This is a genomic window from Grimontia kaedaensis (assembly GCF_023746615.1).
Lineage (GTDB): Bacteria > Pseudomonadota > Gammaproteobacteria > Enterobacterales > Vibrionaceae > Enterovibrio > Enterovibrio kaedaensis.
The window spans coordinates 3,282,931-3,340,601 of record NZ_CP082275.1; the positions used below are offsets into that span (position 1 = coordinate 3,282,931).

49 protein-coding genes and 1 tRNA gene (2 of these 50 only partly in view) are annotated in these 57,671 nt (G+C 46.6%); 30 read left to right on the top strand and 20 right to left on the bottom strand.

What is annotated here, in order from left to right; translation table 11 throughout:
* Together glnE and K6Q96_RS14715 are read right to left on the bottom strand one after the other, a co-directional pair.
* Positions 1–2,583 carry the 5' portion of a bifunctional [glutamate--ammonia ligase]-adenylyl-L-tyrosine phosphorylase/[glutamate--ammonia-ligase] adenylyltransferase gene (gene glnE / locus K6Q96_RS14710; protein WP_251876625.1) on the bottom strand. 270 nt of this gene lie to the left of the window's left edge, so 2,583 of the gene's 2,853 nt are visible here — the first part of the coding sequence; the start codon lies at positions 2,581–2,583; its stop codon lies beyond the left edge, outside the window.
* A 92-nt stretch (positions 2,584–2,675) separates the two neighbouring features.
* A complete protein-coding gene (locus K6Q96_RS14715) occupies positions 2,676–4,274 on the bottom strand; it encodes a methyl-accepting chemotaxis protein (RefSeq protein ID WP_251876626.1) in 1,599 nt (532 codons plus the stop codon).
* A 151-nt stretch (positions 4,275–4,425) separates the two neighbouring features.
* Between K6Q96_RS14715 and K6Q96_RS14720 the strand changes: the two genes are divergently transcribed.
* Positions 4,426–5,208 (top strand): potassium channel family protein, encoded by a 783-nt coding sequence (locus K6Q96_RS14720; protein WP_251876627.1) that lies wholly within the window; start codon positions 4,426–4,428, stop codon positions 5,206–5,208.
* A 33-nt stretch (positions 5,209–5,241) separates the two neighbouring features.
* Here K6Q96_RS14720 and K6Q96_RS14725 read toward each other — a convergent pair whose 3' ends face one another.
* Complete coding sequence (locus K6Q96_RS14725) at positions 5,242–6,768, bottom strand: CYTH and CHAD domain-containing protein (RefSeq protein ID WP_251876628.1); 1,527 nt, start codon at positions 6,766–6,768, stop codon at positions 5,242–5,244.
* Between the two features lie 226 nt (positions 6,769–6,994).
* Here K6Q96_RS14725 and K6Q96_RS14730 point away from each other — a divergent pair, with 226 nt between their 5' ends.
* The 3 genes from K6Q96_RS14730 to K6Q96_RS14740 all read left to right on the top strand — a co-directional run bounded on the left by K6Q96_RS14730 (position 6,995) and on the right by K6Q96_RS14740 (position 9,750).
* A complete protein-coding gene (locus tag K6Q96_RS14730; protein WP_062666400.1) occupies positions 6,995–7,675 on the top strand; it encodes a TIGR00153 family protein in 681 nt (226 codons plus the stop codon).
* Between the two features lie 35 nt (positions 7,676–7,710).
* Positions 7,711–8,976: an inorganic phosphate transporter gene (locus K6Q96_RS14735; RefSeq protein ID WP_251876629.1), complete on the top strand. Its 1,266-nt coding sequence runs from the start codon at positions 7,711–7,713 to the stop codon at positions 8,974–8,976.
* Positions 8,977–9,135: 159 nt separating this feature from the next.
* Positions 9,136–9,750 carry a TIGR04211 family SH3 domain-containing protein gene (locus K6Q96_RS14740; RefSeq protein ID WP_062666404.1) on the top strand — a complete coding sequence of 205 codons (615 nt, stop codon included), beginning with the start codon at positions 9,136–9,138 and terminating at the stop codon, positions 9,748–9,750.
* 156 nt (positions 9,751–9,906) lie between these two features.
* Here the strand turns inward: K6Q96_RS14740 and K6Q96_RS14745 are convergent, their stop codons facing one another.
* Positions 9,907–12,189, bottom strand: coding sequence for an AAA family ATPase (locus tag K6Q96_RS14745; protein ID WP_251876630.1), 2,283 nt, complete (start codon positions 12,187–12,189; stop codon positions 9,907–9,909).
* Between the two features lie 205 nt (positions 12,190–12,394).
* Here K6Q96_RS14745 and K6Q96_RS14750 point away from each other — a divergent pair, with 205 nt between their 5' ends.
* Positions 12,395–13,633 (top strand): multifunctional CCA addition/repair protein, encoded by a 1,239-nt coding sequence (locus K6Q96_RS14750; protein ID WP_251876631.1) that lies wholly within the window; start codon positions 12,395–12,397, stop codon positions 13,631–13,633.
* Between the two features lie 190 nt (positions 13,634–13,823).
* On the opposite strand, the gene K6Q96_RS14755 is transcribed toward K6Q96_RS14750, so the two are convergent.
* The 3 genes from K6Q96_RS14755 to folB are packed head-to-tail and all read right to left on the bottom strand — an operon-like array spanning position 13,824 to position 15,491.
* Positions 13,824–14,627: an undecaprenyl-diphosphate phosphatase gene (locus tag K6Q96_RS14755; protein ID WP_251876632.1), complete on the bottom strand. Its 804-nt coding sequence runs from the start codon at positions 14,625–14,627 to the stop codon at positions 13,824–13,826.
* Between the two features lie 22 nt (positions 14,628–14,649).
* Positions 14,650–15,135, bottom strand: a complete 486-nt coding sequence (gene folK / locus K6Q96_RS14760; protein WP_251876633.1) for a 2-amino-4-hydroxy-6-hydroxymethyldihydropteridine diphosphokinase — start codon at positions 15,133–15,135, stop codon at positions 14,650–14,652.
* Positions 15,132–15,491, bottom strand: coding sequence for a dihydroneopterin aldolase (folB, locus tag K6Q96_RS14765; protein WP_251876634.1), 360 nt, complete (start codon positions 15,489–15,491; stop codon positions 15,132–15,134). The genes folK and folB overlap by 4 nt, the downstream gene beginning before the upstream one ends.
* A 194-nt stretch (positions 15,492–15,685) precedes the next feature.
* Here folB and plsY point away from each other — a divergent pair, with 194 nt between their 5' ends.
* On the top strand, positions 15,686–16,318 hold the full coding sequence (gene plsY, locus K6Q96_RS14770) for a glycerol-3-phosphate 1-O-acyltransferase PlsY (RefSeq protein ID WP_251876635.1): 633 nt from the start codon (positions 15,686–15,688) through the stop codon (positions 16,316–16,318).
* A 185-nt stretch (positions 16,319–16,503) separates the two neighbouring features.
* Here plsY and tsaD read toward each other — a convergent pair whose 3' ends face one another.
* Positions 16,504–17,523: a tRNA (adenosine(37)-N6)-threonylcarbamoyltransferase complex transferase subunit TsaD gene (gene tsaD / locus K6Q96_RS14775; RefSeq protein ID WP_251876636.1), complete on the bottom strand. Its 1,020-nt coding sequence runs from the start codon at positions 17,521–17,523 to the stop codon at positions 16,504–16,506.
* 208 nt (positions 17,524–17,731) lie between these two features.
* Here tsaD and rpsU point away from each other — a divergent pair, with 208 nt between their 5' ends.
* The 5 genes from rpsU to K6Q96_RS14800 all read left to right on the top strand — a co-directional run bounded on the left by rpsU (position 17,732) and on the right by K6Q96_RS14800 (position 22,449).
* Positions 17,732–17,947 (top strand): 30S ribosomal protein S21, encoded by a 216-nt coding sequence (gene rpsU, locus K6Q96_RS14780; protein ID WP_002537656.1) that lies wholly within the window; start codon positions 17,732–17,734, stop codon positions 17,945–17,947.
* Between the two features lie 24 nt (positions 17,948–17,971).
* Entirely contained in the window at positions 17,972–18,415 is a 444-nt protein-coding gene (locus K6Q96_RS14785) for a GatB/YqeY domain-containing protein (protein ID WP_251876637.1), read from the top strand.
* A 123-nt stretch (positions 18,416–18,538) separates the two neighbouring features.
* Positions 18,539–20,293 carry a DNA primase gene (dnaG, locus tag K6Q96_RS14790; protein WP_251876638.1) on the top strand — a complete coding sequence of 585 codons (1,755 nt, stop codon included), beginning with the start codon at positions 18,539–18,541 and terminating at the stop codon, positions 20,291–20,293.
* Positions 20,294–20,386: 93 nt separating this feature from the next.
* Positions 20,387–22,219 (top strand): RNA polymerase sigma factor RpoD, encoded by a 1,833-nt coding sequence (gene rpoD / locus K6Q96_RS14795; protein WP_251876639.1) that lies wholly within the window; start codon positions 20,387–20,389, stop codon positions 22,217–22,219.
* A gap of 154 nt (positions 22,220–22,373) precedes the next feature.
* Positions 22,374–22,449 (top strand) — tRNA-Ile (locus tag K6Q96_RS14800).
* A gap of 725 nt (positions 22,450–23,174) precedes the next feature.
* Here the strand turns inward: K6Q96_RS14800 and K6Q96_RS14805 are convergent.
* From K6Q96_RS14805 to K6Q96_RS14815, 3 genes are all read right to left on the bottom strand, one after another.
* Positions 23,175–23,504 carry a hypothetical protein gene (locus tag K6Q96_RS14805; protein WP_251876640.1) on the bottom strand — a complete coding sequence of 110 codons (330 nt, stop codon included), beginning with the start codon at positions 23,502–23,504 and terminating at the stop codon, positions 23,175–23,177.
* A gap of 909 nt (positions 23,505–24,413) precedes the next feature.
* Positions 24,414–25,277 carry a phage integrase N-terminal domain-containing protein gene (locus tag K6Q96_RS14810; protein WP_251876641.1) on the bottom strand — a complete coding sequence of 288 codons (864 nt, stop codon included), beginning with the start codon at positions 25,275–25,277 and terminating at the stop codon, positions 24,414–24,416.
* Positions 25,278–25,883: 606 nt separating this feature from the next.
* A complete protein-coding gene (locus K6Q96_RS14815) occupies positions 25,884–26,624 on the bottom strand; it encodes a hypothetical protein (RefSeq protein WP_251876642.1) in 741 nt (246 codons plus the stop codon).
* Between the two features lie 362 nt (positions 26,625–26,986).
* On the opposite strand from K6Q96_RS14815, the gene K6Q96_RS14820 reads away from it, so the two are divergent.
* The 9 genes from K6Q96_RS14820 (at position 26,987) to K6Q96_RS14860 (ending at position 35,929) form a co-directional block, all read left to right on the top strand.
* A complete protein-coding gene (locus K6Q96_RS14820; RefSeq protein WP_251876643.1) occupies positions 26,987–27,241 on the top strand; it encodes a hypothetical protein in 255 nt (84 codons plus the stop codon).
* Between the two features lie 526 nt (positions 27,242–27,767).
* On the top strand, positions 27,768–28,205 hold the full coding sequence (locus K6Q96_RS24935; RefSeq protein ID WP_353621769.1) for a helix-turn-helix transcriptional regulator: 438 nt from the start codon (positions 27,768–27,770) through the stop codon (positions 28,203–28,205).
* 499 nt (positions 28,206–28,704) lie between these two features.
* On the top strand, positions 28,705–29,451 hold the full coding sequence (locus K6Q96_RS14830) for an AlbA family DNA-binding domain-containing protein (protein WP_251876644.1): 747 nt from the start codon (positions 28,705–28,707) through the stop codon (positions 29,449–29,451).
* A gap of 140 nt (positions 29,452–29,591) precedes the next feature.
* On the top strand, positions 29,592–30,269 hold the full coding sequence (locus tag K6Q96_RS14835; RefSeq protein ID WP_251876645.1) for a hypothetical protein: 678 nt from the start codon (positions 29,592–29,594) through the stop codon (positions 30,267–30,269).
* Between the two features lie 580 nt (positions 30,270–30,849).
* Positions 30,850–31,278 carry a Panacea domain-containing protein gene (locus K6Q96_RS14840; protein ID WP_251876646.1) on the top strand — a complete coding sequence of 143 codons (429 nt, stop codon included), beginning with the start codon at positions 30,850–30,852 and terminating at the stop codon, positions 31,276–31,278.
* 5 nt (positions 31,279–31,283) lie between these two features.
* Positions 31,284–31,703, top strand: a complete 420-nt coding sequence (locus K6Q96_RS14845) for a hypothetical protein (RefSeq protein WP_251876647.1) — start codon at positions 31,284–31,286, stop codon at positions 31,701–31,703.
* A 326-nt stretch (positions 31,704–32,029) separates the two neighbouring features.
* Positions 32,030–33,280, top strand: coding sequence for a metallophosphoesterase family protein (locus tag K6Q96_RS14850; RefSeq protein ID WP_251876648.1), 1,251 nt, complete (start codon positions 32,030–32,032; stop codon positions 33,278–33,280).
* Between the two features lies 1 nt (position 33,281).
* Positions 33,282–35,054, top strand: coding sequence for an ORC-CDC6 family AAA ATPase (locus tag K6Q96_RS14855; protein ID WP_251876649.1), 1,773 nt, complete (start codon positions 33,282–33,284; stop codon positions 35,052–35,054).
* A complete protein-coding gene (locus tag K6Q96_RS14860) occupies positions 35,051–35,929 on the top strand; it encodes a transcription elongation factor GreB (protein ID WP_251876650.1) in 879 nt (292 codons plus the stop codon). The genes K6Q96_RS14855 and K6Q96_RS14860 overlap by 4 nt, the downstream gene beginning before the upstream one ends.
* Positions 35,930–36,332: 403 nt before the next feature.
* Here the strand turns inward: K6Q96_RS14860 and K6Q96_RS14865 are convergent, their stop codons facing one another.
* From K6Q96_RS14865 to K6Q96_RS14880, 4 genes are all read right to left on the bottom strand, one after another.
* Positions 36,333–37,586: a virulence-associated E family protein gene (locus K6Q96_RS14865; RefSeq protein ID WP_251879653.1), complete on the bottom strand. Its 1,254-nt coding sequence runs from the start codon at positions 37,584–37,586 to the stop codon at positions 36,333–36,335.
* Positions 37,587–37,588: 2 nt separating this feature from the next.
* Positions 37,589–37,774 carry a helix-turn-helix transcriptional regulator gene (locus K6Q96_RS14870; RefSeq protein WP_062710394.1) on the bottom strand — a complete coding sequence of 62 codons (186 nt, stop codon included), beginning with the start codon at positions 37,772–37,774 and terminating at the stop codon, positions 37,589–37,591.
* Positions 37,775–37,884: 110 nt separating this feature from the next.
* Positions 37,885–38,712 (bottom strand): hypothetical protein, encoded by an 828-nt coding sequence (locus tag K6Q96_RS14875; RefSeq protein ID WP_251876651.1) that lies wholly within the window; start codon positions 38,710–38,712, stop codon positions 37,885–37,887.
* A gap of 3 nt (positions 38,713–38,715) precedes the next feature.
* Entirely contained in the window at positions 38,716–40,014 is a 1,299-nt protein-coding gene (locus K6Q96_RS14880) for a tyrosine-type recombinase/integrase (protein ID WP_251876652.1), read from the bottom strand.
* Positions 40,015–40,698: 684 nt separating this feature from the next.
* Between K6Q96_RS14880 and K6Q96_RS14885 the strand changes: the two genes are divergently transcribed.
* The 5 genes from K6Q96_RS14885 (at position 40,699) to K6Q96_RS14905 (ending at position 48,446) form a co-directional block, all read left to right on the top strand.
* Positions 40,699–42,870 carry a lipoxygenase family protein gene (locus K6Q96_RS14885; RefSeq protein WP_251876653.1) on the top strand — a complete coding sequence of 724 codons (2,172 nt, stop codon included), beginning with the start codon at positions 40,699–40,701 and terminating at the stop codon, positions 42,868–42,870.
* Positions 42,871–42,954: 84 nt separating this feature from the next.
* Positions 42,955–44,799, top strand: coding sequence for a sensor domain-containing diguanylate cyclase (locus tag K6Q96_RS14890; RefSeq protein ID WP_251876654.1), 1,845 nt, complete (start codon positions 42,955–42,957; stop codon positions 44,797–44,799).
* Between the two features lie 158 nt (positions 44,800–44,957).
* Positions 44,958–45,305 carry a hypothetical protein gene (locus K6Q96_RS14895; RefSeq protein WP_251876655.1) on the top strand — a complete coding sequence of 116 codons (348 nt, stop codon included), beginning with the start codon at positions 44,958–44,960 and terminating at the stop codon, positions 45,303–45,305.
* Positions 45,306–45,703: 398 nt separating this feature from the next.
* Positions 45,704–46,555 carry an alpha/beta fold hydrolase gene (locus K6Q96_RS14900; RefSeq protein ID WP_251876656.1) on the top strand — a complete coding sequence of 284 codons (852 nt, stop codon included), beginning with the start codon at positions 45,704–45,706 and terminating at the stop codon, positions 46,553–46,555.
* Positions 46,556–46,742: 187 nt separating this feature from the next.
* Positions 46,743–48,446, top strand: coding sequence for a glycoside hydrolase family 30 protein (locus tag K6Q96_RS14905; RefSeq protein WP_251876657.1), 1,704 nt, complete (start codon positions 46,743–46,745; stop codon positions 48,444–48,446).
* A 75-nt stretch (positions 48,447–48,521) separates the two neighbouring features.
* On the opposite strand, the gene cspE is transcribed toward K6Q96_RS14905, so the two are convergent.
* On the bottom strand, positions 48,522–48,734 hold the full coding sequence (cspE, locus tag K6Q96_RS14910; protein WP_251876658.1) for a transcription antiterminator/RNA stability regulator CspE: 213 nt from the start codon (positions 48,732–48,734) through the stop codon (positions 48,522–48,524).
* Between the two features lie 311 nt (positions 48,735–49,045).
* Between cspE and K6Q96_RS14915 the strand changes: the two genes are divergently transcribed.
* On the top strand, positions 49,046–49,678 hold the full coding sequence (locus K6Q96_RS14915) for a 3'-5' exonuclease (protein WP_251876659.1): 633 nt from the start codon (positions 49,046–49,048) through the stop codon (positions 49,676–49,678).
* A 140-nt stretch (positions 49,679–49,818) separates the two neighbouring features.
* A complete protein-coding gene (locus K6Q96_RS14920; protein WP_251876660.1) occupies positions 49,819–50,601 on the top strand; it encodes a substrate-binding periplasmic protein in 783 nt (260 codons plus the stop codon).
* A gap of 8 nt (positions 50,602–50,609) precedes the next feature.
* Here K6Q96_RS14920 and K6Q96_RS14925 read toward each other — a convergent pair whose 3' ends face one another.
* A complete protein-coding gene (locus K6Q96_RS14925; protein WP_251876661.1) occupies positions 50,610–51,248 on the bottom strand; it encodes a hypothetical protein in 639 nt (212 codons plus the stop codon).
* Positions 51,249–51,461: 213 nt separating this feature from the next.
* Between K6Q96_RS14925 and K6Q96_RS14930 the strand changes: the two genes are divergently transcribed.
* On the top strand, positions 51,462–52,196 hold the full coding sequence (locus K6Q96_RS14930) for a VOC family protein (RefSeq protein ID WP_251876662.1): 735 nt from the start codon (positions 51,462–51,464) through the stop codon (positions 52,194–52,196).
* Between the two features lie 259 nt (positions 52,197–52,455).
* The gene (locus K6Q96_RS14935) at positions 52,456–53,358 is read left to right on the top strand and encodes a GGDEF domain-containing protein (protein ID WP_251876663.1); all 903 of its coding nucleotides are present in this window, start codon (positions 52,456–52,458) and stop codon (positions 53,356–53,358) included.
* On the opposite strand, the gene K6Q96_RS14940 is transcribed toward K6Q96_RS14935, so the two are convergent.
* Positions 53,355–54,794 (bottom strand): transporter substrate-binding domain-containing diguanylate cyclase, encoded by a 1,440-nt coding sequence (locus K6Q96_RS14940; RefSeq protein WP_251879654.1) that lies wholly within the window; start codon positions 54,792–54,794, stop codon positions 53,355–53,357. The two genes, K6Q96_RS14935 and K6Q96_RS14940, sit on opposite strands and share 4 nt — an antisense overlap.
* A 644-nt stretch (positions 54,795–55,438) precedes the next feature.
* On the opposite strand from K6Q96_RS14940, the gene pykF reads away from it, so the two are divergent.
* Positions 55,439–56,851, top strand: a complete 1,413-nt coding sequence (gene pykF, locus K6Q96_RS14945; RefSeq protein ID WP_251876664.1) for a pyruvate kinase PykF — start codon at positions 55,439–55,441, stop codon at positions 56,849–56,851.
* 89 nt (positions 56,852–56,940) lie between these two features.
* Here pykF and K6Q96_RS14950 read toward each other — a convergent pair whose 3' ends face one another.
* Positions 56,941–57,093: a hypothetical protein gene (locus K6Q96_RS14950; RefSeq protein ID WP_251876665.1), complete on the bottom strand. Its 153-nt coding sequence runs from the start codon at positions 57,091–57,093 to the stop codon at positions 56,941–56,943.
* Between the two features lie 157 nt (positions 57,094–57,250).
* Positions 57,251–57,671 carry the 3' portion of an acetolactate synthase small subunit gene (gene ilvN / locus K6Q96_RS14955; protein ID WP_002537707.1) on the bottom strand. 77 nt of this gene lie beyond the right edge of the window, so only the last 421 of its 498 coding nucleotides appear in the window; its start codon lies off the right edge, out of view; its stop codon occupies positions 57,251–57,253.

Consider the following 57,671-nt stretch of genomic DNA (forward strand, 5'->3'; position numbering starts at 1 on the left):
AAATTCAATATCAGTAATCCCGCCCGGATCCTGTTTGATATGGAATTTGTCCTTCTCTTTGCTACCAAGGTGGTCGCGCATTTTATGGCGCATCTCGACCACTTCCTTGCGAAGGGCATCGATGTCGCGCTCTTTCGTCAGCACGCGCTTTCGCACGTCCGCGAAACCTTTTGTCAGCAGCGCATCACCATAAACCAGACGGGTGCGAACCAGCGCCTGATGCTCCCAGGTCCAGGCTTCCTCGTTCTGATATTCCTCGAACGATTCGAGCGTTGTCACCAGCATGCCAGAAGCACCAGAGGGGCGAAGGCGGGTATCGATTTCATACAACACGCCTGATGCTGTGCGGGTAGAAAACAGATGGACGATACGCTGAGCCAGTCGCAGATAGAATTGGCGGCTGTCTATCTCTTTCGGGCCGTCAGTGTAAGTGTTATCCGGGCAATCGTGCACAAACACCACGTCCAAGTCTGAGTTGTAGCCGAGCTCAATACCTCCCACTTTGCCGTAACCAATCACCGCAAAGCCACGCCCATCACGGCCGGATAGGTGAGATGGTTGCCCGTACTTTTCCGTCATCTGATACCAGGCCTGATTCACCACCGCTTCTACAATGGCTTCCGCCAGATAAGTTAAGTGGTCACTCACCTTCATCACCGGCAACACGTCAGCAATGTCAGCGGCGGCAATACGGAGCAACTGGGTTTGCTTGAATTGGCGGATATTCTCCATTTGCTGCTCCATATCCTCTTCCGGAATACGGGCGAGAAAATCAAACAGCTCGTTGCGGTATTGGTCGAGTGGCGTTGGATTGTAGAGGTGTTGCAGATCCAGAAGTTCATCCAGAAGGATGGGGTAATTCGAAAGTTGCTCTGCCACCATTGGGCTTGCGCTGCAAAGGCGCACTAATTGGGTGATTGCTCCATGGTGCTCATCAAGAAGTTCCAGATAGGTAGTCCGTGTAGCGATACGGACCAGCAGTTTGAGCACCCGCTCAAGCACCGCCATTGCATCTGTACGGCACACAATGTGGCTGAGCATTATAGGCATCAGGCGGTTCACCACTTCACGGCCTCGAGGGCCTAAAGTGCGTTTTGCTAACTCTTCTTTGAATCGCAGCAATGCTTTGGCCTGATCTTCAGCGCTTTGTGCCTGCATGTCGTTCAGGATCTTCTCGACCAAGTCAGGATCCCGTGCAGCATCCCAGATCTCACTGAATTCAGCGCCGATCTTCTCTTCTTCGTTTTCCTCTTCGTCGCCAATCAGATTATCGAAGATGTCGTGGACACCCTGCATGTGGAAAGCAATCTTCTCGCGAAGCGCGACCCACTCCGTTTCACCCATAGCCACGGCAAGACGCAACCTATCACGATCGCTATCAGGCAAGGTTTGGGTCTGTTTATCACCAATGGCTTGCAGCAAATTCTCTACTCTACGCAGGTAGCGGTATGATGCTTCGAGCGTGTCAGCTTCCTTCTCTGGCAGCAGCTCCAGTTCGCGAATCGCATTCAAAGTGATAAAAAGGCCACGTTTACGCAAAATCGGATCGCGACCGCCTCGGATAAGCTGGAAAGACTGGACGATAAACTCGATTTCACGAATGCCCCCAGCACCAAGCTTAATGTTGTCTGTCAGGCCACGACGGCGCACTTCACTGCGGATCATCGCCTTCATCCGACGCAAAGACTGGATCGCACTGAAATCGATATATCGGCGGAACACGAAGGGGCGCAGCATCTGACGCAGAGTCTGGTAACAGGCAAACTGCTCTTTCCCCATCACCCGCGCTTTGATCATCGCGTAACGTTCCCAGTCACGCCCTTGTTCCTGATAGTAATCTTCAAGCGCAGCGAAGCTCATGACCAATGGGCCACTGTCGCCGAATGGGCGAAGGCGCATGTCGACGCGATAACAGAAACCGTCATAGGTTTGCTGATCCAACGCTTTGATCAAGCGCTGACCGAGACGGGTGAAGAACTGGGCATTGGCAATGCTGCGACGCGCGCCTTGCGTTTCGCCGTTCTCAGGGTATGTAAAAATAAGGTCGATATCAGAAGAGAAATTTAGCTCGCCACCGCCCAGCTTGCCCATACCGAGGATCAACATTGGTTGCGCGTTTCCGTCTGCATCACAGGGCGTTCCCCATTCATTGCAGCAGAAACGGTAAAGCCAGCCATAGGCTTCCATGATCGTGGCTTCTGCCAGTTTAGAGAGGTGGGCGAGACCATCATCAAGGGAAATGGTGTCGTTAAAGTCATGCCAAGCCAGCCAAACCATCTCACGTCGACGGAAGCGGCGAAGCTCACGCAGCAGGCTATTTTCATCCTGCTGGCTATCGAGTTGCTCTTTCAGCAGTTTTCGGTATTGCGCGATACGAAGACCGGAGCCGAGATTGTCCTTCAACCAAGGCAACAGGTTTTCGTCATGAAGCACCGATTCATTGATGAAGTCGCTCAGTGCCAATGTGCGGGAAAGGGTTTCCCTATCAGCACCTTGCCACTGTTCAAGGTTATCAGGCTGTTTTTCAACCAGAGTGTCGATAGCGCGGGTTGCACAAGTATCCAGTTCCGTGGGAAGCGACATCTGTGTTCTTTCCTTTGATATTTCTAGTTAACCTTAAAATATCATAAAAAAAGCCCACACAATCGGTGGGCTTCCTCATTCCTAAACGGAAATCAAACCGCGAACTCTTTGATTTTCAGATCAAGCTGTTCTGCATTGCCCTGCATGCTTTCTGAGGTTTCGGCCAGCTCAGTCACCACAGTGACAGATGCTTCCACCAGCTCTCGGACATTGGTCAGATTCTGGTTCATCTCATCAGCCACTGAGGCTTGCTGCTCTGCGGCGGTGGCGATATGGAAGTTCATATCGTTAATTTGGGAGATTTGCTCCACGATCAGGTTGAGCTCTTCGCCCGCTTTGCTGGCTGACTCTACGCTTTCCACCGCTTCCACCACGCTTTGCTCCATCAGGCCAACTGCCTGCTGAGCGGAAAACTGAAGCTGGGTGATCATATCCTGAATTTCTAAAGTCGCTTTCTGGGTGTTTTGCGCCAGGTTGCGAACTTCATCTGCTACCACGGCAAAGCCACGTCCCATTTCACCAGCACGCGCTGCCTCAATCGCGGCATTAAGTGCCAACAGATTGGTTTGCTCTGAAATCCCTTGAATGGTCACGACCACAGAACTGATTTTCTCAACGCGCTCTTCCACCTGATTGACCACGCTCGCTGACTCGCGGATATCATCAGACAGCTTGTTGATAGTCGAAATCGTGTTGCTCACGTAATGCTGACCGTTTGCCACCTGTTCACGGGACGCTTCTGTCGCCTGTGAAGCTGCACGGGCATGGCCCGCAACATCTTGCACCGTAGAAGTCATTTCACTCATGGCTGACGCCAACTGGTCGATTTCACCGAATTGCTCTTTGGCAGATTCCCGAGTCTCATCCATGCTGATGCTCATCACCTCAGCCATATCAGACAATTCTTCCGAAGAGTGACGCTGCGTTTTAATCACGCTCGACAGTTGAATACGGCTTTTTTCCAGTTCACGTGCCAGCTCACCGAACTCGTCTTTGCAGTCCATTACCACTGGCACACTCAGGTTCTTCTGAGCCATATTACGCATACCATCAATCAAGTAATTGATTTGGCGAATCATCAGGTTAGAGCCGCCCAACAGAATGATCATAAAGGCGACAATCATAAGCGCGGTTTGCCATGCCACCTGAATCAAATAAGCATTGTAGTATTGCTCAGCCGCGGAATCGGGTTGGGAGGAAATAGACAGCCAATCTGTATTTCCTACAGGTACCGCAATGCCATGACGCCCTTCGTTGGCAAGGTGGTAGGTGAATTCACCTTGAGTATTTCGAATCACTTCTGTCAGCATGCGGCCATTTTCAAGTGGCAGGTTCAATCCATCAAAATTACGGATGCTTGGGTGCGCCAGGACTTCACCGGTTTTACGATTGGTGAAGTAGATATATTGGTTAGTTTCGCTAGTCGCATTTTCTCGGCTCACCACACGCTGAAGCAGCGATGTGCCGTTCTCTTCTTTCAAAAGCTCTTTTGCCATTTCAGCACTTCGCAATGCCAGACTTTGGCTTTGCGCTTCAGTGACCTCACTGACAGAGTCCCGGAACGTATTGGCGTCCCACAGCTGTTTTGCCACCAATAGCAAGGTACTGAAAACCATTAAAAGAATGAGTTTGGGAACCAGTTTGATGTTGGCAGCGGCCTTTTCCCAGGGCCTGAATATCATCTGTGACATTCTCGGTGACTCCTTGATAGTTGCATCGCGTAAACTGCGATACAGTAAAGAGAAAGCAAGCGGAATAGGGTTAGGTATCTATCGAGAGTAAACTTCGATAGATATGCTGAGCCCTACAGAACTAACGGCAGCACAGGTTGTTTATTGAGTGATGAGCGAGACCGAAACGAAAAACTTAGATCTGAATCCGATGGGATTGTTGAGTCTGTTGCTTTCCTTTGTCTCACTTTGTGTGGTCACTACCATTTTATTGCTGCCTAAAAGCGATCCTCTTTATACCTTATTGCTAGGCATCGATACGCTGATTTGTCTGATATTTTTGCTACAAATCGCCCTACATCTTCTTAAAAGTGATAACAAAGTCACTTATTTGAAAACGCATTGGATAGATATTCTCGCCAGCATCCCTGTGGTTGAAGCATTACGTTTCGCCCGCATTTTTCAAATATTCCGGGTCATCCGCCTTATTCAGCAAAGCCAGTCACTGCTCACCTACATGAACGAAAACCGCAATGAAACCACCATGGCGACCATTCTGCTATTACTAACGGTACTGGTTTCAACCGGATCTGCTGCGGTATTTGCGTTTGAAAGCCCCGCGATCGAAGCCAACATCACTAGCCTGACTGATGCTATCTGGTGGGTGTTTGTCACTATTTCTACCGTAGGTTATGGTGATTACTACCCTGTGACGCCAGCAGGGCGAGCCGTCGCGGTAATAGTGATTATGTGTGGTGTCGGTATTTTTGGTGCCATCACCGGCCTTGTGACTTCTTATGTCACCAAACCAGAGAAGAAAGCACAGGAAAGAGAAGAACGCCGCCGCGAAGCGCTAGAACTGATTCTCACGCAGCAAACTGAAATATTGGGACGTCTTACCGCAATTGAAGCCAAGCTAGAGAACAAACCACCTTCGCAGCAAGAAAAAAAATAGCGCCATCAGGCGCTATTTTTAGATATCCATAATTTAGATATCCCAATAGGGAGCAAGCGTTAAGCCAATCTGACGAGATTGCATCATGGCATGCAGCAAAGATTCTTCCTTACGACCCAGCCATTTTTCGATCTGCGCGCGATCATCCTCTTCCAAATCTTCATCATCAGCCAGTTTTCTCACTGGCTCAAGCAGTTGAAAGTCCTCAATTCCCTGCAGCAGGTCAAGCCAAGGAAGACGGAAAGTCTCTCGTTCTTCAGTCTCAAACAAGGCAGCCACACAACACCCTGACATCAAGTTTCGGTTCAGGCGCGGCTGCTGATCCAGATAAGCAAAGCGATCCAGTTCATTACCTTCCGCGAAAACACTTAAAAGCTCATCCCAGGATTGGGCCAGCGAGCGGTTGGCAAACTGGCGAATAGGCTCACCCAATTTTTCACGGGCTTTGTCATCCAGGAATGGTTGCCAACCACGGGTGAGAATCCAACGGCTTAGATCCAACAACAGGTTGCAATAACGGCTTGAATGCAGGAGTTCAAGCACTTCAGCACGCTCTGGCAATTCGTCATAGCGATCAGAAAGCTTTGCCATCAACGGCTTTTGCGCATTAAGTTTACGCAGGAAGTGACCTTTATCGTCGAGCAAGCGCTCAATAGCTCTGCCCTCGTAAACCCAGTCCAACTCCCCTTCCAGCCATTGCAATTCCTGACGAAGCAAAGCACTGGCGCGACGCGGGATCAAACCACCATAAAGCACCAGAGCCTGACGTATCAGCGACACCGCGTTACACATCTCAAAGATGGCTTCCTGCTCAGGACGCTCCACGTAGACCTGCTCATGGTAGTGCCAATGATCAAGCGCGTGCTCGAGCGCTTTCACAAACGACTGCTCTACCGACATCTGGTCGCTAACATGAACCATGGTCAGCGGTTTCACCGGATCACCTTCATAGCCAGTCGCAAGACGATAACCTCGGGCCGCTTTACTCAGGTTGCCCAAACGCAAACCGCCGTTTTCTGCCAGCTCGCGCGCCAGCACAAACAGCGCATCTGTCTGACCAGACTTCAGCTCAAGCTCAACTTCGCAAATCGGGTCATAGCCCCCGTTCTCAGTGGTGACTTCGCCACTATCGAAAGCCAGCTCAACCTGACTGCTGTCAGGCATCGCAAGCAGCCACTGCTGGCGCTCAAAATCTGTAGAGAACAAAGGATTCAGGTTGGCACTGAGTGATTCGATGTCTAAACCTTCTGGCCAAGCATCTGCGGGGATCAGTGAAAGGTCAGGAACTGGAGATTCCAGCTCTGCATTGTATTCCGGACGTTGGTGAAGTCCTGCAACAACACGGCCTGCAGTTTTCAGTGTTTGCACGAACACATCGTCATAGCGCCTGACACGTAGTCCAATATCATGGCGTCGCAGAACGTAATCCGGGGTGTCGTAGTAGATATTACCGAGGTCTCGCTGGCGTTGCTGCAATACCTTTAAATCAGCAATTTTGTCCCGGATCTGGCGTGAAAAATCCGTCGAAACAAAAAACTTTAGCTCTATCTCAGTTTCCATAAAGGTACCTATAACCAATAGCAGAACAAGGATATGGATATTCGCTAAGTCGGGCAAGAGACTTTCATTGATCTGAAACGGTATCAATACAAATGTGATTGCGATAACATTCGCCGCCTAAATAACCATCGCGTCACTAGAAACTCATACTCCTGAAACATTCAGATGAGTTCCGGTGTAATATTTAGCCTGATCCGTTGGACAGGTCTTTTAGGTAGATACGGCTATGCCTGTAAATACAATTGTTGGGCTGTTCGCAAAGAGCCCTTTAAAACCTTTGCAACGCCACGTGAGCCGCGTAAACGACTGCTGCTCGCTGTTAGTCCCTTTCTTCGAAGCTTGTGAGAAAGGCGATTGGGAACGTGCAGAACAGCTGCGCCATGAGATTTCAACGATTGAGAAAGAAGCAGATGCGCTCAAACGTGAAATCCGCCTTAAATTGCCTCGCGGCCTCTTCCTCCCGGTAGACCGTACTGACATGCTCGACCTGCTTATCCAACAGGACAAGCTTGCAAACCTCGCCAAAGATATTGCCGGCCGTGTGATTGGTCGACAACTCCAAGTCCCTTCCTTGCTCTACACCGACTTCGTCGCCTACGTGCAACGTTGTCTGGATGCTGCCGATCAGGCACGTCGCGTTATCAGTGAATTGGATGAACTGCTGGAAACTGGCTTTAAAGGACGTGAAGTCACTCTGGTTGAAGAAATGATCCACCAGTTGGATACCATTGAGGGCGATACTGACTCAATGCAAATCAAACTTCGCCAGCAATTGATGTCAATCGAGAGTGAATACAACCCGGTTGATGTGATGTTCCTTTACAAGATTCTTGAATGGGTCGGCGCTATCGCTGATCAGGCACAACGTGTTGGCTCGCGTTTAGAGCTGATGCTGTCGCGCTCGTAAAGCGCCATTCATCTAAGAGATAACAAGGTAAAACAATGGAAATCCTAGCGAATTACGGCACCATTATTATTTTGGTGGCCGCAGTCTTTGGTTTCATGATGGCTATCGGTATCGGTGCAAACGACGTTGCCAACGCCATGGGTACGTCAGTGGGCTCTAAGGCACTGACCGTTAAACAAGCCATCATCATTGCGATGATTTTTGAATTCGCCGGCGCTTATCTGGCCGGTGGTGAAGTGACAGACACCATCCGAAAAGGGGTGATTGAAACGTCACTTTACGCTTCCCAACCTGAAGTGCTGGTTTACGGCATGATGTCTGCGCTGCTGGCAGCGGGTACATGGCTATTGGTTGCGTCCTATATGGGCTGGCCGGTGTCCACGACTCACTCCATCATTGGTGCCATTATCGGTTTCGCTTGTGTGTCTGTCGGCACTGAAGCCGTGGACTGGAGTTCCGTGCAAGGCATCGTAGGCAGCTGGCTTGTCACGCCGTTGATTTCCGGTGTGTTCGCTTACGCGATTTTTGTCAGCGCCCAGCGTTTGATTTTTGATACCGACAAACCTCTCATCAACGCCAAGCGCTTCGTACCGGTTTATATGTTCCTGACCGCAATGATTATCGCTATGGTGACAATCAAGAAGGGTCTGAAGCACGTCGGCTTGCATCTTTCTACCGGTGAAGCCGTGATGGTATCCATTGCGGTTTCTGCTCTGATCATGATGTTCGGTTATGTCTACATTAACCGTAAGTACAGAGACGACACAGCAAGTACAAATGGTTACCAGGGCGTTGAGCGCGTATTCAGCCTGTTGATGGTCGTAACAGCCTGTGCGATGGCGTTCGCGCACGGTTCTAACGACGTAGCAAACGCGATTGGCCCACTATCAGCGATTGTTTCTACCGTTGAACACATGGGCCAAATCACCGAGAAGAGCACCATTGCATGGTGGATTCTACCTCTTGGTGGTATCGGTATTGTTGTTGGTCTCGCAACCTTGGGTCACAAGGTGATGGCGACGGTAGGTTCCGGTATTACTGAGCTGACACCAAGCCGTGGATTTGCGGCTCAGCTGGCAACCGCATCAACGGTTGTTCTGGCATCTGGTACGGGCCTTCCAATCTCTACCACGCAAACGCTGGTTGGTGCGGTGTTAGGTGTTGGTTTTGCGCGTGGTATCGGTGCACTGAACCTGGGTGTAGTGCGTAATATCGTAGCATCCTGGGTTGTAACGCTACCAGCCGGTGCGCTACTTGCGGTGATTTTCTTCTACGCCATGCAGGCTGCATTTGGTGTATAAAGCAAATTAAGAAAGGCGTTTTAGTCACGTTTTTGTGCAGTGATGTCAGTCTTCGGTCAAAAAAGGGAGGTTATGCCTCCCTTTTGTTGTACCTGAACCCCAAAATTTTTTAGTATTTGGCACAAACAGATACTCACGACCAAAACAAAGGAATACTCCGTGAAGCAACTTTTCTCTGCCCTGGCTGTACTTATGATGCTGGCAGTCCCTGCTGCACATGCTAAGGACAACTACATCTCAGATGAGCTTTTCACTTACATGCATTCTGGCCCGGGCACCCAGTTCCGTATTCTCGGCAGTGTGGATGCGGGCACGAAAGTGACAGTTGTGGACAGTAACCGTAACGCTGGCTACACCCAAATCATTGATGATCGTGGTCGTAAAGGCTGGGTTGAAACCAAGTATGTTTCTAAACAACCTGGTCTGAAAGTTCGTGTACCTGCATTGGAAGAAGAACTGAAGCAGGTAAAAGAAGCACTGTCGAGTGCACAAGGCGATGCGGAAGCAAAAACCAAAGGCCTGATTGAGTCGCTGGATCAGCGTAACGCTCAGGTGAAAGAGTTGGAGCAACACACCAGCGAACTGAACCAGAAGCTGATCGATGCGCAAACCGAAATCCGCGAACTGCGCGCACGTATCGACACTCAGAAAGATGATCTGCTGATGCGCTACTTTGCCTACGGTGGCATGGTTGCAGGTGGTGGCCTGTTGTTTGGTCTCATCCTGCCGCACCTGATCCCACGCCGCAAGAAGCGTAATAATGGTTGGGCGTAAGCGATAAGCAAACGACAACAAAAAAGCCGCGAAAGCGGCTTTTTTGTTTTTTGAATCAGCACAAAAGGCGATAGCGTTTGGCTCTTGCTGCTCTTCCTGAGTTCTGGGTTCTGGGTCCCAGGAAAAAACTCTAGACGCGAACTCTTGAATTACCCATTACCATGTTGTTAGCGCTGGAATCGCGATAAGCGCATCTTCAAACTGCACCACTACTTGCTGAGGCTCGATGCCTCGAAGTAACACACCATCTGCCACGAACTGACCTTCACGGGCTTCTTTACCGTTGACCTTCACCCAACGGTTACTCTCATTAGAGGTATAGATATGGGTCTGAAAGTCCATCGCAGGCAATCGGTTTAATTGCGCAGAATTCAGCTCAGCAATCGGTACGACGTTGCTCTCTGGCTGAGCGCGGTCCAATTTCGCTTCCAAGGTACGCGACTTATCACTGCCCATGGCGGCTTCGACTTTCTGCGCCAGTTCAGGAGAAAGCTCAGACAAGTCCAAATCTTCCAGTGTTAGCTCATCATTCCCTTTCAGTTGCGTCTGATTCGGCGCGGTAAAGGTTGTGCTGCCGATTTCCACCGCTTCAGGCTCTGGTGGCTCAGTCTGAGCAATATCTTCTTCCACAACTGGCTCAATGATAGGCTGCGGCAAAGGTTCGAGTGCCAGCTCAAAGACATCTGAATCTGGCATCACCACAATCTCACCATCAGAAAGCGCCAGCTTCTCGCCCGGTGTAGCATCAATGCTACCGACCAGCGTTGGCCCAGGCATTTGCAGCACCGAATCGAGCACCATAAAGGTCATAGCGCCAGGGATACCGTCTGCATCCAAGCCTTTACTTCGCTGGAACTCGCGCACTTTTACGCGCTGCTCCTGCCCAAAGGTATTCGATACAGGCGTATTCTCGCCCAGCACCAGATTCAGGCGTTGATCCAGCCATTGAACACGCTCGCCGCGCTGACCGAAACGGATAAAGTTAGGGTTGCCCAACGGCGGACGCCAAAGCACCAATGCTTCGCCGCTCCAGTATTGGTTCAGGAATTCTTCGCTCACCAGCAGACGTTTGTCCGCCGCCAGCAATTCAAACTGGCCGTCGCCTCTGCCATACAATACGGCAAACCAGTTCTGGCCACCTGTGCCGTTCATTTCAAGCACTGCTGGGCGATCGATGGTCAACAATTGGGAAAGCGGTAAGTTTCCTTTAAAGCAGGCAAGCTCGCCACGCACTTTTGATGAACAGCCCGCCGCTAACACATCGGCATCAAAGCCCCAAAGCTTGTAAAGGGATTGCATCGAAGAACCTGCACTCAGGCTCTCACGAGTCACTTCGCTAAGTGGCAAAGTGACAATGGTTTGGACAGGCTTGTTAGCCTCGACTTTTACCACAGGTGTCGGATCGGAAACGACAACAACAGGCGCTGGTTGCTCAACCACCTCAACAACAGCTGGCTGAGTGACAACCACAGGAGCTGGAGATTCAGTCTCAACAACAATCGCTCCGTCCTCGCTGCCAACACCAAGTCCCACTCGAATAGCAATCGCGAGCAGCGCAGCACCGCCAATCGCACCGGCATAAACTGGCCAGTAACGTTTGTAGTCAGTGTGTGGCTTGCTTTGTACCACGCCCTGCCATTCCAATACGTCCTGACAGGCACGCGCCGCAATGGCTTGGTTGACCTTCTGGCGCGATTCTTTAAACGCCATCTTCAGCGCTTTATCACACACTAAGTTCACCAGACGCGGCACACCGCCCGTCTCGTTGGCAATCAACTTAATAGCTGCCCCATCAAACAAAGGCTCCAAACCACCCGCGCAGCTGATACGGTGCGTGATGTATTGATGCACTTCATCCGGCGTGAGCGGCATCAGGTGATAACGCGCGGTAATGCGCTGAGCAAGCTGACGAAGATTGGACTGACGCAGCATTTGCTGCAGCTCAGGCTGACCAATCAGAATGACTTTTAACAGCTTGCGGTAAGAGGTTTCGATATTGGTCAGAAGACGAAGCTGCTCCAACACGTCCGGCATTAAATGCTGGGCTTCATCCACCAGCAACACAGTTTGTATGCCTTTGGATTCGTTATTGAACAGCTTATCGGATATGGCGTCATAGAGGCGTTTGAAGCTATCGTCCTCTTTATATTCCACGCCCAGCTCATCGCAAAGCGTTTGAAGCAGTTCGAGAACAGACACACTCGGATTCAGGATCGTTGCAACCTGCGTTTTCTCTGGCATGCGATCCAACAAGGCTTTCATGGTGGTGGTTTTACCCGTGCCCACCTCGCCGGTTAAAAGCGCCAAACCGCCGCCATCCTCAATGCCATTCAGGACATGGCTCAGCGCTTCTTTGTGCCTTTCGCTCAAAAAGTAAAATTTAGGATTGGGCACGATCGCAAATGGCGACTCGGTTAACCGGAAAAAGTCTTGGTACATGAATATTTCTCTGTTCCCTCAATGGCTCGCAAGGTAGCGCGGCCTAAAGATGAAGTAAAGCCAGTCACAGCTTCAGACTGTGTAATCAGGGACAGGTTCGCAGGTTTTACACACATCCCTGTATTCTACGCACGGTTCACGCCTGCATAGACCCATGGTTTCGGTATATGATGATCACATTATTGCTTAGATTTCGGATAGTAATGTGAAAACCTACCTTGTCGGCGGTGCCGTTCGCGACGAACTCCTCGGTCTGGAAGTCAAAGATAGGGACTGGGTCGTGGTCGGCGCAGACATTGATTCCATGTTAAACGCTGGTTACCAGCAAGTGGGCTCTGACTTCCCCGTTTTCCTCCACCCTAAGACTCATGAAGAGCATGCACTGGCGCGGACAGAACGTAAATCAGGTAAAGGCTACACAGGTTTCGTCTGCGATTTCACGCCACAAGTCACACTGGAAGAAGACTTACAGCGACGCGATCTGACCATCAATGCCATTGCCAAAGCCGAAGATGGATCGCTGATTGACCCTTACGGCGGCCAGCAAGATCTCAACGATCGTCTGCTTCGCCATGTTTCCCCTGCTTTTGTAGAAGACCCGCTACGTGTGCTGCGCGTTGCACGCTTTGCGGCAAGATTTCATCATCTTGGTTTTCGCGTGGCTGATGAAACCCTTGCGATGATGCAGGAAATCGTCAAAAGCGGCGAGCTTGAAGCCCTGACCGCCGAGCGCGTCTGGAAAGAGTGGGAAAAGTCACTCACTTCCCAGCATCCCGAAGTGTTCTTAAGCGTCCTGCGCGACTGCGGTGCATTGGCTGTTGTGTTGCCTGAGATAGACGTCCTGTTCGGCGTACCTCAGCCCGAACAGTGGCACCCTGAAATCGACACCGGTGTTCACACTCTCATGGTCGCCAGACAAGCAGCGCTTCTAACCCAAGATCCGATAATACGTTTTGCTGCGCAAGTGCATGACTTGGGCAAGGGCCTGACGCCCAAAGAAGAGTGGCCGAGCCACAAACTGCATACCAAGCTCGGTTTGACACCGATTAAAGCCCTGTGCGAGCGCATCCGTGTGCCAAACGCCTACCGCGACGCCGCGCTTCTGGTCTGCGCCGAGCACACCAATGTACACAACGCGGGCGAGTTAAAAGCCGCCACTTTCGTCAAGATATTTGACCGCAATGACTGCTGGCGAAAGCCCGAGAAAATCCCTCAGCTCGCAACGGCGAGCAAAGCCGATCACCAAGGCCGCACAGGATTTGAAGAGCGTGATTATCCGCAGTCTGAATGGCTGACAAGTGCATTTGATGCCGCCAGTACTGTTGAAGTGAAACCGATTGTGGCTGCTGGTTTTAAAGGCCCAGCAATACGGGAAGAGCTGACAAGGCAGCGGATTGAAGCGGTGAAAAAGTATCTGGAAGGGAATAGGGTCCTAGGGTCCTAGGGTCCTAGGGTCCTAGGGTCCTAGGGTCCTAGGGTCCTAGGGTCCTAGAAGGCAGTATCTCCAACTCCAGACGTAAAAAAAGCGGCACTGTTAGCAGTTGCCGCTTTTTCTATCCCTAGGATCTGCTCTTGCTCTTCCTAGGACCTAGGATCTGTATTTCCTAGGAACTGTTTGCCTAGCCCCAAAGCCCTTATCGCGTCGCCAAGAACGCCATCAAGCCAAGACCGAGCGCCACACGGTAAATCACGAATGGCTTCATGCCCATCTTGGTCACGAGTTTCAGGAACCAGTGGATACACGCATACGCACTGATGAATGAAACCAGTACGCCAGTCATGATAGGCGCCCACATGACAGGTACGTCACTTTTCACCAGACCCAGGCCAAGGTAAGAACCCGCCAATACGATGATTGGAATTGACATCAGGAAAGAAAAACGCGCGGCAGCTTCACGGGTGTAACCCAGGTAAAGGGCCATGGTCATGGTCGCGCCAGAGCGGGAAGTCCCCGGGACCATTGCCAGCGCTTGTGCAATACCAATCCACAGCGCCATTTTTGGCGTGGTTTTGTATTCGTCAAACTCGCACTTGGCTTTCACATCGACCCACCAAAGCAGCAGACCGAAGACAATACAGGTCACCGCAATCACCCACGCCGAACGCAAGTAAACTTCGATGATATCTTTCATGAGCAGGCCGAAAATACAGGCAGGAATCGTTGCCAGTGCAATCATCCATGCCAATGTGGCATCAGAAGAACGCTCACCCTTGAAGATGGAGCGGAAGAATGCGCCCAGCAATTGCGTCACTTCCTTTCGGAAATAGCCCACAACAGCAAGCAAGGTACCCACGTGAACGGCAACATCAAAGGCCAAACCCTGATCCTGCCAACCTAGAATTTCTGACGGAAGAATAAGATGCGCAGAGCTCGAGACGGGAAGAAACTCCGTCAGACCCTGAATTAAAGCCAGCGCAAAGGCTTCAAACATGCTCATAGTTTTAAGTCACTTATAGTTATTAAAGGGAAAAATCGGTCACCGGCCAAAGGGGTTGTTCTTCTGAGAAAGCATCCCACGCTTCTTGATAAGTTTTGTCATCACCCGGAATGACTTGGTCAGGGCAAAGCTCTGCCAACGGCCAAAGGGTAAAGGCAAATTTGTACACATCGTTGCGCGGCAATGTCGGACCTTCCGGCTGCGCCAGCTCACCGTAAGTCAGCAAATCGATGTCCAGCGTGCGATCACGGAACTTGATAGCATCTCGCTCACGCCCCCAGCGCGATTCAATCTCACGCAGCGCAGCCATAATGCCTTCGAGGCTCAGTTCAGTATGAAGTTCAACGACAAGGTTATAAAAATTAGGACCTTCGAAGCCGACGGGAACAGCTTCAAAAATGCGGGAGCAACGACATTCAGGGTCGAGCTCTCTGAGTGCAGCAATACCTTCAGAGATATGATGCTCGCGCTCAATGTTAGAGCCGACGCTCACGAGAACCTGAATCACTTGGCGCCTCGCTCAATCACCACACCCACGGTGCGAGCCTGAGGGACAGCACCTGGTTTGCTCACTTTCACGCGAACCCAAGGTACGGAAAATTGGGACTGGATCAGCGCCGCAATTTCTTCCGCAACGCGTTCCACTAGGAGAAAACGGCCGTTTTCGACCAAATCGATAATCGCGCCACTCACTGATGCATAGTCCAGTGCGTAAGCCACATCATCGTTATCTGCCGCAGGCTTGTTGTCATGCGCCATTTCAATATCAAACACCAGCTTCTGTTTGATTTGTTGTTCCCAGTCGTAGACGCCGATAGTGGTCACGACTTCAAGCTGCTCAATAAATACTAAATCCATGTTCACTCAAAAATATCAGAGGTCGGATACCCATTATGCGCAAAAGCACGTAACATCGGCTCAACCAGCGCCACAGCAAAAATAGCCTGAGCGCTCATTATATCTACACAATATCCTTAAAAAATTGGATACTTTGTGTCTGGTGCGCGAACTATACCAAGTTCTCGCCGCCCTAGCGAATGTTCAAACTGGATGACTGAATGACTGCTTTTGGCCTATTGATGATCGTACTTGCATATTTACTGGGTTCCATATCCAGCGCAGTATTGATCTGTCGTCTTTACGGCCTGCCAGACCCAAGAGAACAAGGCTCAGGTAATCCAGGTGCTACCAATGTGTTCCGCTTAGGTGGTCGGCTCGCAGCGGCCCTAGTGCTGCTGTGCGACATGCTCAAGGGCACTATTCCTGTCTGGGTAAGCTACCTGTTGGGCGTCAACCCTTTCATGCTCGGCCTGATTGGTATCGCGGCCTGCCTTGGTCATATCTACCCCATTTTCTTTCATTTTCGTGGCGGTAAAGGGGTCGCAACTGCACTCGGTGCCATTGCACCTATAGGCTTAGATCTCACCGGCATGATGCTAGGGACATGGATAGCTGCCGTTTTAGTCACGGGCTATTCTTCTGTCGGCGCACTTCTCGCGTCTTTGTTTGCACCACTCTTTACGTGGATGGTCAAACCCCAGTTCACCATGCCTGTCGCCATGCTCTCCTGTCTTATCATTTTCCGCCATCAGGAAAACATAAAACGCCTGCTTCGCAAGGAAGAGCAAAAAATCTGGAATAAAAAGAAAAAGCTGACAGAAAACGAAGAGCAGGAAGGGAAAGAGATTTAAGGTCCTAGGGTCCTAGGGTCCTAGGGTCCTAGGGTCCTAGGGTCCTAGAAGAGATTGGCCCCAACACAGACAAATAAAAAAAGCGGCACTGAAATTCAGTTGCCGCTTTTTCTGTTCTATAAGCTCTGCTTTTTGCTCTTCCTAGGATCTAGGACCTTTCTTTTCCTAGGACCTGCTCTTCGCTCTTACCCTTCGATCGGCTTAAGTGTATCAATCGGCCAGCGTGGGGAAGCTTTCACGCCCAAGTCATTGTGCTCGCCATTTTTCAGGCGCTGCATGCCAGCGTAAGCAATCATGGCACCGTTGTCGGTACAGAACTCAGTGCGTGGATAGTAAACTTCACCACCGATATTGTTCGCCAGCTCTTCCAACTTGGCACGTAGGTGACGGTTAGCACTCACGCCGCCAGCAATCACCACACGCTTCATACCGCACTGCTTCAATGCTCGCTTACACTTGATCACCAAGGTGTCAACGACGGCATCTTCAAACGCACGGGCGATATCAGCGCGGGTTTGGTCATCATTGTCGTTGGCAGCAATCGTATTGGCGGTGAAGGTTTTCAGGCCAGAAAAGCTCATATCTAAGCCCGGTACATTGGTCATTGGACGTGGGAAAGTGAAGCGGCTGCTGTCACCCTTTTCTGCCAGTTTAGAAAGCAGAGGACCGCCTGGGTAATCCAGGTTCATCAGCTTCGCGGTTTTGTCGAACGCTTCGCCGGCAGCGTCATCAATCGATTCGCCAAGGATCTGGTATTCACCAATACCTTTTACTTCAACGATCATCGAGTGACCGCCAGAAACCAACAATGCGATAAACGGGAACGGAGGAGGGTTATCTTCCAACATCGGCGCCAGCAAGTGACCTTCCATATGATGAACCGCCACCGCTGGAATATCCCAAGCATAAGCTAAGCTTCGGCCAATCGTCGCACCGACCAAAAGCGCACCAACCAGACCAGGGCCTGCCGTATAAGCCACGCCATCCAAGTCTTTAGGCGTCAAGCCAGCTTCTTTCAGCGCAGCTTTAACCAGCGGAATCGTCTTCTTAACGTGATCGCGAGAAGCTAGTTCAGGCACCACACCGCCGTAATCAGCATGCAGTTTTACCTGGCTGTATAACTGGTGCGCTAACAGACCTTTTTCATCATCATAAATAGCCACGCCGGTCTCATCGCACGACGTCTCGATGCCCAGAATTCGCATAACACCTCAGCTCACTTGGATCACAGATCGATCCGCTTTCGATCTGCTGGTTTCTAAAACAGGCGGCAATCTTACATGGGCGGCATCAAATTCACCAGTTATGCTTTACAAGCACCCTAGTATCGGATTAGAATTCCGCACCATTTTTAATCAAAGCTGGTCAATCTGTCTCCAGCGATAACTGACTAACCCCTGAGGTGAAAGGCACATGCCAGTAGTTAAAGTACGTGAAAACGAACCATTCGACGTAGCACTGCGTCGCTTCAAGCGCTCTTGTGAAAAAGCAGGTATCCTTTCTGAAGTTCGCCGTCGTGAGCACTTCGAAAAGCCGACTACCGTTCGCAAACGCGCTAAAGCAGCTGCAGTTAAACGCCACCTGAAGAAGCTGGCTCGCGAAAACGCACGTCGCGTTCGCCTGTACTAATTACGATTAATACAGGATTGCGAGATGGAATTGCTTGAACGTCTGAAAGACGAACAAAAAACGGCGATGAAAGCCAAAGACAAACCTCGTCTTGGCACTATCCGTTTGATCATGGCTGCAATTAAACAGCAAGAAGTTGACGGTCAGAAAACTCTGAACGAAGACGAAGTGCTGGCAGTGATGACCAAAATGGTTAAGCAGCGCCGTGATTCTGTTTCGCAATATCAGTCAGCAGGCCGTGATGACCTGGCTGATGTGGAACTGGCAGAAATTTCCGTTCTGGAAGAGTTCATGCCAAAGCCACTCAGCGACGAAGAAGTTGATGCTCTGGTGAAAGAAGCCATCGCAACTTCTGGAGCAGGCTCCATGCAAGACATGGGTAAAGTCATGGCCGTTCTGAAACCTCTGGTTCAGGGCCGAGCTGACATGGGTAAAATCAGCCAATTGGTTAAAGCTAATCTGGCCTAACTTTTATCCGACCTGCAAACAAGCCGTGCTATCCATTTTTGGAGTGCGCGGCTTGTTCGTATTCGCTCAGTAGCAAATACTGAGAGTACCCTCTTCTTTTATTCACCGAACGCATAAAGGTTTATGGCAGGAAAGATCCCACGCTCATTCATTGATGATCTGCTAGCACGACTCGATATTGTCGAGCTAATAGACGCGCGGGTGAAACTTAAAAAGCAAGGCAAAAACTACGGTGCCTGCTGTCCTTTCCATAACGAAAAAACCCCGTCTTTCTCTGTCAGCCAAGAGAAACAGTTCTACCATTGTTTTGGTTGTGGTGCGCACGGCAACGCCATCGACTTTATCATGGAGTTCGATCGCCTTGAATTTGTCGAAGCCATCGAAGAACTAGCGTCTTCGCTAGGTCTAGATGTGCCAAGAGAACACTCTGGCGGTGGTGCCCCGAAAGGGCCTTATGCACGCAGCGATCAGAAACGCGACCTCTACCAGATGATGGGGCAAATCGCCCAGTTTTATCAGGGTGGGCTGCGTAATGAAGCGGGTAAAATAGCGATTGATTACCTTAAAGGCCGTGGCCTTTCCGGTGAAATCGTGCAGAAGTTTGGGATAGGCTACGTCGCTGACGAATGGGATCAGGTGCGTTCACGCTTCGGGCGTGATAACGCCAGCCAGCAGGCACTGGTATCAACCGGCATGCTGATTGAAAACGACAACGGACGCCGTTACGACCGCTTCCGTGGCCGTGTGATGTTTCCTATTCGTGACCGTCGTGGACGTGTTATCGGTTTTGGTGGCCGCGTGATTGGCGATGGCACACCGAAATACCTCAACTCACCGGAAACACCGATATTCCATAAAGGACGTGAGTTGTATGGCATGTACGAAGTACTGCAGGCACACCGCGAGCCCAAGCAATTACTCGTTGTTGAAGGTTATATGGACGTCGTCGCCCTGGGGCAATTTGGCATTGATTATGCTGTTGCATCACTGGGCACCGCGACCACCGCAGAACATATGCAAACCATGTTCCGCCAAACCTCCAACGTGATTTGCTGCTACGACGGTGACCGCGCAGGACGTGACGCCGCATGGCGTGCAATGGAGCAGGCACTTCCCCACTTGGTAGATGGACGCCAGCTCAAATTCATGTTCCTGCCAGACGGTGAAGACCCAGATTCCATGGTTCGGCAGGAAGGTAAAGAAGGCTTTGAACAGCGCCTCGCAGGTGCTATGTCGCTGTCAGAATTTCTGTTTAACACCTTGATGGAACAAGTCGACACCAGCAGTCAGGAAGGTAAAGCCAAGCTCACCACTTTGGCGGTGCCACTGATTGACAAAGTGCCGGGCGGCACACTTCGTCTCTACCTACGTAACATTTTGGGCCAGAAGCTAGGTCTACCTGATGAGCAACAACTCGAAAAGCTCATCAGCCGACAAGGTCAGACGCAAACACGTCAACCATTGCCGGAAATGAAACGTACCCCAATGAGAGAAGTGATAACCCTGTTATTGCAAAATCCAGGGTTTGTAGAAAACGTACCGCCACTTGATGGTTTGGATGAGCTCGGGATCCCCGGCTTAAATTTATTCACCACCATGCTTGAACTTTGCAGATCCCGTCCCAATATTACGACAGGACAGCTGCTGGAACATTGGCGCGGCACAGAACAAGAAGCATTGTTAGCCAAATTGGCAAGTTGGGAACTACCTATCAACGAAAACAATGTATTAGATGTATTTTTAGACTCACTGGACAAAATTCTGGACCAGTGTGTCAAACAACAAATAGCCAAGTTGCAAGCTAAATCGAATACCGTCGGCTTATCAGTCGAAGAGAAGCGGGAGTTGCAGTTGTTAATCCTCAACCGGCCCGACTAGAAACTAGCCAGCATACTTGTATTTTGCTAAAATTGGCAGTTTGCGTTTCCGCATACTAAATTCTTCACTCAGACCCGAAGTTGGATATCGTCTATGGATCAAAATCCGCAGTCACAGCTAAAGTTGCTTGTCGCAAAAGGTAAGGAACAAGGCTATCTAACCTATGCAGAAGTAAATGACCACCTACCGGAAGACATTGTCGATTCTGATCAGATAGAAGACATCATTCAGATGATCAACGACATGGGTATTCAGGTGGTGGAAACAGCGCCAGATGCCGATGAGCTGATGATGTCTGAAACTGTCGCGGACGAAGATGCCGTCGAAGCAGCAGCAGCAGCACTTTCTAGCGTTGAATCTGAAATAGGTCGTACAACTGACCCAGTGCGCATGTACATGCGTGAAATGGGTACAGTAGAACTGCTTACCCGCGAAGGCGAAATCGACATCGCCAAACGCATCGAAGATGGTATTAACCAAGTACAGGTATCGGTTGCCGAATACCCTGGCTCCATCTCATCACTGCTCGATCAGTTTGACAAAGTAGAAGCAGAAGAGCTTCGCCTGACAGACATCATTTCTGGCTTCGTAGACCCGAACCAGGAAGACATCGCACCTACCGCCACCCACATCGGTTCAGAGCTCACCGAAGAGCAACTGGAAGATGAAGATGATGGCGACGACGATGATGATGATGACGAAGAAGAAGACACTGGCATCGACCCAGAGCTAGCGCGCGAAAAGTTTAACGACTTGCGCCTGGCTTACGAATGCATGCAGCAGTCCATCCAGAAAAACGGCCGCTTCCACGAAGACACTGCAGGCGCAATCGCCGAGCTGTCAGAGGTGTTCAAGCAATTCCGTCTGATACCAAAACAATTCGACCGCCTGGTTAATGAAATGCGCGATACAATGGATCGCGTACGCACACAAGAACGCATCGTGATGCGCCTGTGTGTAGACCAAGCGAAAATGCCGAAGAAAACCTTTGTACAACTGTTCAGCGGCAACGAATCGTCAGACAGCTGGCTGGATGAAGCACTGGCTTCCGACAAACCATACGTCGATCGCCTGAAGCAGTACGAAGAAGATCTTCGCCGCTGCGTACAGAAACTGAAAATCGTTGAAGACGAAACCGGTCTTTCTGTAGAGCGCGTAAAAGATATCAGCCGTCGCATGTCAATCGGTGAAGCGAAAGCACGCCGTGCGAAGAAAGAGATGGTTGAAGCGAACTTGCGTCTGGTTATTTCTATCGCGAAGAAATACACCAACCGTGGCCTGCAATTCCTGGATCTGATTCAGGAAGGTAACATCGGCCTGATGAAAGCGGTAGACAAGTTTGAATACCGTCGTGGTTACAAGTTCTCGACTTACGCAACATGGTGGATCCGTCAGGCAATCACCCGTTCAATCGCAGACCAGGCACGTACTATCCGTATCCCTGTTCACATGATTGAAACCATCAACAAACTGAACCGTATCTCACGTCAGATGCTTCAGGAGATGGGTCGTGAGCCACTGCCAGAAGAACTGGCAGAGCGCATGCAAATGCCAGAAGACAAGATCCGCAAAGTGCTGAAGATCGCCAAAGAGCCAATCTCCATGGAAACCCCAATCGGTGACGATGAAGATTCACATCTGGGCGACTTTATCGAGGACACCACCCTCGAACTGCCAATGGATTCCGCAACCATGAACAACCTCAAGATGGCAACCAGCGAAGTATTGGCTGGCCTGACACCTCGTGAGGCGAAAGTTCTGCGTATGCGTTTCGGTATCGACATGAATACCGACCACACGCTGGAAGAAGTGGGCAAACAGTTTGACGTAACGCGTGAGCGTATTCGTCAGATTGAAGCGAAAGCACTGCGTAAACTGCGTCACCCAAGCCGCTCAGAAGTTCTGCGCAGCTTCCTGGATGAGTAATCCAAGACGCATTTAATAGCAATATTGGAAAGGCGAGCACTGCTCGCCTTTTTCATTTCTGCGATTTGAACTAAGTGGCTAAAAAGCATACTGAATAGGGTGTGGTTGTGTCTGGACACCCCTGCTTCCACCCCTTATAATCAACCCCCTACACGGCCCCTTAGCTCAGTGGTTAGAGCAGTCGACTCATAATCGATTGGTCCCCAGTTCAAATCTGGGAGGGGCCACCATATATAGAAAGGCCTGAGAGGTTAGTAACCACTCAGGCCTTTTGCTTTTTTAACGCTAATGAGTCTAGTAGTGAGTTCAACTAAGATTTTTTCACTACGTCTCTCTTAAGCTGACTAGCCCACTTTATTGCTTTTAAGATTGATACAAAGACAGAAAGCGCTGCGTTTAGCGTTGTTCCACCTCTTCCGAACACATCATAATCCCAATGTCTTCTTATACATTATTTGGCCATCGCTATTGCAGCAAAACAGCACCAGTAACTTAAGCAATAGTCAATAGAGCAATAAAGTGGGGAAAAGACACGACGAGAACAACCGAGACAATGGCTCAAGAAACAAACCGTGATGAAATCTTCTGTCTCAGGCAACAGTTGAAGATGATTTGATAGAGACCTTATCCTGCCTCTTCACGGACAAAGAAATTTACTATGATTCAGAGCGTCGAATGCACCAGCATTTCCAATAGAAAAGGTAAGTACACCCTTTTTATTTTGCCATTCCTATGCACTTAAACCTATCTATCCACTCTCATCCCAGAGGTATGGTCGGCGTTTGATTGCGGCCTACAGCTTGAATCCCAAAGCTCGCAGGGAATAAATTAGGTTAATATTAAGAATAATTGACAACATTTTTGAAAAACATCTCAGAGACCACTTTTCTTCCAAGTGGCAAAAGCCATAAAGAAAATGACCATAGCATTAAACGAAAAGTAGTCTTTAGAACATTTATGAAGCCATTATAAAACCTGACATTAAATTTACCACAGTAATTAAAACCACCGCTGGAGTTATACAACCAAAGGATATGGCAATGGCCTTTTTAATTAATTTATTAATATTTTTAGGCAATAAAAATCCAGTAATAGCGGAGATTATCGCCCTACAAGCAGACCACCAGACAAATATCGAAGATATTGCACCAATCACATAAAGCAATAGTGAATCCCAAGCATTTGCTCCTAGGAAAATTGCAGCGGTTAGGGTTAGCCATTCAATCCATGTGAACCAGATTTTCACATATCCTCTATCACAAATCTCGTCAAGAATAGAATACATACAACCTCCAAGAATTAAAGTTTTAAAATACATAACCTAAAGGAAAACCTATAAGAAATGTTTATTTGAACACTTAGCAACCTTTACTATTAACCACTAGTTGATCAAACATATGTCTAGAAAAAGCTGACAGGATTATTGCGTTCAAAAGGAAGCAAAAACTTGCAACTAGCCTTTCATATGAACCAATCACCCCAAACTCAGGATAAAATTGAGCCATCCACAAACCAAACAAACATCCAGATAACACTCGAAATATATTTATAATTTGGTTAACAATAAAAAGGTATAGTTTTCTAATCCGGGTTCTTTCCAATCGGGTGAATTTATATGCCTTGGCTACTATATAAATTAGAAATACCACTGGAAAGACAATTATGAACAACATATTAATTTCATCAAGATCAAGCAATCCTTCTGATAAAAACCAATATATTGGTTCTGGTATGTTGCTATCTAAATCAATCAATCTCCCTTCATACAAAAACAACAGAATAAAAAAGGAAACAGGAAATAGTGACCATGTATAACTTAACTTAATCAGCTCCTTCCTCATATGAAGGTATATAATTCTTCTCAAAGTAGACCAACAAAAAAGTAAAATAGATTAAACGTATATACTAGAAAACAACATTCACATGAAACTTAACACTTCAAACCAAAAATGTGTGACAAAACCTTCCTTTTCAGTCTCAATAGTTACTTATTTCATTTGCAATTATGTTTAAGAGCACAAAAACTCGCTTAGAACAACATCGATCTGCTTCATTCGCAACCTCATTTGGATTGATAGTTAGTGTCTCTTCCCCACTTTTATGAAGGAAACAACGAGTAAGCAAGCCCGCTGTTTCCCACATAACTTGATGCGATGACTCCATTCACATTCACAAGAGTCACCGCTGTCAAAACTCACCGCCCCAAGTAGACGGCAGTTACATCTTCTCTGGAATGGCCAAGCTCTTCTGAGATGATTAGGCGGGACTCCCTATCCTTGAGCTTCTCTTCTCGAGTAAGCTCTTTTGAGCTCTTCCCTCCCGCAGCAGGAGCGCACCGTCCTGTCAGCTCAAGGTATCGCTGTTGTGCATATGCGTGCCGAAGTCCATGACTTCTATCTAAGCCAATCTCGATGCAAGCTTTCTCGAAACGTCTCAACTGCTGCACGTACTTGAGTTCAGGGGGGATCAATGAACCTGCTCCTACCAAGTTTTTCACTTCATCGATCAGACTTCGTTGTTCTTCAGTTCGGATTGGAATGTCACGAGGCCTAGCCCCCTTGGTTTTCACGATATGGAGGTGCGTTCCTCTATCGGCATCCCTTAAGATGATTTTCATCGCTTCTTCCCGTCTAAGACCAAAGGCTTTCTGCATGCGAAGGGCCGCTTCTAAATGTGGGTCCCCAATTGCTTTCAACTGTGTTTCCGACAAGTGCCTGGCTTTACTTTTGTTCGTCACATACTGACGTTTCGCGATACCAAGACTCGTATTGCTGGCAGGCACTAGGCCAGACTTACCTATCTTCTCTGCCAGCCAGCGTATGTGGGACATGCGGTTTTTGATGGTCCCAGCTGCCTTTCCACTCTCATTCCAGTGCTTCAAAAGCTTGTCGATATGCTTTCTTTTCAGATTTCTGAGTTCCAACTTCTTCACTCCAAGCTCCCTGAGCTCTTTGTCTATAAGCTGGATGACCTTCTTACGTTCAGCTTGTGTTGCATGTGAACCGTCGCGGTTTCTTCGCAAGACCTGATTGGCCTGGCACATGAAATTGGTCGCCATGAGACCGTCTCCTTGTGAATTGATAAACAAAAAAAGCCAACGCAGGGCTGGCTTTGTCATGGCTGTTTTCGTTCGCAGTTCGTAAGGTGCAGTAGTCGTGGTACGTCGTATGATAGATAAGTGTTATTGCCCCCACTTTCTTTAAAAGTGCCTCTCGAACAAACGAGAGATATTGGGACGATGACTACTGCGCGGATAAGAATTTCCGAACAATTGAACAGCCGTGAGCCGTGAACAATTGCCAACATCCAGATGCCCGTAGGGCTTGAGGAGTCGAATGCGCTGGTTGTTTGTGGGTTCTCAGTTCGAAGTAGTCTGTGCAGCAATAGCCGCGAGGTGTTACATGTCTGATTGTTGTCTATGCATTTAAAATCATCAAGGGAGTGTGGCGCAGGGAGCGCCATGCCTTCGGCGTCATTCGCTGAGCATTCAATCTTCTTGTGCTGTAGCCCAGTAAAATTGCGGAGTAGAGGTCCTGTCACTCTTTTTTGTCAGAGTGACAGGACCTGCAGAGTTTTGGTAAGGACGTTCGCAGTGCGAACTTTTTCAGTCACCTAAAGACAAAGGGCCCACAACTGTGAGCCCTTACACTTCGGTGATCTACTCTCATTCGTAGCAGTGACACCACATCCATTTTTCACAGTTCCTTTCGCCATAAAGTGCGTAGGTCGTACCGTCATTTTCCAAAACACTGAGAACGAACTCAGGGCAAAAGCCGTCCTCCTCATGACGAGTCACTTCTACTTTCTGCAGTTCGGCACTCCCACGCTTGCAGACATAGTAGCAACCTGGCTCACGAGGAAGATCAAGTAGCCAAGCGGAGTATGGCACTTCAAGGTCTTCCTTCTCATCTAGCTCTGATATGTACTTATCAACAATGCGCCAAACCTTAGCAGATGGTTTTTTGGGCATACGGCAAGACTTGAACGGGCTATACATGAAAAGCGGGTGGCCTATGAAGCCAAAGCGATTGAAGAGCATTTCCAATCGCTCCCGAGTATCTTGCTCGGAGATGTACTCTACCCACGAATAGGTATCTGGTTTCCCTGCATCATACAATGCAAAGTTAACATCCCTGAAAGCCTTTACAGCTAAGTTATCTCTTGCCCACTTGATAGCAGTAGTTCTGGACTTGAACGATTCTTGCCATTTCCCGCAGTCAAGGATCCACTTTCCTGCACGCTTTCCGAGGGCACAAATGGCATTCTCATGGTTAGGAGCAAAGCTAGCATCCATGTCTTCCTGATGGTAACCAAACAACAGCTTTTCAAACATCATGTCACCGAAGTTGCTCTGGATGTTTTCCCAACAGTACTCTGGTACGTGCACGTATTTTTCTTGATTCATAGTGATTCCCTCATACAGTAAGGCTATATGCCTTCATGTACCGCCCGACATGGGTCTAGCGGTGGTGAACGTGACCGAGTGATGCCAGTCACATGATCAATACTGAAGGAGAATTCAAGGCAGCGGCCTTTTGCGCAGCATTTGGCTCAATTAACATGTTCACACCCCCTGCATCGCGCGTTCTTCCGTTACCACCTCATCAAAAAATGCTCTAAATGTTCGCACTGCGAACTTTAGGTCGGAGTTATGTGGGGAGCCAAAGACATGTTTCCGAGACACGACACGCAGGAAGTTCGTTACGGTTTGCCAAAAGAGGTCTGACAATCTATTGATGGGCTTTGCGATTGAGCTTAAGGAAAGGTATGAAGAGTAACGTCGAGCTTTGTGACAAGATACTAAAGGTATCAATACCCTGGATTACTGGTATCTATGTACTGGCAGTACTCTTCTTCAGAGGTTTTGAAGACACTAAGGCTTGGGGAGCCATTGCTGCAATGCTAGTGGTGGCTTCGATAGCCATGGGTGTAAAATCTTCCAGTGAACCTCTGGTCAAATGGGCAGCGATTTTCGGGATTTTGGGAACGGCTATAGGGGGTTTTATCGCTATAACCCCCTAACCTCACTCGTGAACACCGACGTTCAGTGATGCGAAGGCTTCTCATCAGTCGATGTAAACATAATAGACACCAAGCCTCATCTTCCCACCTTTGAGCTTGCCTTGCTTAATCCACTTAACCACCAAACTCTCCTGCAACCCTAAGCCAGGATAGAACTCTTGTACAAACTGGTACGGTGTTAAACGTCTCGCTATCATCTCATGCTCTCTCTTTTTCTGCCCGCACACCCAGAGTGCGACGCTATGAGATGCAGTATCCGCGATTGAGAACTGATGAGTTCTTTTGAGCAGCAGTTGCGTTTAATTAGCACTTTTGCAACACCGTATCCCCCATTCCACCGTGGTTACGCCATCTAACAAAGCTCTAAAAGTTCGCAGTGCGAACTGTTTGTTCCGTGTGGTGACATAGCCTAGCTACCGAAACCTACCTCACTTACCCCACTTTTATGTCAAAGTCTGTGTCATCGGCAAATCATGTACTGATGAATAATCTATGCTCTGAGGACACTCAAAGAGAGGTAGTCGCCATGGATTGGATGATTGGGAAACACTACAAACTGTGCGATGCAGACTGGAATGTGAGATTTGAAGGTGAGGTCACTAACGTCTCAGAGCTTGCTATTGAAATCCAGCAAAGTACAACAAGGCTTACCGTCCCTTTGGCCATCTATTCCCGGTTGATTGCAATAGAAGAAGAGCAACCAAAGAAAAGGCCGTCACCGACAAGAATTGAATTTAAGACTGAAGCTTCAATGGAAAAGTCTTCAAAACCACGCTTACTTACAGAGAAGCAAGTGGCAGAACTTATCGGGATGAGTCGCTCGTTCCTACGCCAGTCAAGGATGGAGGGACATCGGCAAAACCGAACAGAAGCACCACCTTTTATCAAGGTTGGTAGAGCGGTGAGATACAGGTATGAAGACATTGATAAGTGGATTGAGAAGCAAAAACGCAGAACTCAATAGGCCAAGGAGCCTAGTCTAGGCCAAGTCCGTTTGCCACGTCAGTTGGTCTGTTTTAAATTTACTGACATATCATTTACTTGCTGATTAAGCATACGTCCAAATAATCAATATCCTACTAGCGAAGACACCCATTTCTGGCAATGATGCTGTAAGAGAGCCTTCTCCTTTCTCCTGCCAACTCAACGCTGAATAGAGATAGGTTCTCTACCTTACCAACTAACCCAAAATTGCCCAGCTCCTTGCGGGCGAAAGCTAACGTAATCATTCTCATGTCGAGATATTTCTATAGATTTTCTAATGCTAGTCATGAGGTGTATAGAAAATACCCCGCCTTGTCGTATTCTCTCGTTCGTAATTTTAGGATGTATAATGATATTCTATTCAAAACATGCGCTTATGCTAAGTCCAAGTGTCCAGCGGATGAGCAAAGAAACCAAAGTTGGGCGCTTAATTATCCTACTTTGGGATTTAATAAATTGTTAGATATTTGAGATAAAAAATGAGTCTGCAGAAAATACAACATGAACTATTTAGACAGTTTTTCGAAAAACCTACTCGAGGCTTTTTGAAAGAGATCTTTAAAGACAATATTGGTGAAAGAGATTATCTAGATTTTAAGGCAGAGTGGCCCCAACTTGAGCAAATCTCAAAACATATTCTAGCGTTAGCAAATAGTGGAGGGGGAGCAATTATCTTTGGTGTCTCAGAAGATTCTGATGGAGAATTTGATAATAGAGGGTTAGAAAAGTTAGTCGATATGGCTGTTCTAAGTAAAACGCTTAAAAAGTTCATCCCAATCCAAGTGAAATATGACGTCTTTAACTTTGTATACGATGAATCCGAACCAAAATTAGCCGGAAAAAGGTTTCAAGTATTGCTTGTTGAGTATTCTGAAAAGCTCCTACCAGTACTTTGTTTGAAAGAAGGTAATGGACTGAAGTCTAGCGTAGTATACGTTCGGGATGGAACTCAATCTATCGTTGCAAATAGAGAGCAACTAGAGCTTCTAATAAACGCCCGAATTGAAACGGAATATTCATCAACCCCTACACTAGAGCTTGGTTATCATTTAGAACAGCTAAAAACACTGTGCGAGCAAGTTAATCTATTAGAGCAAGAAGAATTTTTTGACTCCAATCATGGACTTAGAGGTTTTTTAGATTTCGAGGGTGACAAAATATACTCTTCATTTCTATATGAAATGATTGATCACAAAAAGCAGACAATCAAAAAAATGCTGCAATAACCCAATAAATTTGAGAGCGATAAACAATAAACTTACTTTCATTTAAAGTAAGTTTATTATTTATGGTACAATGTGTTAGGTAAGGTAGGAGCGTTATTCAGACCTAAATTTGGCGTTATCACCCTGTACTAGGTAAAGGGATGAATCCAGAATTAAAAAATACGTATGAGAATATGTTAGATCTTGGGTTAGGTGCTTTAGCTCATGCTAACTGGCATGCTAATTACTACAGTCTAGAGAACCACATGTGGTCTCAGTTGTCTGTGCTTCAAGCAGCTCATGCTGCGGAAATTTTGATTAAAGCTCGTATTGCCCAAGAGCATCCACTACTTATATTTGAACAACTACCAAGATCTACCCAAGTTCAATCTAGTACTCTCGATTTTGAACACCTAGTAGAGAAGGCGAAGACTATCCAGTACTCAGACTTACCTGAGCGATTATGGGCTGCAACTGGGATAAAATTGGAAAATCCAAATATTTTTAGAAGCTTCGGTAACTTACGGAATTGTATTCAACATTTCGCTGACCCTAGAGGAAGAGATTGCGCAGAGGAAACAGTCCAGTTCATATACAAAGTCATAGACCCCTTTATCCATCAATGCTGGGGTTTATATGCCGTTGACTACAACGAAGATACTGAAAAGCACGTATACCTAATTGAAAATCTCATCAGACATGGAGTTGAGTTTCTTGTATCACGAGAAGCAGCACTCAACATGAAGTATGTGAGATTCGAGTGGACTGATAATCAAGCGTACAAGTACAAAATGTTGAAAAGGTTTGCTGAAGCTGGTTTTGACTCAAGCGGGTTATAACACCTATGTCCCCTCCCTCGACCAATAACTCCAAGCTTCCTCGGCTGCCCTGCGCAGCCAATACTCTCTCTACAACCACCTTATTCATTTGAACAATATCTACGCAGTCAAACTCCCATGCGATCGAAATCAAATCTGCTTTTATGCACTTTGTGGTACATTTACGCTAAAATTTTTAGACAATGATAGCGTGTTGCATGCTCACAAGCGAAGGGGGTAGCGACATAACATCCTGACCAAAAGAAGGTTTTCGCAATTCTACAGGGACTAAATAACTGATCCTAATAGCGCTACATCCTTGTTAGCCTTCTTAAATACAAGGCCTTACGGTAATGTTGTAACGCCACCTGTCAGCTAAAAGCGGCGCTATCTCTGCAAAGTGCCTATCAGAAGCAGAGATCTACAATTAGGAAGAGCTAATTAGTCGGGCGTCCCGTTTTATACTAAACGGGAAAGTTACCCGCTAATAAGTTGTTAAATGCTTTTAAGCACAGAATGCAGCTCGAATAAGTAGTAATGTTTGGTTGTTATACTACTGTATAGAAGTATAATCGCGCGAAAATGATAAATAGGGTTCAAAATGGCTAATATACAAGATGTTGCTAAGATGTTTGTTAGTCTTGGTGAAGAAGACGGCGTATCAAATCTGAAACTTCAAAAGTTAGCATACTATGCGCAAGGCTTTTTCCTTGCTCTGTATGGGAAGACATTGTTCGATGACGATATTGAAGCGTGGGCTCATGGCCCAGTTATCCCTACGCTATACCATGAATACAAATCTTTCGGAAAATCTCCAATAGAACTTGAATCGAGGTTCAATGCATATGTCTGCCTGACAAAACAGGAAATTGCTCATATCGAAGAGATTTATGATGTTTTTGGACAATTTAGCGCATGGAAGCTTCGTAACATGACTCATGAAGAGGCTCCTTGGGTTGCTAATGAAGCTGTAGCAAGTGTCATCTCCAAAAAAGAACTAAAAGAATACTTTGAAACTCGTGTTAGTTAAGATTTATGAGCAAGAAAAGATCAATAAACGCTCCCAAAGCAAAATCTAGCAACAAAATCTCAGCTCAAGAAGCCACACCTAATTATGACGAATGTCCTCCGATTTTTTCCTTGGAGCGCTTACAGGCAGGCACATACTGCCTCCAAGAACTCGACCAAGAGGGTAAAGCAAATTTTGCTGATGCTATATATCGGAGAAAAGATAAGCTTTGGAAAGAAATCAAACAAATGCCAAAGCATGGTCTAGGTTTTGAAAAAATTGCCCGGGTGGCGATTAAGGCTCCAATCCCTAAATTTATTACACCTGACGTAGAACACTTTTTAGCTTTTCGGTATCACGGATTAAAACCAATGGTTGGCTATCGAAAAAATGATATTTTCTACGTTCTTTGGTTTGATAATTGCTTTAGTTTATATAAGCACTAAATACTCATCTAACGAAAACCCAAAGCTAGACTCTAAAAACATCCATTGTTTTTCAAATCGTCCACCGTGATTCAGGTGGTCAATTTTAGTTCGTATAAGTATCGCTCAGGTTAACATTAAACGACGTCGCAGGCTTGGTGGAATTAAAAGTAGTAAAAATATTAGTAAGACAATCAAAACTTACATTTTGATCCACAAATACTATTTATATGTCTAGTTTCTTATCAACTGCGTTGAACTGAGAGTTTTATTATATAAATAATTCAAAAGTGATTTTTATTTCATTATAATATTGAGAGAAATATATTTAGGAAGGTGCAGGGCTAATGCCATCAAACTCACTAAAGATTGCCGTAGTAAGTGATTTACATTTTGTGAATCGTGCAAATGTTCAAGATGCAAGCTATCATTCTTGGCTAACAATTACTCCAGAGGGCAACTTAGATAATAATTTTTGGCAAAGCTTGATCGATAAAGTCAAGAAAGATGGTATCAAAGCAGATTTGTTAGTTTGTCCGGGTGATATCACTACTCATGCAGAGGGAAGCGCGCTCAAGTTTGCATGGGGAAAACTGAATGAATTAGCTGCAGCTTTAGAATGTAGCATTCTAGCAACAGCTACTGGTAATCACGACATCAATAGTCGTGGAATCGATATTGGAAACCCTATACGAGATCTTGATAAGAATCACAGCTTAACTGAGAATCTAAAACAGCTCTCGCCCCCCTATCCTCTGGTTAACATCAATCAAGTAGAATCCGAAACAGATCATATCAACCGAATCCACTATTTTGGCTCCGATTTTCTGTTTGCTCCTAACCAAGATGAATACAATCTAGTCATACTGAACAGTTGCGCTAGTCATACTAGCGACCCTATTTCGTATGAAAGGGGCTTTGTATCAAATACAACTCACCAATGGTTAGAGAGTGCTCTTAAAAGTAGTTTCGACGCAACAAATAAAAAGCTCGGTATACTTGTGTGCCACCACCATCCTATACAACATGCAGATCATGGCATCGGTACATACGATTTTATGAAAGGGGGGACGGAACTCCTCGAAATGCTAAATAGATATGGAAATTGGATCGTAATTCATGGCCATAAGCATCATGCAAAACTGTCTTATCATTCTGATGGAAGTAAAAAAACAGTAGTCTTCGCAGCAGGAACACTGTCATGCCATAAGCAAAATTTGAACGACGACTTTACAAATCAATTCTATGTCATTGATATTGACTCAAGTAAGACAAGAGGAACCCCTGAAGGAACCCTCAATGTTTACTCATGGCAAGGTAATCATTGGTCTCTCTCCAAACGAAGAAAAGACGGGGTTTTCACTGGCGTTGGTTTTGGTGACATAGGGTGTCTTGAAGAATTAGCAGAAAAAATTTCTCAAGCCGTATCCTCTGTCACAGGTACAGACTGGGGTAGTATTGTCGAACAATTCCCACAGCTTAAACATTGTGTTCCAAAGGACTTAGATCATTTAGAAAACAACCTGCAAGTTTACAATGTTGATGTAACTACCACGGCTGATGGTGAGATAGACAAACTAGAGAAATCTGAGGCATAACATGAAGTCTAAATTTGATGCATTTAATGCAAAGCACTTAAAAAGTGAAGATATTGCTAATTCATTTGTGTCTTCAAAATTGTTCTTAGAGACTGCAAAAAATGAGCACACAATACTAGTTGGTCCGAGAGGTAGCGGAAAGACAACGTTTTTACGTATGTTAAGTATCAACACCCTATCAAAGTGGCAGGGCTCAAATGAGCTAGATATCAAATATGAAGGAATTTATGTTCCTGGTGATCTTGTCTGGGGGGAGATGATTAAGTCCCTAGAGGATATTGGCTTATCACAAAACGTTTCTGAATCATTTGCCTACAGCGCGTTTTTTACCCATGTAATGCTTAATGCTGTCGACAGTATCGAGATTTCTCTAGAACGATGCCCACGCGAGCTTCTGCAAGAAAAAGAAGGCGCTATTCATGAGGCTTTCTTGGAAATTTGTGCCGTATTAAAGCTGAAACCTGAGAAAATTTCATTGTCAAGAATTAGACATGAGCTTGTAATGAAGTTAAATATCTTGGGAGAATATTCTCGCAAGCTTAGCATTGTGGGAGCAGATCAATTTGATCAAACAGAATTTGAAGAAAAAGCTCCTTTTGCATATTCTGACCTTAAGATCACTATTGAATCGGTTCTAGATTCAATAGATCGTGCATTAGCTCGCCCGGAACATCGTTGGGCTTTACTTTTAGATGAGTTCGAAATCGCCCCAAAATACTTACTTGATAAAGTAATTTCTAGCATGCGTTCAGCTGCGCAAAAAGTCATTTTTAAGGTAGCCCTTGTACCTTGCGGGTTTCACCAAGAAATTAAAACCGAAACAAGCTCAATTAATGATTATTCAATCGTCGAACTCTGGTATGTGAAAAAAGGTGAGAGCAAAGATTTTTGCACCAACCTAGTGAAATCAAAGTTCGGCATAGAAGCCCCTATGACAAAGCTAGGTTCAACCAAATTTGGATCTAGTATTAGTAATAACTCACGACATTGGCTTGTTGCCTTTGATGAATTGTTTGACAAAGACTCTAGTTTCAAAGCATTTATCCTATCAAAGAAAATTAATTACAAGAAAGAATTGTCATCAGGCAATGCTGCCTCAAGTTTAGTGCGGAAAATATCACCAATTGTAGCTTTTAGAAATGCGTTTTTAAATAAAAATGGCAAACGGAAGGGTAGAAGGTTGTTGCCTGAGTTTTATGCCGGTTGGGAAGCTATATCAGCAATTAGTGAAGGCAACCCAAGGTGGCTTCTTTCTGTTTTGAGTCCTCTAATTACGAATGCAAATAGCATTAAGATTTCAGACTCTGCCCAAGTGCAAAGAGTTGTAGACTCAACAAACTCTTATGCAGCAATGTTGAAAACATTGCCTCTTTCTAACAACATGGGGTTATCAACACAGCAACCAATTTTTGAGTTACTAGAAAAGATTGGTAACTACTTCAATTATCGAATGATAGATGAACACTTTCAGATATCATCTAGATCAACATTTACAGTTGATAAAGGTGTTCCCAAGGATGTTGAGGCGGCCTTAATGATAGCGTGGAACTATGGGGCTATCATATCTGTTGACTCTGCGAACACATTTGGTACGTATGACAGCTTACAAGGAATGAGATTTAGACTTTCATATCTATTGGCACCAAAGTTCGAGCTAAACCTCACGACTGGAGCACCTATAAACCTAAGCTCTATTCTAGCTGCAACACAGAACAACAAATGCGATAAAATTGATTTTGACCCAGCAAGCCGGCAACAGGATATGTTTCTATGAAATCAGGCTATAACATTACTAACATCCTAAATCTTGATACAACTTCTGTAGAGAGTGAGATGTTAAATAGTGATTTCATCATCACTAAACGGGGTGTTAACCGAGATGCAATAACCCACACTGGTTTGCAAGAACACCTCCATGATAAGATATTGTGTATTGACGTTGACGATATAGAGGGGTGTCTAAAACAAAATCAAGAAAATGGGCCTTCAACAAAAATATCTGTTGATATTTCTCTAATAGATAGAAAGTCACTTGCTGAACTATTTTCTATTCTTGCCAAATTAGCTATTGAACACAGTTATAAGGTAAGCATTATATATGCATTGGCAAAATATGCTCCTCCATCAGGTGAAATTCTATCAAATAATAATGTTAAGCCTGTATCTCATTTTTTCTCAGGCTGGTCAAATAGACCAGGAATGCCTGTCTTATCAATAGTCGGTCTTGGCTATGAGAGAGATAAAGCAATGGGTGCCATTGAATTCTTGGAAAGTTCAGAGGTATGCCTATACATCCCTCAATCAATCGAAGAAGACTACTTTACTGACGTAGTTACCGAAAATAGCAGCTTATTAGAGAACTTTAATAAACGTGATCAATTACTGTATCGTCTGGAGTCACCCATTGAGGCTATCTACTCATTAGATGCTGTCATAAGAGCCAATAAAAACAAGTATAAAGTTGTGTTACTTCCATTTGGGCCAAAGCTATTTTATGCATTATCACTACTAACTTGTATTCCTCATCCTGAAGTCTCAGTATGGTATGTAAGTGGTGAAAATGGTGACGGCGACTCTTCACAAGATAGGGAGGTTTCATCTCTAATTGGCTTTAAATTTTGCATTAGCAACTCTTCTATAGAAGAATAGTTTCGAAGGTACTTCTAGCATTAGAAGTGCCCTTTAAAAAATTAACAAGAGCAAACACCTTTAACTATCTCTTCCCAGGAACGCACAAAAACTGAAGCCTAAAGCTCTCATAATCATCCCAGCCCGTTATTCATAGGTGAATAACGGATCCTTTCATGTATATCATATAATGTGAGTGTTTTATTTAAACTTTTTATTTTTAAAATTAAAACTACAAAACCATACTTAAATATATCTTTATCTAAATAGAATCATTTATAGCTATAATGTTAGTTTTCCTTAAACTCATTTTTGCCCATTTTCGTGTTTCCTCAATAATGAAAAACCCAAAAAGAGCAATATTACTTATACCAAGTGGGGTAGGTGAAGTAACCTTCCCCACTTACAACACTCTTGTTCCAACTTAGACTGGGAAAAAGTAGAGGCTGTATCCATCACGCTTTTTCACTTCAATGAGCCCATCCTCTACAAGCGCTTTTAATGCTCTGCCAACACGGCCACTTTGGTTGATGGGAAAGCTCATGTTTTTACAAATATGACCAGCTGTAAGCCACTCAAACTGGGAATCTGAGCATTCTCTGGATTCGCAAATACGCTCTTTCAGCAATTCGTACCAAGGCCCTTTATCGACAAATGACTCATTGGCCTCTCCAATCAACTTCAGTTCCTCTTCAGAGAGATGCCAGCCTTCGCCGCGCTCGTACCAGTGTTTCACTTCGAGCCAAAATTGTATAAGAGACTCTGGATCTACTAGTGTAGTTCTGCCGTTGGGAGTGAACTTCCACCCAAGTATGTTGTTAACTGTTTCAATGTCTATGCGGCCTTCAATTTCAATCGATGCGTATCGGGTATTACCGGTTGCATCTTTTAGGAAGTCAGCTCGGTTTACTGTTCCAATGAAATTGGTCTGGCGAGGCTTATGGATATCCGAACGCCCAAATGGAGGTCGAATAGTATCCATCCCCTTAGTAATAAAAGCCTTCAGTGCACCCTGGCTGTGCTTTGTCGTGGTTTCCAACTCTCCGAGCTCTACAATCCAAGCCCGAATGCACGTTAGTACCTGATCTTTATTGTGAGGGTTTAGCTCTGCACCTTCGAGGAATCCGTGGTCAACGACACTTGCAAGTCTTTGGATGAATGCCGTTTTAACGCTAGATTGCTCACCCTTTATTGTAGGAATCAGCTTACTTTTAAAACCGGGCTCATAAACAGAAGCAATACAGCCAACAAGCCACCGAGTTAAAGCAATCTTAGCGACTATTGGATTCGTTGCCGGTAAACACTGAATGACCTCATTGACCCGACATACCCCATCCCACTTTTTTGCTGCTAAAAGACGCTGAACGGGGTGATAGTCGTTTTCTCTAGCTACTGTGATGAGGTGATCATCGATACCCTGTTTTGGAAAACCTGTTATGGAAGAAACGCTGATGAGCTTACTTCTGAGCTCATCTTCTTTGAAAATAATATTTTTATGATGAACTTCGACGCGATACGTCATTAAGTTGAATGCCGCTTTAAATCCCACAAAGTGAAGTAAGGCAGAGAGGTTTTCCGCTGTATTCTGTATTCGCTTCTGCCCTCCTCGCTCACTGACATGCGGAAAATCTGGCAACTCGGGACTAGGTGGCGTCTTTTGTTCATTAATCCGTTTCATCACTAATCCACTCCTTGCTCTTCCAACCAAGCCTGAAAGACGGATGCTTTCCAGCCAAGGCAACGACCATTAAATTGGATAGGTTTAGGGAAACGTTTCTCTTTTGCCCACCAACGCCAAATCGTTTTGGGGTCACGGTTGAGAGCAGCAGACACTTCTTGCAGTGACATAATTCTATCTTGCGGCATGGTAACCTCCTCGAAGCAGTTGTTGCCGTTAACTAAGGAGGTTGCCGGTTAGCAGTTCTAAGCTCACGAAAGATAAATAACTTTCGGAGAAAGTTATTTATCTTTCTACTTCAGTTGCTTTTGAACCAATTAGCGATTGTTTTCTCACAAGGAAGGTCATCATAGGGAGTATTAGTTTTATTGAAATGCTCTTGGATGGCAGCAAGTGCGATAGAGGGCTTATTGATGACACCTTCACCCAACTCAGGAATACTCATCACCAGGGCTTTTATCATTGCAACTTGCTTTGGTTCAGTGCGTGGTTTCCTTTGTTTTTTTGGTTCACCATAGGCTTGGTAATAGACCTCACTCACCGTTCTGCCTTCGAGAGTCGCCTGCTTAATAAGCAGTAAGTCTTCGCGAGAGATAAGCCATTCTTTAAGACAGCGGGGCTGTTCGACTGTCGCTTTGATTTGAAGGACATCATCAACGTCAGGCGGTAATTCAGCCAATACACATAGCGGTTTGCCTTCCTTTCCAACAAACTTGAATTCTTCATCAGCCTCCAGCCGCCAACTTCCTGCTATCTCACCAACACAAGATACTTTCCACCCCGTTTGCTCAGGGAAAAAGCTCAACTCAGCCAAATCCGAGAACTCAGTGATTTCGTTAATGCTATCCACTTTGATATCACAAGAAATAAAGTCGTCTACCCGATGCCCATCTGTAGCGACGGACAACTTATCGACAAGAGTTTTGTTGCTAGTGACTATCTCAATGTTTTCTGAGAGAAGGGAGATCTTTGGCGGTACAAACAGCGAAACCTCCCCCATTTTGATGAGGTGCTCAATATCCCATTCTTCCACTCCGTATGGTTTGAAAAGAGATACAGCTCTAGAAACATCCGCATATTCGATAGGCGGAAAAGCGCGCGCAAAGGCACTTGTCTGATTTTCCAAATTTTACCCCCTAAGTGGCACAACATTAGAATCATCTTGGTCGACACCCAGCAGGCGTACTTCCCATGCTTCAAGCGCACGCCTTTTCTCTGATAAATAGTCATATCTATCATAGTGTTTTGAGCTGACATCGTTCATAGCATGGTTCTGAATTCGGTCTCTCAACTCTTTACTGATACCTATCTCCCCCATCAAAGTCTTGCATGTTCGACGCAAGTCCCTCGGAATAAAGTGCTCAAAGTGGGGATGGTCTTCTCTGTATCTGGCAATCACCTGACTCAGCGAGTCCAAACGGATATGTTTAGAAAGGTCTCGGGTATGGGGAAAGATGTAGGGATTACCTTCTGAATAACTCTTAATTTGCCTGAAAAGATCCATCGCTGTATCCGTCAAAGGCAATAGATGGTCTCGTTTGTTTTTGGAAACATCGGCTACAACTAAGAGTGTTTTTTCTTCCCAGTTTATCGCTTCCCATTTGGATGCCGCCAGCTCATAAGGACGTTGGCCGCCAGTGTGAATACACAGTAAAAGTAGCGCTCTCATCACCGGGCTAGCTCTAACACCCTCGACTTCATGCTCAATATCATGCATGAACTCTCTTAGCTCTGGGTAAGAAAGGAACCGCTGCCCCACACGCTCTGCACTTTTTTGAATTCTAACCAGAGACACTGGGTTGGATAACAAAGCAAACTTGCTATGTTTTTGGTAATTTGCAGGGTCATAATCATGATTTAGACCATGATTAAATGCAGCATGAAGGTAGCTGCGAACACGGTTACACTGTGTCAGCGCACCTCTGTTAACCATGTGCGATAAAGCCCAAATGAGATCTTTAGTAGTGACATCGCAAGCTTTCGTCTCAGGAGGGATAAAAGGATACACTTCCTTTTCCAGGGCACGGTATACACTCTGGTGAGTTCGCTTCCCGTCTTTTTTCATTTGAGCCACATAGCTTTTGAACAATTCTTCTATCGAGCCCTTAGCTTGTTGTTCTTCAATCTCTTTTTGTTTCTGGCGTTCTTGCCTCTCCAGTTCGCTTTTAGGATCCATGCCCTGCATGAGCATGTCAGAAAAACGTTCAATTCTTTCTCTGGCATCAGATAGGCTAACTTTGGGAAAGTCACCGATAGAAATAAATACAGGCTTGCCGTCACGATAGTATCGGTAAACAAACGTTTTCCTGCCTCCTGGATAGACTTTCAGACCAAGTCTTCCTGTGCCTCTCGTCCTTGTATTGTCCCAAACATAATATGCATTTTTCTTCGGCTTCAGCCCAGCAAGCTCACGTTGCGTCACAGTCATACTCAACCCTTCCTTAACTACATCAACTCTGATTATAGATAAATTACAGGTCATGTTATGCCATCACCTGATGTCACCTAATGAGACATGACAGTATGAGCGAAAATATTATTTATCAATATATAACATATATATATGTCGAAATGAGATGTGGTGAGATGAAATGAGATGTCTAATAATCATGACTCATAATCGATTGGTCTCCAGTTCAAAAATACTCATTATAAGCTAAACCTTTCGCATAATTTTCAACATGAAGGAGAAAGATCAGTAGGTGCGAAGCAGGAATGCGGTAAAGCATATTTCTGCCTCTGTACATAACGCCAAGCTTAACCCCAAAACTCACAAAGTCTGGGTTAGTTTTCAGCGCTAGTGATGTTTGGCGTGATGTATTCCAATTTCAGGCAGCGGAAGCGTCAGGTAGGTTCAAATCCATATCCCTCCCCTCTGACTCTAAGAACAGTGTGGCCAAATGTAACAGCGATTTACTCTTTCAATTTTATGAAATTACCGCCGCAAATGTTGCTGTTTGTGCAGTGTGCCTGAATTTGCGCGCATGAACCTCTAGTGATGGTTTTATTATTTTCTGTTTCGTATATAAGACCAATGAAACAAAAGCGAATCATAGTTTCGTTTGAAAAGATGTATCCCAAGGAGATTGGGAAAAGCAAGCAAGGAAAGAACATGCAACCTAAAACCTCCTCTATGCCTCCATCACTTCCCCAAACTCTTTCTCAGAAAGCTATTCAGGATAGAGCGTTTCAGGTATCGGTATCACAAGCGTCATATAACTATATGTTCAGCTATATTGAGCCGTTATCCCTATCTGCAGGGCTGCCTAAAGGAGAGGAGTTTACGCTCGAGTATGAAGCGAAAGTTACTAAGGTCTTTTTACCCTTGCTGGAAAACTTCACCAAGGTTGTTGTGTCTTTGCTTGAGCGGGAGCTGCAGGACGATTTAACCGGTGATGTCTCAGAGGCGATCAAAGAGGTTAACGATGCCTACCAGGCGTTAAAATCGCCAAGCTCCCCGCTGGCTATGATTGAAGATGCTGCGGCAACCAAGGCGTTGCTCGAGGCGCTGGCTGAGGTACCCAATGCTATTAGAGGGACGCTTCAAGACCTTTCTCACTTACCCAAAGATTTCGTGCGTATTGTTGAAGGGCTGACGAAAGTCACCAAGCAATTTGAGTCAGAGGGTTTTACGGCATTTCTTAAAGACACGCTTTACTACACCTTGAATGACGAGAGTGGGTCTCAGTATCTCAAACCGAAAGGACTGGCAGATTACGAGTTGCTGTTTAACACCTTGCCGACACCTCAAGCCTTGAATGTCGAGCGCAAAGCATGGATGCCGCAAGATGATTTACCGATTTGTCTGCAAGATTGGTACTTTGGCTACATGCAAATTGCGGGGTTCAATACCACTAACCTCAAAGGTGTCAGAACGAAGAAAGAAGCGCATGAGAATGTGTATTTACTGGCTGAGCTTTTGGAAAAAATGCCCGTTAGTGATGACACCTTGCAGCAAGTGAGCGGCAATAATACGTTAACGCTTACTGAAGCCGCCAATAAAGGCTTATTGTACGTTTGCGATTATGCCATGTTTGAAGGCAAGAAAGGCGCTCCTTTACATGGTCTACACCGTTACCCTGAAGCGCCAATTGCGCTGTTTTATTGGAATGCGTCGCCACCACACGGCTACCCGACTGACGGTGCCATGCAACCTATCGCCATTCAATTAGGGCAGCATTTTGATGCCGACACCACGCCGATTTTTACGCCAAATGACTGCACCAATAATAATGATGTGGATGGCGCAAAATGGCTGCTGGCAAAAATGGTGGTTCAGAACGCCTGTACGATTGAGCATGAAACCGTGGCGCATTTAGGCGCGTGCCATTTGGTGATTGAACCCATTGTTGTCGCCAGCCATCGACAGTTGCCACAAACACACCCGCTGATGGTGCTATTGAAGCCTCATTTCCGATTTACCTTGGACATTAACCATGGCGCTTACACCAGCTTGATGGTGCCAGGCGGCGTTGTAGCCTCCGTGATTTCAACCTCACATCAGGAAACCGCAGAAATACTGGTAGACGCTTATGAAAAGCGCCGGTTTGATGACCAGTATCCAGACAAGATCTTCCATCAACGTGGTGTCTCAAGCGACTCATTACCGTCTTTCCCATTCAGGGAAGATACCCTCGACCTTTGGGCGGCGATTCAGCAATTCGTGACGGATTACCTGTCGCTTTACTACGAGGGCGAAACGGCGGAAGCACGCAATAAAACGGTGTTGGATGATTTTGAACTGCAAGCCTGGGTAAATGAGCTGGTTAATCCAAAACGCGCCGCAGTGAGGGGCTTAGATGGCTTAACGGCAACGAATGATGAAAAGAGCCCAGTACAAATCGACAGTTTTGATTATCTCTGCCGTGTCGTTGCGCAAATCATTTATACCGCAAGTGCCCAACATGCTTCTGTGAACTATGCGCAGTACCCGCTGATGTCTTATATCCCAGGAGCAAGCGGAACGCTTTATAAGCCAATGCCAGGACGCAGTGAAATACTTGCTCAGGAAGACGTGGTTGATTGGCTTCCACCTTTGGATGTGGCGCTGTATCAAACCTCATTCGCCTACCTGTTAGCTGGCGTGCAATATGACACCCTTGGTCACTATACGGATGACCCAAGAAACCAATATTTCAACGACAAACGTGTGGCACCGATACTGGCTCAGTTCCACATGAACTTAAACAGAATCGAAGCCGATATTCATGAGCGCAATGCCTCACGACCTATGCCGTATGTGATGCAACTGCCTTCTTTGATACCGAATAGCATCAGTATTTAATCATTGGCAGTTCCCTGCTGGGTATCCGGCAATGCTTGGCAGGGAGTGACAGTGATAAGCCCATTAACTCAGGAATATAAATGCATGTGGCAACGTCGGATTAATCACTTTTTATCACTGGTTTTTTCCGTCCTGTTTATCACTTTCAGTATCTCTGGTTTTGCTTCTGCAGAAACGACCATTGATTTGTCACAGTGGGAAAGCGGAGGGTCGACGGTTGATAAATTCCGTTTTATCGATGATCCCTCGTATGAGTTAACCATTGATGATGTTGTGCCCATCACAGACTGGCAGCGCCCCGAAAAAGGCGAAGTTAACCGAGGATTTTCGACGCTTCCAACTTGGATAACATTTCAGTTATCTAATCCTGAGCCCGTCAGTAAAAAGATCATTGTGGAGTATGTGGAGCCGTCCGTAGATACCATCAATTTCTACTTCCGCTTGAAGGGTAGTGACGGCACATTCACGCATCAACGCTTTGTTTACACTCAGCCCACAGACTCGCGGCCAGTGTCTTTTTACAGGCCTGCATTCTCTGTCGAAGTCCCGCCTGAATCAGAGGTTGAGGTTTACTACCGCCTCTTTCAGGGAAGTGAATTCCCTATGCACAAGTTTGACTCGATGCGTATCTGGGAAGAGTCTGATTTTTACCACTCTACACATGTAGAGTTGTCTCTATTGGTGATTTTGTTATGTGTTGAAATTGCTATGGGTCTGTCTACCCTGCTCGCCTATTTCGCCACAAAGGACCGTCTTTATCTTTATTACACCGCTTTTGCATTTTCAGCAGCGTCGCTTTTTGCCGCATTCAGTGGAGTATGGAGCTATTTAATCGCATCACAGCACTATGAGTTATGGATGGTGGTGCTTCAGATAAATATTTGCCAACTCTCCGCCATTCTTTTTGTCCGTCACTTTTTGAATGTGCCGGAGCACTTACCACGTGTTGATAAAATCATGCTGGCAGTGGTGGCAGTGGTGGCGGTCGGCGTGGTGCTTAACCTCTTTGGTAAGCCTTACCTTTCCCGAATCATCATTGATTTTACGGCGATTGGAGCTTTCTTCCTGATCCCACTTGGCATCTATGCGCACAAGAAGAAAGTGCCACACGCACTTCTGTTTTCAGGAAGTTGGGTCTTCTTTGCCATTGGTATGGCACTCGCCTCGGCAAGGCTCAGAGGATACATCGCAGATAGCGCTTTCGCTGAGTGGCTGATTTATTTTGGTGGTCTGATTGAAGTCATCCTGCTGACCACGGTCATGATCCTTCGATTCAAGCACATGCAACGAGAAAAGCAGCGCATTGAAGCAGAGCACTGGCAACATCTGGAAAATGCTGCGCACGTGCTGGAAGAAAGGGTTAAAGAGCAAACCAAGCAGCTATATGAAGCCAAAGCGCTTGCCGAAAAAGAAGCCCGCACCGATTTGCTGACAGGGCTACCGAATAGACGTTCTTTCTTTGAAGGCGCACAGCAATTCATTGAGCGGGCCAAACGAAACACCTCGCCAAATTTGCGCCTGCTAATGATCGATATTGATCACTTCAAAAAGGTGAATGACACATACAGTCATGCCTGTGGAGACGCCGTTCTTCGACATGTCGGCAAGGTGTTAAACCAATCACTGCGAAAAACCGATCTCCTCTCGCGTCTCGGAGGAGAAGAGTTTGCTGTGATCATGGAAAACACACCGGGAGAGGCCGCTCAGAGAATGACAGAACGCTTGCTTTCAGCCGTAGAAGATTCGGATATCGAGTTCGAAGGCCAATTTGTTCGCGTCACCATTTCTGTCGGTATGGCCACTTGGCATCCCACTCAAAATCTCGACCAATTGCTGCAAAATGCTGACCATGCGTTATACCAAGCCAAACGAGAAGGCCGTAATCGCATAGTCTACGCACCTAGGAAAAACGAAGTGCCACTGCTGTAAATGCGGTGGCATGCCTTTCATTTTCAACACGCCATTCTTTAATCCCCTTGTGCCAAATCGCACAAAGTTTAACCAAATCAAGTTTCTAATCCGTAAATATCACTACACTGAAAAAATGGCTTAAGTTGGATTAGTCCTCAAAACCCAAGGGGAAAGGTATGCTCGATAGGCTGGATTGTCTTCACAAATTGCTCCCTAGCGGCAGCAAGCACAGTGTTGTGCCTATGTATATGTTCGCCAATGATACAGGGCTGCCGGTGGTGCTTCGCCTCAATATTCGTGGCGGTGATAAGTCGCTGCCAATTATGGTGGTCGCGTTTGATATCGATACCCTTGCTAAGTCAGTGCATTGCGAGATTCAGTACCCCAGAGAAAAGGTTAACTTTAAGCTCTATGGACAACTAACCTCCTCCCGTTTTCACATCGGCACCCACGAGATCACAGGGTGGGAATCGCTGGAAAAGCTGGCGATTGAGTGGCTAAAATCTCTGGAAACTACGACCTAGAAGATTGCGGTAGAAAGCCCCTTTGATGGGTAGTTTGAGTGAGCCCAAACGTCTCATTTTCAAGAGTATCCCCAGAAATATGAACAACTATCGTGAAAAAGGAAGCTTCACGTCTTAGGCCTCACTCTAAGTGCCTGAGTTCACTAATACACTTTAAACTTGGCCTCATCTACCAAACTCACTTTACACATCATATTGTTAATGACTCCTGCCATAAGCCCTGAATGAAGCCTCGCATTCAAAGCCCTCTTCAATCGGTGTTGTAAAAACTTTTTCTATTTTCACGACAAAGAAATAGTCAGTCGGATACTCACAACATAGCGATTAAAAAAGAGAAAGCGAGACGCGACATCCCCTTTGGGTTCACTGAGTTAACTCTATTTGAAAGGAGTAGAAATATGAGTTTTCAACCACGTTTCAACACCAACATCGTAAAACCCGTCACCATTACAATGGCCTTGTTATCTGCCGCATGTTCTTCTGACTCTTTGACTTCAGAAACCGCGCCTGCACCGGACAATTTCACTATGATTCATTCGGCTTGGCTTGGGGGCTTCCAATGGCAAGGTGTTCAAGAGCAAGTCTCAAAACAACAATCCGCCACCTTCAATACTCCAGACATGCCAGGGCATGGAGCAGATAAAACTAAACCAGCAGACATTACTTTCGAGGACTATGTCAAAACAGTAACGGATATCTTGGATAAACAAGATAATAAGACCATTTTGGTTGGCCACAGTTTCGGAGGGATGATTGCCAGCCAAGTCGCCGAAGCGCGCCCTGATAAAGTCAGTGCTTTGGTTTACCTATGCGCGTTCATGCTGCCTGATGGGGTCTCTTTTATGGATGCCACGCAAGGCGTTCAGGGCTCTGCCGTGCTGGATAACCTTTTCTTTAACGAAGATAACACAGCCGTTGGTATCAAAGAGTCCGAAATCCATCATGCCTTTGCCCATGATTTACCTGCAGAGGCCGTTGAAGGTGCAAAAGCGTCTATGGTGATGGAGCCAACAGCACCGCTTACTTACAAGCTGTCACTGACAGAGGAAAACTATGGCAGCATTCCCCGCTATTACGTGAAATGCTCTGAAGACAATGCTATTCCACCAGCCGTTCAGGACGCGATGATTCAAGGGCAACCCGTTAAAGGTACTTTCACCCTTGATTCAAGTCATGCTGTGATTTTCTCTGATCCAAAAGGTGTGGCTGATGCATTAGTTGAAATCGCGAATGCCGAGCGAAGCGAATAACAACCTTCGTTCATCTGCTCAGTTTTGGACTGTCGGGAATGTATTGATTACAAGAAAAACAAAACAGTAAACCTGGGCTCTGGTTACATTAGAAGATCAGAACGGGTATATGTAGAAAGCCGCGCAGCAGGGACTAATGTGCGGCTTTTTATTTGAAACCAATCATTCCCACTGTGGAGCAAAGAACATGGAAGTGAGAGCAGTCGCTGCAGCGCTTGTTGCGTTGTCTTCGGCAATGCTGCTTTCCTGCACTTCTGATAAAGACAGGGAGCAAGCATTGAGTAATAACAAGAATTTTGGCTTAACCTCGACAAGTGAAATCCTGCTGACCAGCGAAGCGGGCGACAAAATGTCGGCGATGCCAAACCAGTCCTTCACCACTGAACGCGTAAACGGCACACAAGTCGTCATCCAACCGGATATTACCAAACAAACCATTACAGGGATCGGTACGTCTTTCACCGAATCTGCTGCGTTTGTATTGGCTCACCTTCCGCCAGAAAAGCGCATTGAGGTTATGAATAATCTCTATGGCGAGTCAGGCGCAAACTTCTCGCTGACCCGCACGCCGATTGGCTCGACTGACTTTTCTGTGGAAGGAAAGCTCGGCTATGCCGAAGTCGAAGGTGATGCAGCGCTTGAGCATTTTACTATCGCACCAGACAGCGATGGCTTTTCGAAAGCCAAGTACCCGGGCATTCAGGATGAATCGTTCGACGTGCTGCCGATGATCAAAGAAGCAAAGTCGATCAAAGCAAAACAAGGCGACGGCACCCTTAACATCATCGCTTCTGCCTGGACTGCGCCGCCTTGGATGAAGGACATCAATACCTGGTTTATCAAAGGCTCAGAAGAGAACGATTGGGAAGGCACAGGCGGATCGCTCAAACCGGAATATGAATCCACTTATGCGAATTATCTGGTGAAATACCTTGAGCATTACAAGGAGGCCGGTGTTGATATCTGGGGCTTAACACCAGTTAATGAACCGCACGGCAACAGCGGCAACTGGGAGAGCATGCACTTTACTGCGGAGAGCCAGAATACCTTCATCAAAGAGTTTCTTGGTCCGGCTTTAAAAGAAAGCGCTTTCAGCGATACTCGATTGCTGATCTATGATCAAAACCGTGATCATCTGGAACATTGGACGGATGTGATCCTGGGCGATCCCGACACCGCGCCGTATGTTTATGGCTCAGCCGTTCACTGGTATTCCAGCACGGTCGATGTGTACGAAAAAGTGCTGGAGAAGGTACACAACAAGTTCCCGGATTTCGCCATCATCCATACCGAAGGCACAATTGACGATCTCGGCAAGCCTGCGCCGAAAGGCATTTTGGATCCGGTGAAATTTCAGGAGTCCGGCTGGTTTGATAACGACGAGTTCTGGTGGAATGAAAACGCGACCGATTGGGCATACACCGCCACCTGGGCGCCAAATCCAGAAAACCACCCTATCTACACCCCAGTGCATCGCTACGCGCGTGACATTATTGTCAGCCTGAATCACTGGATGAACGGTTGGGTAGATTGGAATGCAGTATTAGATGCCAAAGGCGGCCCTAACCATGCCGGAAATTTCTGTGGTGCGCCGATCATGATTGATACGGAAACGGGCTATGTCTACTACACACCGATTTACGATGTGTTAGCACAGTTCAGCCGCACGATTCGTCCCGGTGATAAAGCCGTCAAAACCGATACCTTGTTAGGCGGATTGGAACAGGATGATTTGCATGCCAGTGCAACGCTGAATGAATCAGGATTGCTGAGTGTGCAACTGCTGAACACGACCAAGAAGCCGATACAATTTGATTTGGTGATTGGTGCGCAGAGTGCGCTGATAACCCTGCCAGCGAATGCGTTGCAAACGGTGAGGGTTCAACTTTAAGGGCCATAGCCTGAGGAAAAAAGGCGGGAAGTAAAACTGCGCAATATACCGAGTATTGCGCAGTCTCTCGCTGAATTACAGCGCTTCTACGTTAGTCGCTTGAGGACCTTTTTGGCCTTGCTCAACGTTAAAACGTACGTTCTGACCTTCAGCCAGAGTTTTGAAACCGTCAGAAACGATTGCACGGAAGTGAACGAATACGTCCTTGCCACCGTTGTCTTGAGTAATGAAGCCAAAACCTTTAGTTTCGTCGAACCATTTTACCAGACCAGTCGATTTATCAGACATAGTAACCTCTAATTTGTTTTTAAATGAGTGTGTTAACGACAGGCTAAACGCTGACGTTGAACAGTAAGGCTGTATGGAAAGCTATTGAATGGTCGATGAAGCACAAGTTGACGCAGGGTATTAACGAAGACTATCGAGAAGTCGCTGAGCAGAAACTTAAACTAGATTTGGCATTAACAGCTCTTTCTGAGCCAGGCGAGAACTATACAGTGTGTCGGTTAAATAGCGAGCTTTATTTTCAATTTTCCCGCATATCGTCGTTTCCCTGTATACTCCTCCCCTCTGCATTATCTCGCTTTGGAACCCTCTAGATGCCATCCACATCCGCTAATACCGTTGTCGTACTCGACTTCGAAACCACAGGTTTATCACCTAACATGGGCGATCGCGCCATTGAAATCGGTGCGGTAAAGCTGGTTGACGGTGAGGTAGTCGACACCTTTCAGGAATTGATGAACCCAGGCTTTCGCGTCAGCAGTTTTATCGAAGGGTACACAGGCATCACTAACAATATGCTTCGCACCGCATCAGGTTGCGAAGGTGTCATGAGTCGCTTTGCTGAGTTTATCGCTGGCTTTAATCTTGTGGCTCACAACGCCTCTTTCGATAAGCGTTTTTTGGATGCGGAGTTAGCGCGTTTTCATGCAGGATATTCCGGTCAGTTTACTTGCTCAATGCTGATTGCCCGCCGCCTGATTCAAGACTCCCCTACCCATAAACTTGGCGATCTCGTGCATTTTAAGGGCATTGCCAATGATGGCGTTTTCCACCGCGCTTTGGCGGATGCTGAAATGACAGCAAGGCTCTGGCTTCTGATGCTGGATGAACTGGATCAGCAAGGTATCGCTAATCCTACCTTTGCAATGATGCAAACTATCAGCAGAACCAGCAAACAGGCTTTGCCTGCTTTTTTTAACAAGCAACGCAGTAAAGCCAGCCTTTAATATCAATTACTTAGACACCCATTATGCGACATGTTGGTGCAACTGGATTTACAATTGAGATTCAGCGGAAATAAACACAAACAAGCAATCATCTTGAGTAAACTTAAGCGCAGAAATTTGAAAATACGTAACGAGTCGTAATGTCAGGTGAAGGAATGAATATACCGGGTAAGTCGTTGTTAAACTCCGCCATTCGATACCTTTTTGCACTGCCGCTGCTGATAGCCAGCCAGCCCGCAATATCCCAAACATTCACTGTCATGACGGAAGATTTTGCTCCGTTTGGTTATGTGGAAAACGGCAAGCTGACAGGTTTATCGGTCGAGATAGTGAGGGAAATCTTCGCGATAGTGGAACATCCTGACGATATAGAGCTCCTACCCTGGGCGCGAGCCTTCAAAGAAACACAACGGAAAGAAAACCGTATTCTTTTTTCCATGAGCCGGACCAAAGCACGCGAGCCAATGTTTAAGTGGGTTGGGCCTTTGGTTGAGGACAGGGTAAGTTTTTTTTGCCGCAAAGATGGCAAGGTAGATATCCAATCATTGGATGATGCACGAGAAGTGAGCTCTATTCTTGTCACTCGAGGTTTTCCAGAAACGGACTTTCTCCAAGCTCAAGAGTTCAACAATCTCCACATGACCAATTCGCCCACACAAAGTTTCACCATGTTAGCGATGGGACGGGGGGATTTGGCACCGATTGGGGAGTTTGCCTACAAGTCGATGATACAAAAAAGCGATATTGCTCCGGATGCCATCGAGAAAACCGACATTACATTGTTCAACATTCAGCTTTATATCGCTTTCTCTAAAAACACGTCAGACGAAGAGATAGCCCGCTGGCAAGCGGCGTTGGATCAGGTGAAAGCGTCGGGCAAATACGCAGAGATCATCAGTAAATATTCTGAATTAGAACAGTAACGCTGCGCTCACCAGTAAGACTCAAGCACGGTCATACCGTCATAGGTACTGCACTTATAGCGGGTTTTCTTCCCGCTTTCCCCTCTACAGCTCACTGTGGTGAATAGCGTGTCTTTGTTCCAGACTGACTGGAAGCTTTGGTCGAAACCACAATCGGCACCGTAAAAGCTTTCTGCCTGTGCCGCGCAATATTGATAGGCTTCGTCTTCACCACCACGGGCATCTAACATCGCTGAGCGGATTTTGCGCTCTTTCCGGATGTTGGCAATATGTTCTTTGTCAGGCATCTCAAACCAGTCAATACGAGGGTTTTCCACATCAAAACTTTTCTGGATCCAGGTAGCTTCTTTGATCGTGCCAGAAAACTTGATGGAGAGGTTTTTCAGGTAATCAATGTCCACGTCAGCCAGCCCTTCAAAACCCTCAGGATTGGCAAGAGTGAAAGGTTCTCTTCCAACTCTGACCACCAGCTCTTGCTCGCTGGCTTTTTCAACCAAGCCTGGTAGCGCAGTAAAACTAACTCCATCGCATTCGTAGTTATATTCACGATCAGCAAAGCAGCGTTCCAGAAAGACGTCGCCGTCTTTTTCCTGGGAGCAGCCTACGATTGATAGCAGTGATATTGCGAGAGTTGACGCCCTGAGCATTAACGTGATTTCTATTCCAAAATTTACCGTGTGGCAATTTTGATACACATCACGTTGCAATTGCAAACCTATCGGTGAGTGTCGGGACGCCGTTGGCAAATTTACAAATCAATCAGTTGCTTTCGGTCTGAAATCACGCTTTTTTCATCGCACTTTTTGCCCAAGAAACAGCAACAATAAAAGGCATAAACATAAGGAAAGGAGAAGCTCTCGGTGTTCACAGGCATTACCATCGAAGCAAAGCTGGGTCAGAGTCTTTACGCTTTCTATCAAGACATTCTGGGCATGAAACTCACTGATTCTGGCTGGCGGTTTGACGGCGAAAGCGCGTCGCTTTCTTTCGTTCCGTCTGAAACTTATTACCAACCAACACCAACCGATGTTTTTTGGAAGATAGGCATTACCGTCGTGGACTTGGATGCTGCCTGCCAATGGCTTCGATCGCAAGGTATTAATGTCTCAGCGCCACGCCAGTTTCAGGATATTGGCTACCTCGCCCATCTCTCTGACCCAAGCGGTTTAACCATTGAGTTGCTGCAAACCACCTTTGAGGGTAACAGGAAGGAAAACTGCCCACTGACGCACCCGATAGCCGATGGAGCAACGCTGGCACATATTACCCTCCGTTGTCATAACGAAAATGCTATGCAGGCATGGGCGGATAGCTTGGGTCTGACGCTAAAATCCATCCAACCTGTCACCAGTTACGGCTTTACACTCTATTTCTATTCTTTTATTGATGAGCCTCTGCCTGAGCCGGATTTATGTGCCGTGAATAATCGTGAGTGGCTGTGGCAGCGTCCTTACACTTTGCTGGAGTTTCAACTGGTTCATAGTGCACCGCCTTTCATGTTGCCTTCTAAAGAAGCAAGTGGCCTATTTAGCTTTGAAGCTGATGGCGAAGATATTACGTCGCAAGATCTCAAAGATGCGGGAATAGGAAAATAGCTAGGCAACTTTTGTCAAAACACCTCCTATTCTGTCAGTCCTGAGTAAAAAGAGTGCTTGAGAAAAGTCTTGAGAAAAGAGTGTCATTATTGATTGGAATGATAATTTTTCGCCCCACTACTAACAAAGACGTAAGACATATGATTCACAACTGATTAGTTTATAACGACACTTCCAATTTCTTGAAATACATCGCAGTTTTCATACTGGTAAGTGATAACTTTCACATTAAATTTTTGAACAGCACTTTCTCCACGCGATGCCAGACTTTAAAGACATACTCGACATCCACCCCAATCCCTGCGTTATTCACATTAACTTTGTCCCTAAGTATGCCAACAACGCATTCGCAAAGTTCAGTGGAATGGCGAGTGCAGAAGATGTGCTGAGTCTGCCCTCTATCCGTGTGCTCTTTGAAGAGGAACACTGGCCAGAAGCGCAGCGCCGCTACAATCATGCGATAGAAACTGGGATCCCAACACAGCCTGAAGTCATCAATCATATGGACCTGAAAGGGAATCCAATGATCGCAGAAATTACGGATAAAGTGATTGATTGGTATGGCGAAAAAGCCATGTGCACGTTTGTAAGTGTGGTGACCGACCAAATCCGTCGTGAACGCACTTTGCGTGATATGGCAAACCGGGACGATCTCACCAATCTTTATAACCGCCGTTATCTGTTAGATCTGTTCAGCGAGCGTCATGCCGCCCAGCAGCGCCGTCAGTACCTCGCCATGGCGGACATAGACCACTTCAAACGTATCAACGATACCTTTGGCCATCCAGTCGGTGATATCGTGCTCCGTCGTTTTGCTCAGGAAATTGAAGACTTCACTGCGCCAGATGAGTATGCGTTTCGTTTAGGCGGGGAGGAGTTTGCATTGCTTATCTGGGCGGATAACCATACCGAGGCCACGGCGCGCTTAGAACAGTTAAGGCAATCAGTACAAGACTGTGAAGTCAGGGTCAGTCACCCAAATTCACAGCCTCTGACGATTAGCTGTGCAATTTCCATCGGCGCTACTGTACTTGATGTGACAGAAGACTTTCTCTCCGCCAGCCTACGCGCAGACGAAGCTCTTTACATAGCGAAAAAGACTGGGCGTAACCGCGTGATCAATTACGACGAGTCTGCTGAAAATGCACCAGAAAAAAACTAAGCACTGACCTGACTTGGATATCTATGATGCTGTTGGCTGGACAGGGAGCCCAGCATCACTCTGTTGCGTCCCGCTTCTTTCGCCTGATACATCAATCGGTCGGCGTGATGAAGCAGCGCTTCAAGTGACGTTTCTTTTCCGTCTTTGTCTACCAATAACGCACCAACAGATGCAGTAACAGTTAGCCCAATACCCTCTTGGGATGCCTGCGGTACAATGAAGCTACGAACATAATCGGCATTTACCTCCAGATCGTGCAGAGCTTCCGCCGACACCAACAAGCAAATCTCTTCTCCCCCTAAGCGGGATATCGCTACCGCCTCACGCAGGTAGTTGCTCAGTACCCGGCCAAGATTGTTCAGCACTTCATCGCCTTTTGAATGGCCATATTTGTCGTTAATTTGCTTGAAGTGATCCACATCGAGCATCAATACACCCAGTTGACCACGTTTCAGCATGCTTTTGACCCGCTTACTGGCGAACACCCTGTCGAGACCCCGGCGGTTCATCAAGCCCGTCAAGGAATCTGTGAAGGCATATTCCTCAAGTTTGCTGTTCAACGCTTTGAGAGCACGGGTTTTTCGTCTTACAGCTTTCTTCAGCAAGATAATGTAGCTGGCTGTGCCCAATAACAAGACTGAACCTACCAGTGGCCAAAGCCAGCTTGGTATTTTCGTGGTCCTGCTGGTGTTCAGCCATTTTTGTTTGATGCGATCGATTTCATGGGGAGGAATATTCTTGATACCACTTTCGATTTCGCGTTGAAGCAGTTCGTTGCCTGCAGGTACCGCTGCGTACAGCATTTTTTTGTACATGCGTTCAATGGGAACAAACCCCAGAGGCCTATCCTGTTGAAGCAGATAATAGGTAGCAACTTGGGTATCGACCAGCATGCGCTTAATTTTGCCATTACGCGCGGCCTGAATTAGGGCGGCATTGTTATCAAAGCCCATGGTAGCAACGAGCGGATAACGGTTCTTCAGGTACTCCTCTTCAAAGCCACCACGCACCACACCGACAACCATGCCCGGTACGACGCCCTGTGTTTTCAGCTCTTCAGCATCATTGACTACGTATAAAGTGGTGGAGATTTCAAAAAGGGGAAAAACGTAATCCAGATATTCGTCGCGAGATTCGGAATAGAGCAAACCAGCGTGTACTTTGCGCCCACCTTCTTGCATCGCAACCAACGAGTCATTCCAGTCAGAAAGCGCAAACTCAACGGGCGTATTGTTGATCTCCCCAAATAACTTCCAGTAATCGACCAACACTCCTTTAGCGATGCCATTTTCAGAGAAAGCAAATGGCTTCCAGCTATGAGAGTTCGTCACGATAATGGTGTCTTTATCCGTTTCAGCCAACGCAACTGACTGGGAGATCCCCAGTACAAATACCACAACGCTACAGACGAATCGGCATAACCGAAGCAAATGCATCAAAGGCGGACATTCCCTTAGGTGAATTGATGACAACATTGTCGCAAAATTTACCCAACAGACCACATACTGTTCGCAAGTTAGATAGCTAGAGCGAGACATAGATCTATGAAATAGCGAAAAATTTCGCTGTGTACCCATGAGGTGACGAGATAATGTCATTTTTTTTCAAAAATATTCAGGCATGATCCTCGTCTAGTGGGCTATCTTTTGACGCATTCAACCCAATGTTTACGGATGTTCACTGCTGTTTATCTATTCGTTACTGATTAGTGATCTAGATAAGTTTTTGTGGTAAATTTACGGCCCTGAAAAAAGGCATATTGCTGTTTCATTTGAGTGGATAGTGCAAGGAAGGTTGGAATAAACCCTTTTTCAATTGCCTGCGATCAAATTTCCGCCATATAAAGCATGTATACTTGTGTCCGCTTTCATGGATGAGTTGTGTTGTCCAAGCGAATCCGCGTTTGGACAACACAATTATGTGGCATGAATCAATATTAACGCTGTAAGAGCGCATGGCAATGCTGCCGCTCATCACACAGTAGCTTGTTGTTTTCTTACAAAACTCAAGAACCTGAATAATGTGACTACAGCGACATTTATCCCTTGGGTAGTAAAAGTTCGACCGGAGAGAACCCTACATGAAAAAGACCAAAATCGTTTGTACGATTGGACCAAAAACCGAATCAGTAGAGATGCTGACTAAGCTGGCAGATGCAGGCATGAACGTAATGCGCCTGAACTTCTCGCATGGCGACTTCGAAGAGCACGGCACGCGCATCTCTAACCTGCGCCAGGTAATGGAAAACAGCAGCAAGCAACTGGCTATCCTGCTGGATACCAAGGGTCCTGAAATCCGCACCATCAAACTGGAAGGCGGCAACGATGTTTCTCTGGTTGCAGGTCAAACTTTTACTTTCACTACTGACGCCTCAGTAGTGGGTAACGCAGAACGCGTTGCAGTGACCTACCTTGGTTTTGCAAAAGACCTGGTTGCAGGTAACACCATCCTGGTTGATGATGGACTGATCGAGATGGAAGTTCTGGAAACCACAGAAACTGACGTTATTTGTAAAGTTCTGAACAATGGTGACCTAGGCGAAAACAAAGGCGTTAACCTGCCAGGCGTTTCCGTCAACCTGCCTGCACTGTCTGAAAAAGACAAAGGTGACCTGGTATTCGGTTGTGAGCAAGGCGTTGACTTCGTCGCTGCCTCTTTCATCCGTAAAGCGTCTGACGTTAAAGAAATTCGTGAACTTCTGGCTGCAAACGGCGGCGAGAACATCCAAATCATTTCTAAAATCGAAAACCAGGAAGGCGTTGATAACTTCGACGAGATCCTGGAGCTGTCTGACGGCATCATGGTTGCACGTGGCGACCTGGGTGTAGAAATCCCAGCAGAAGAAGTTATCTTCGCTCAGAAGATGATGATCGAGAAATGTAACCGCGCACGTAAAGTGGTTATCACTGCAACTCAAATGCTGGACTCAATGATCAAGAACCCACGTCCAACACGCGCAGAAGCGGGTGACGTAGCGAACGCGATCATGGACGGCACTGACGCAGTAATGCTGTCTGGTGAAACTGCAAAGGGTAAATACCCAGTTGAAGCTGTGACCATCATGGCGCAAATCGCGAAGCGTACTGATGCAGTACTGAAAGCTGAACTGGGCTCACGTCTTGACAGCTCTCGTCTGCGTATCACTGAAGCAGTATGTAAAGGCGCTGTAGACACCGCTGAGAAGCTGGGTGCTCCTCTGATCGTTGTGGCAACTGAAGCAGGTAAGTCTGCGCGTTCTATCCGCAAGTACTTCCCAACTGCAAACATCATCGCTGTCACTATCAACGAGAAAACGGCTGCACAACTTTGCCTGAGCAAAGGCGTAACTTCAGTGGTTGTTGACCAGTTCGAAAACACTGACGAGTTCTACCGTCGTGGTAAAGAAATCGCTCTGGAGTCAGGTCTGGCTGCGAAAGGCGACATCGTTGTTATGGTTTCAGGCGCTCTGGTTGCTTCTGGTACGACTAACACTGCATCTGTACACGTTCTGTAATCGAACCGTACCGTGCATAAAAAAAGGAGCCGATTGGCTCCTTTTTTGTTTTTAGCGCTCGGGCTAAAATTCTGTTTTTCTGTGGGCTTTTACTTCTTAAATCTGGATGGAACCAGTTCACTGCGGTGAGTGTTCATCAGTACCGCCATCGGCACCAGATAAATCCAGCCGACCTTAATTGTCAGGACAGCCAGAGACAGGGTTGTCACTCTCACCAAATACTTATTGATGGTTTGCAACACAACGGTTTTCTCTTGGGTTTATTTTGTTTTTATTGTACCCCGGAAGTATACATTTTGGGCAGAAAGTCACAAGTTGAGAGCATCTCTAAGTAGCCTGTCAGGCATAAAAAAACCGACGGTTTTCACCATCGGTTTTTTCTGAGACAAGCTGTCAGATTTACTGACGCAGTGCGCGTTCACCACGTGCAATACCCACCACACCGCTTCGCGCGACTTCGATGATGTCAGTGACATCTTTCATCGCTGCGATGAAGGCTTCAATCTTGTCGCTTGAGCCTGCAATCTGCACGGTGTAAAGCGAGTTAGTCACGTCCACGATCTGGCCACGGAAGATGTCAGCTGTGCGTTTAACTTCTGCACGCGCAAAACCGCTCGCTTTCACTTTTACCATCGCCAGTTCACGTTCAATGTGCTCTGACTCAGTCACATTACTCACTTTCAGTACGTCAATCAGCTTGTGCAGTTGTTTTTCAATCTGCTCTCGCTCAGACGCTTTAACCACGGTGGTCGTGATGTTCAAGCGGGACAGCGTTGGATCGTCTGTCGGGGAAACCGTCAGGGATTCAATGTTGTAGCCA

Excerpts from the sequence above, each read along its gene's own strand:
- K6Q96_RS14715 (WP_251876626.1), bottom strand. The coding sequence starts at position 4,274 with ATGTCACAGATGATATTCAGGCCCTGGGAAAAGGCCGCTGCCAACATC.
- K6Q96_RS14720 (WP_251876627.1), top strand. The coding sequence starts at position 4,426 with ATGAGCGAGACCGAAACGAAAAACTTAGATCTGAATCCGATGGGATTG.
- K6Q96_RS14725 (WP_251876628.1), bottom strand. The coding sequence starts at position 6,768 with ATGGAAACTGAGATAGAGCTAAAGTTTTTTGTTTCGACGGATTTTTCA.
- K6Q96_RS14730 (WP_062666400.1), top strand. The coding sequence starts at position 6,995 with ATGCCTGTAAATACAATTGTTGGGCTGTTCGCAAAGAGCCCTTTAAAA.
- K6Q96_RS14735 (WP_251876629.1), top strand. The coding sequence starts at position 7,711 with ATGGAAATCCTAGCGAATTACGGCACCATTATTATTTTGGTGGCCGCA.
- K6Q96_RS14745 (WP_251876630.1), bottom strand. The coding sequence starts at position 12,189 with ATGTACCAAGACTTTTTCCGGTTAACCGAGTCGCCATTTGCGATCGTG.
- K6Q96_RS14755 (WP_251876632.1), bottom strand. The coding sequence starts at position 14,627 with ATGAGCATGTTTGAAGCCTTTGCGCTGGCTTTAATTCAGGGTCTGACG.
- plsY (WP_251876635.1), top strand. The coding sequence starts at position 15,686 with ATGACTGCTTTTGGCCTATTGATGATCGTACTTGCATATTTACTGGGT.
- tsaD (WP_251876636.1), bottom strand. The coding sequence starts at position 17,523 with ATGCGAATTCTGGGCATCGAGACGTCGTGCGATGAGACCGGCGTGGCT.
- rpsU (WP_002537656.1), top strand. The coding sequence starts at position 17,732 with ATGCCAGTAGTTAAAGTACGTGAAAACGAACCATTCGACGTAGCACTG.
- K6Q96_RS14785 (WP_251876637.1), top strand. The coding sequence starts at position 17,972 with ATGGAATTGCTTGAACGTCTGAAAGACGAACAAAAAACGGCGATGAAA.
- dnaG (WP_251876638.1), top strand. The coding sequence starts at position 18,539 with ATGGCAGGAAAGATCCCACGCTCATTCATTGATGATCTGCTAGCACGA.
- rpoD (WP_251876639.1), top strand. The coding sequence starts at position 20,387 with ATGGATCAAAATCCGCAGTCACAGCTAAAGTTGCTTGTCGCAAAAGGT.
- K6Q96_RS14805 (WP_251876640.1), bottom strand. The coding sequence starts at position 23,504 with ATGTATTCTATTCTTGACGAGATTTGTGATAGAGGATATGTGAAAATC.
- K6Q96_RS14810 (WP_251876641.1), bottom strand. The coding sequence starts at position 25,277 with ATGGCGACCAATTTCATGTGCCAGGCCAATCAGGTCTTGCGAAGAAAC.
- K6Q96_RS14815 (WP_251876642.1), bottom strand. The coding sequence starts at position 26,624 with ATGAATCAAGAAAAATACGTGCACGTACCAGAGTACTGTTGGGAAAAC.
- K6Q96_RS14820 (WP_251876643.1), top strand. The coding sequence starts at position 26,987 with ATGAAGAGTAACGTCGAGCTTTGTGACAAGATACTAAAGGTATCAATA.
- K6Q96_RS24935 (WP_353621769.1), top strand. The coding sequence starts at position 27,768 with ATGGATTGGATGATTGGGAAACACTACAAACTGTGCGATGCAGACTGG.
- K6Q96_RS14830 (WP_251876644.1), top strand. The coding sequence starts at position 28,705 with ATGAGTCTGCAGAAAATACAACATGAACTATTTAGACAGTTTTTCGAA.
- K6Q96_RS14835 (WP_251876645.1), top strand. The coding sequence starts at position 29,592 with ATGAATCCAGAATTAAAAAATACGTATGAGAATATGTTAGATCTTGGG.
- K6Q96_RS14840 (WP_251876646.1), top strand. The coding sequence starts at position 30,850 with ATGGCTAATATACAAGATGTTGCTAAGATGTTTGTTAGTCTTGGTGAA.
- K6Q96_RS14845 (WP_251876647.1), top strand. The coding sequence starts at position 31,284 with ATGAGCAAGAAAAGATCAATAAACGCTCCCAAAGCAAAATCTAGCAAC.
- K6Q96_RS14850 (WP_251876648.1), top strand. The coding sequence starts at position 32,030 with ATGCCATCAAACTCACTAAAGATTGCCGTAGTAAGTGATTTACATTTT.
- K6Q96_RS14855 (WP_251876649.1), top strand. The coding sequence starts at position 33,282 with ATGAAGTCTAAATTTGATGCATTTAATGCAAAGCACTTAAAAAGTGAA.
- K6Q96_RS14860 (WP_251876650.1), top strand. The coding sequence starts at position 35,051 with ATGAAATCAGGCTATAACATTACTAACATCCTAAATCTTGATACAACT.
- K6Q96_RS14865 (WP_251879653.1), bottom strand. The coding sequence starts at position 37,586 with ATGAAACGGATTAATGAACAAAAGACGCCACCTAGTCCCGAGTTGCCA.
- K6Q96_RS14870 (WP_062710394.1), bottom strand. The coding sequence starts at position 37,774 with ATGCCGCAAGATAGAATTATGTCACTGCAAGAAGTGTCTGCTGCTCTC.
- K6Q96_RS14880 (WP_251876652.1), bottom strand. The coding sequence starts at position 40,014 with ATGACTGTGACGCAACGTGAGCTTGCTGGGCTGAAGCCGAAGAAAAAT.
- K6Q96_RS14885 (WP_251876653.1), top strand. The coding sequence starts at position 40,699 with ATGCAACCTAAAACCTCCTCTATGCCTCCATCACTTCCCCAAACTCTT.
- K6Q96_RS14890 (WP_251876654.1), top strand. The coding sequence starts at position 42,955 with ATGTGGCAACGTCGGATTAATCACTTTTTATCACTGGTTTTTTCCGTC.
- K6Q96_RS14895 (WP_251876655.1), top strand. The coding sequence starts at position 44,958 with ATGCTCGATAGGCTGGATTGTCTTCACAAATTGCTCCCTAGCGGCAGC.
- K6Q96_RS14900 (WP_251876656.1), top strand. The coding sequence starts at position 45,704 with ATGAGTTTTCAACCACGTTTCAACACCAACATCGTAAAACCCGTCACC.
- K6Q96_RS14905 (WP_251876657.1), top strand. The coding sequence starts at position 46,743 with ATGGAAGTGAGAGCAGTCGCTGCAGCGCTTGTTGCGTTGTCTTCGGCA.
- cspE (WP_251876658.1), bottom strand. The coding sequence starts at position 48,734 with ATGTCTGATAAATCGACTGGTCTGGTAAAATGGTTCGACGAAACTAAA.
- K6Q96_RS14915 (WP_251876659.1), top strand. The coding sequence starts at position 49,046 with ATGCCATCCACATCCGCTAATACCGTTGTCGTACTCGACTTCGAAACC.
- K6Q96_RS14920 (WP_251876660.1), top strand. The coding sequence starts at position 49,819 with ATGTCAGGTGAAGGAATGAATATACCGGGTAAGTCGTTGTTAAACTCC.
- K6Q96_RS14925 (WP_251876661.1), bottom strand. The coding sequence starts at position 51,248 with ATGCTCAGGGCGTCAACTCTCGCAATATCACTGCTATCAATCGTAGGC.
- K6Q96_RS14935 (WP_251876663.1), top strand. The coding sequence starts at position 52,456 with ATGCCAGACTTTAAAGACATACTCGACATCCACCCCAATCCCTGCGTT.
- K6Q96_RS14940 (WP_251879654.1), bottom strand. The coding sequence starts at position 54,794 with ATGCATTTGCTTCGGTTATGCCGATTCGTCTGTAGCGTTGTGGTATTT.
- pykF (WP_251876664.1), top strand. The coding sequence starts at position 55,439 with ATGAAAAAGACCAAAATCGTTTGTACGATTGGACCAAAAACCGAATCA.